Raw genomic sequence first — 56,672 nt, forward strand, 5'->3', positions numbered from 1 at the left:
GGTCTGACCGTCGGCGACGGGCAGCTGTCGTGGAACGGTTCGCTCGCCGTGGGCGAGACGGTCACGGTCACCTATTCGGTGACGGTGAACCCCGACGCCGGTGGTGAGACGCTGTCGAACACGGCATCGGGCTCTGCGACGCCGCCGGGCGGCGCGACGATCACTCCGCCGCCGGGTGAGACCGAGACGCCGGTGAATCTGCCGGGCTTCTCGCTGTCGAAGTCGGTGGATCCGGACAGTGGCACGGCGGTGGATCCGGGCAGCGTTCTGACGTACACGCTGACGGGTGAGAACACTGGTCAGACTGTTCTGGATCCGGTGGAGATCTCCGACGACCTGTCGGGCGTGCTCGACGGCGCCGCATACAACGATGACGCCGCCGCGACGGTGGACGGCGAGTCGGCCGAGGGGCTGACGGTCGAGGATGGGCAGCTGTCGTGGAACGGTTCGCTCGCGGTCGGTGAGACGGTGGAGATCACGTTCTCGGTGACGGTGGATCCGGATGCCGGTGGGGCGACGCTGTCCAACTCGTTGGCGGGAACGGCTGTGCCTCCGGGCGGCAGCACGATCACGCCTCCGTCCTCGAATGTGGACAACCCGGTGAATGAGCCGGGCTTCGAGTTCTCGAAGTCGGTGGATCCGGCGAGCGGTACGGCCGTAGATCCGGGCAGCGTTCTGACGTACACGCTCACGGGCGTGAACACAGGCGAGACGGTTCTGGATCCGGTGGAGATCGCGGACGACATGTCCGCCGTACTCAACGGTGCGTCATACAACGACGACGTGGCCGCGACGGTGAACGGCACCCCGGTCGACGCACCGACCGTTGAGGATGGGCAGCTGTCATGGTCGAGCCCGCTCGCCGTCGGCGAGACGGTCACGATCACCTACTCGGTGACCGTCAATGGTGATGCCGGTGGCGAGACGCTCGAGAACTCGGCGACGGCCTCCGCGACGCCCCCGGGTGGCAGCAGGATCACTCCGCCGCCGGGTGAGACCGAGACGCCGGTGAATCTGCCGGGCTTCTCGCTGTCGAAGTCGGTGAACCCCGAGAGCGGCACGGCTGTGGATCCGGGCAGTGTGCTGACCTACACGCTGACGGGTGAGAACACTGGTCAGACGGCGCTGGATCCGGTGGAGATCTCCGACGACTTGTCGGCCGTGCTCGACGGGGCTGCGTATAACGACGATGCGGCGGCGACCGTGAACGGCGAGCCGGTCGAGGGTCTGGCCGTCGGCGACGGGCAGCTGTCGTGGAATGGCTCGCTCGCCATTGGTGAGACGGTCGAGGTCACGTTCTCGGTGACGGTGGATCCCGAGGCCGGTGGCGCGACGCTGTCGAACTCGCTGACGGGTGCGGCTGTGCCTCCGGGCGGCAGCACGATCACGCCTCCGCCGTCGAACGTGGACAACCCGGTGAACGAGCCCGGCTTCGAGCTCTCCAAGTCGGTGGATCCCGCGAGCGGCACGGCCGTCGACCCGGGCAGCGTTGTGACCTACACCCTGACGGGCGAGAACACCGGCGAGACGGTGCTTGAACCGGTGGAGATCGCGGACGACCTATCAGCCGTGCTCGCGGGCGCCACCTACAACGATGACGCCGCCGCGACGGTGAACGGCACCCCGGTCGACGGCCTGACCGTTGGCGACGGGCAGCTGTCCTGGAATGGTCCGCTCGCAGTTGGGGAGACCATCACGGTCACCTATTCGGTGACGGTGAACCCCGATGCCGGTGGTGAGACGCTGAAGAACTTCGCAACGAGTTCGGCGACGCCTCCGGGCGGTGCGACGATCACGCCGCCCCCGACCGAGACCGAGACGCCGGTCAAGGAACCCGGCTTCGAACTGTCGAAGACCGCGGAACCCGAGGCAGGCGCATCGGTCGATCCCGGTTCGGTCGTGACGTACACGGTGACGGGAGAGAACACCGGCGAGACGGTGCTCGATCCGATCGACATCGTCGACGATCTCTCGGGTGTGCTCGCAGGCGCGTCGTTCAACGACGACGCGGTCGCGCAGATCGAGGGCGAGGAGGTCGGCGGGGTCGCACTCGACGGCAACACGCTGTCGTGGTCCGGCGCGCTCGATCCTGGACAGACCATCACGCTGACCTACTCGGTGACGGTGAATGCGGACGCCGGTGGGGCGACGCTCGAGAACTCGGCAACGGGAACGGCTGTGCCTCCGGGTGGCAGCACGATCACGCCGCCGCCGTCTGAGACGACCAACCCGGTGAAGGATCCCGGTTTCGAGTTCTCGAAGACCGTGGACCCGGAGAGCGGCTCGGCCCTCGACCCCGGATCGGTTGTGACGTACACGCTGACCGGTGCGAATACGGGCGAGACGGTACTGGATCCGGTGGATCTGACCGATGATCTGTCGGGTGTGCTCGCGGGTGCGTCGTTCAACGACGACGCGGCCGCGCAGATTGACGGCGAGCCGGTCGATGCCCCCGCGATCGACGGCGACGAGCTCACCTGGTCGGGTGCGTTGCAGCCGGGTCAGACCGTGACCGTGACGTACTCGGTGACGGTGAACGCGGACGCCGGTGGGGCGACGCTCGAGAACTCGGCAACGGGAACCGCTGTGCCTCCGGGTGGCAGCACGATCACGCCGCCGCCGTCCCTGACGACGAACCCTGTGAGCGTTCCCGGCTACTCCCTCTCCAAGTCGGTTGACCCGGAGAGCGGAACCGCAGTCGACCCCGGCGAGACGGTGACGTACCGGATCACCGGTGTGAATACGGGTGAGACGGTGCTCGACCCGGTCGACATCGTCGATGACCTCTCGGGTGTGCTGGCGGGTGCGTCGTTCAACGACGATGCGGTCGCGCAGATCGAGGGCGAGGAGGTCGGCGGGATCGCTCGCGACGGCAACACGCTGTCGTGGTCGGGCGCGCTCGAACCCGGGCAGACCGTAACGCTTGAGTACTCGGTGACGGTCGACGCAGACGCGGGCGGTGTGGAGCTGGTGAACTCGGCGACGGGTTCGGCTGTGCCTCCGGGCGGCAGCGTCATCACGCCGCCGCCGTCGGAGACGACGAGCCCGGTGAAGGACCCTGGTTTCGAGTTCTCGAAGAGCGTGGATCCGGCAAGCGGTGCCGCCGTCGACCCCGGTGACATCGTCACCTACACGCTAACGGGATCCAACACCGGCGAGACGGTGCTGGATCCGGTGGACATCGTCGATGACCTCTCCGGAGTGCTGTCCGGGGCGTCGTTCAACGACGACGCGGTCGCGCAGATCGACGGCGAGGAGGTCGACGCACCCGCGCTCGACGGCGACGAGCTGACGTGGTCGGGCTCGCTCGAGCCGGGTCAGACGGTGACGGTGACGTACTCGGTCACCGTGAAGGCGGGTGCCGGCGGGGCGAAGCTGGTGAACTCGGCGACCGGAACGGCTGTGCCTCCGGGCGGCAGCGTCATCACGCCCCCGCCGTCGGAGACGACGAGCCCGGTGAAGGACCCCGGTTTCGAGTTCTCGAAGACCGTGGACCCGGAGAGCGGATCGGTCGTCGAAACGGGCGACGTGATCACCTACACGCTCACCGGTGCCAACACGGGCGAGACGGTGCTGGACCCGGTGGACATCTCGGATGACCTGTCGGGCGTGCTGGCAGATGCGTCGTTCAACGACGACGCGGTCGCGCAGATCGACGGCGTGCCGGTCGGAGGCCTCACGATCGACGGCGACGAGCTCGCCTGGTCGGGTGCGCTGCCGCCGGGCCAGACCGTGACGGTCGTCTACTCGGTCACCGTGAAGGCCGACGCCAGCGGCGCGACGCTGACGAACGTCGCGAGCGCAATGGGAGTCGGCCCGGGCGGTGAGGTCATCGAACCTCCCGCGCAGGAGACTCGCAACCCGGTGCGCGAGGGCGGCGGGCTCAGCCCGAGTGGCATGGACCAGGCACCGCTGATTGGCGGCATCGCCGGGGCGATGCTCCTGGTCGGGGCATCCGTGGTCTGGCTCGTCAGTCGACGCCGGCGCCGCGCATAGCGGTCGAGGCTGGCTAGGGGTGATCGGGTCTGACCCGATCACCCCTGCGCGTCGCCGGGACCTGCCGCGCCGCGAGCGAAGTCCGCGGCATGCCCGAGGCGGACAAATCTCGTCGATCGCCGCAGATCAGAGCTCCTCACAGCCCCGCAGGAGCAGAATTGATCACGTGTTCGAATTCACGCCGCGACCAGCCGCCGCTCACCACGCTCAGGAAGCAGGGGTCGACACCGACGTGCTCGACAGCCCCGCATGGTCTGCGCTCACGGGCGCGCATGCACGGTTCGCGGAGGGCGACGATTTCGCGAAGCGATATCCGGAAGACGTCTCGCCGTTCGTGGGCGTCGTTTCCTGGGACGAACCGCGGATCTGGGACTCCCTGCTCGACCTGTTCGGGCCTGGCGCCGACCTGTCGCTGTCGCATTTCGCTGGCGAGCTGCCGGACGGATGGCGCGAGACCAGCCGCGGCGACGGCGTGCAGCTCGTCGCGACGGACCGGGTCACGGGGCAGCCATTCGAGGGCGCCGTCGAACTCGGCGCCGACGATGCCACCGAGATGCTCGCGCTCGTCGAGCGGAACAAGCCCGGCCCCTTCCTGCCGCGCACCTACCAGCTCGGCCGCTACGTCGGCGTGCGCCGCGAGGGTCGCCTCGTCGCGATGGCGGGGGAGCGACTCCACGCCGACGGGTTCACGGAGATCAGCGCGGTCTCGGTCGACGAGGACTACCGCCGGCAGGGGCTCGCCTCCGCCCTGACGCTCGACGTCGCCCACGGGATCCGCGAGCGGGGCGACGCGCCGTTCCTGCACGCGTCGGGCGCCAACTCCGGCGCGATCGCGGCCTATGAGAAGCTCGGGTTCCGCCTGCGCCGCAAGGTGACCTTCCTCCGCGCCCGTACCCCGGAGGCTTCGGCCCAACGAGACTCCTGCGCACGGGATCCGACAGCGCTTCGGGTCGCATCCAGTGAGCGCTGTGATTCTTCGAATTGAAACGAATCATTGACGTGAGTCTCGGGGTAGCGATATCTTACTCTCGGGGCGTTTTGAAGCGCTTCAATTTTGGCAGCACCGCCAGGATGACCTGCACACAGAGGAGTGGCATTTGTCAACGAAGAGATTCAGAGCGGGTGGGATAGCCGCGCTCACGGTGGCGGCGATGACCGCGCTCGGCGGCGTGGCACCGACCGCGGCGATGGCGGATGAGGCCGACGTGCCGTGGCTGGACACAGGCCGCACGACCGCCGAACGCACCGAACTCCTGCTCGAAGCGAGCTCGCTGCACCAGAAGTACCGCTGGCTCAACGAACAGGCGGCCAACTCGCCCCAGCAGACCGAGTTCGGCGACGTGACCTACCCGGCCCAGGTGGAGGGCACGCCGACGGTCGTCTACACCGACGGGCCCGACGGCGTGCGCTTCACCTCGGGAGTCACCGCGTTCCCCGCGCCGATCGCGCTCGCGGCAAGTTGGAACCTTGATCTCACGGAGGCGAAGTCCGCCACTCAGGGCGCGGAAGCCTTCGATAAGGGCAAGAACGGCGTCCTCGGTCCGGGGCTCGCGTCCGGCCGTACGCCCCTGTCGGGTCGTACTCCCGAGTACTTCGGCGAAGATCCGCTGTTGACCGGCCGACTTGCTGCGCACGCGGTTTCGGGATTGCAAGGCGTCGACGGCAAACCGGTCATGGCTGACATCAAGCATTACGTCGGCAACGAGCAGGAGCTCGACCGTCAGACCAGCTCATCGAACATCGACGAGCGCACCCTGCGGCAGGCCTACGACCTCCCGGTTGAGATCGCTGTTGCCGAGTCGGATCCTGCCAGCGTGATGTGCTCCTACAACCAGATCAACGGCGTCTACGGGTGCGAGAACCCGATTCTGAACACGAACCTGAAGGGCCTGATGGGCTTTGCGGGCTACGTGGTGTCCGACTTCGGCGCGGTTCATTCGACTGCTGCAGCTCTCAATTCTGGGCTCGATCAGGAGCTGAATGCCCCGAAGCACTTTACGCCCGAGCTTCTTGACAAGGCGCTCGCGGCTGGTGACATCACCGAACAGCGCGTCGACGAAGCCGCCGGTCGCGTGATCTCGGCCTACATCGAGCACGGTCTCTTCGATACACCGCTGCCCGAGACGCCCGTCGAAGACGCGTCGACGACGGAGCACACATCGATCGCGCTCGAGGCCGCTCAGCAGGGCTCGGTGCTTCTGAAGAACGACGGTCTGCTCCCGCTCGACATCGACGCGGGCGCGGAGATCGCGATCATCGGTGCGACGGCATCGTCCACGCCCACCGAAGGCGTGAGCGCCAGCACGATCTGTTCCATGGCGTGGAATGACGGCAACACGCTCGAGTGCGAAGACCTCGTCTCGCCCGAGGATGCGATCCGCGAGCGCGCCGCTGAGATCGGCGCGACCGTGACGTTCGACGCGGGAACGGATCCGGCGTCTGCCGCCGACGTCGCGGCGTCCGCAGACATCGCCATCGTGTTCGGCTATCAGAAGATGGGCGAGTTCTCCGATGTCGCGGACCTCTCGCTGCAGGGTGGCGGGGATGCGCTCATCGACGCGGTCTCGTCCGCGAACCCGCGCACCGCTGCCGTCCTGAACACGGGATCCGCCGTCGAGATGCCGTGGATCGATCAGACGTCGGCCGTGCTCGAGTCCTGGTACCCGGGCGAGCAGATGGGCCCCGCGCTCGTGTCGCTGCTCTGGGGCGATGTGAGCCCGTCCGGAAAGCTGCCGATGACGTTCCCCGTGTCGCTCGCCGACACTCCCACGGCAGGCAACGACGCGCAGTACCCGGGTGTGTTCGCGAACGGCTCGACCGAGAGGGCGAACGACGAAGAGATCCGTCAGATCGACTACGCAGAGGGTCTCGAGATCGGGTACAAGTGGTACGACGAGCGCGACATCGACCCGCTGTTCGAGTTCGGACACGGCCTGAGCTACACGACGTTCTCGTACTCGGATCTGCAGGTCGAGACGTCGTCGGACGACGATCGTTCGGCGGCGACCGTGTCGTTCACCGTCGAGAACACCGGAGACGTGCGAGGCACGGAGATCCCTCAGGTGTACCTCACCCTCCCCGAGGCGACGAACGAGCCCGGCAAACGGCTCGTGGGCTTCGACCGCATCGAACTCGAGCCGGGCGCCAGCGAACGCGTCGAACTCGTCGTCGACTCGACGGCGAGCAACCGTCCGTTCTCGACCTGGGACGTCGAGGCCGACGCGTGGAGCATGTCCGAGGGCGACTACGTCGTCGCCGTCGGAGCGTCGTCGCGCACCCTCGAACTCGAAGAGACGTTCACCTTCGACGCGGACGTCACCCCTCCCGTGGCGACCGTGGCGGCGACGCCCGAGAACCCTGACGGGAACGACGAGTGGTACGTGTCTCAGGTCGCCGTAGAGGTGACCGCGTCGGACGACGTCGACACGGACCCGATGCTCGAGGTGAACATCGACGATGCCGGCTGGGCGCCGTACGAGGAGCCCGTCGTCATCGACTCCGACGGTTCGCACTCCGTCCTGGCGCGCGCGACCGACGCGAGCGGAAACGTATCGGAAGAGGTCTCGTGGGACGGCAAGGTCGACCTCACGGCACCCAAGGCGACCGCCGCTGTCGAGGGCGAACGCCTCGTGCTGTTGGCGACGGATGAGGCATCCGGCGTCGCGCAACTCGAGTGGTCCGCAATCTCTGCCGAGGGTGAGATGCCCGAGGCATGGAACGCCTACGGTGAGCCGGTCGACATCGAGCCCGGCGACCGCGTTGCCTACCGGGCGAGCGATGTCGCGGGCAACACGAGCGAAATCTCCGAGCATCACGAGGCGGTTGTCGCGACGCCGCGCCTGACGGTCGATCCCGAGAGCGCATCCCCCGGTGACGCCGTCGAGGTCACCGGCGAGCAGATCCCGGTCGGCGACTACACCGTCGTGCTGCGGTCTGCTCCGACAGAGGTCGCCTCGGTCAGTGCGACCGAGTCAGGCACGATCGAGGCCTCCTTCCGCGTTCCTGAGGAGACGGAGCCCGGCGTCCGCGCGGTGGAGCTCGTCGACGCCGACGGCGAGGTCATCGCCTCCGCCGACCTGCGGGTGAACGCCCCCGCGGCGCTCTCACCGACGGGCGGCAGCGGAACGGCGGGCGGGATCGCTGTCGCCGCGATGATCCTCATCGCGCTCGGCGCGGGCGCGATCGTCCTGCGCCGCAAGGCGACTGCAAGCGCCTGACCAGGCCGCAGTTGACGGCGAAGGCCCGGGTCCGCATCATCGCGGTCCCGGGCCTTCGCTTGCAGATGCGGGAGCGGAGCGGCTAATCCAGCACGCTCAGCGTGATGCTGATCGCCTGGATGATGAGGACCGCGGCGATCACCGAGATCGTGACCCACGTGAACCGGCGGCGTTTGAGGCGCCGCCCAGGCTCGGCGACGCCCTCCGGGGGCCGCAGGTGCTGCGGATCCGCGAGCGCCGGCTGCACGCCCGCGACCGGCGCGGTGCTCGTCGTCCGCAGCCGCTCGTCGCGCCAGCGGCCCCATCGCGCGATCTTGTCGAGCATGGCGCCGACGACGGAGAACTGCCACCGCCACCTCTCGGGCTCGAGGGTCGACAGGGGCGAGGCGGAGTAGAAGAAGAGCCAGTCATCGACGATCTCGACGTCGAGCTGCGCGGCTCGGTTCATGAATCGCTGCATGATGTCGGGCGTGAACAGGTACAGCGCGTCGGCCTCATACCCCGTGGGGCAGTAGAGGCTGAAGTGCGTGTCGAATCCGCCCTCGAGGCTGAGACGCTGGCCCTTGTCGAGCCGCACGGGCAGGTTCGATCCGAACAGGCTGTTGTTGCCCTCGGCGTCGAGCACGATGTTCGGCAGCGGCGCGTCCAGGCGCACCGCGATGTACCCCCAGGTGTGCGTCTGCTGGCTCTTGCCGGATCCGGTCGTGTACCGATAGTTGCCGAACTCGACGAACCGCGGCGCCTCGCCCCGCACGAGCATCTCCGAGTACCGCTGCCGGCCGACGTCGAACAGCATTCCGGGCAGTTGCGGGTCGTCGTAGCCCGGGTGGAAGCTTATGCCGTTCGCCGCGGCGAACCGCTCGAGGCGATAGTGCTGCACGGGGGCGGATCCGTTCCAGACGAGCAGGAGGATCGCCGCGACGATCAACCCGGCCCCCATGCCGCCGAAGGCGAGCCCGAACGGCACGAGACCGTCGATCAGGAAGAGGGCGAGCAGGCCGAAGACGAGCATCGGCACGCCGATGACGAGCATCATGACCGAGACGACGATGCGCGCCACGTCGCTCGACCCGCGCCGCGTCGCGCGCGGGAACCTCGACCGCAGCTGCCGGGAGTGTGCGCGCACCTCGCGCCGGTCGACGGGATCGGTCAGGGCGCGTGCGTCGAACTGCATGGGTCCAGCGTATGGGGATCCGAATAGCGAGACCGGCGCTCCCGTAACCCGCCGTTCATCGACTCGTCCATTCTGGGACCCCCGTTCTCGTAATTGCTCGTCACCTTGGCCGGGTTACATCGGGGATGTTCCGTTCCTCCCTCCGAAAGGCTCGCCATGCGCCTGCGCACTCCCCTGATCGCCGTCGCCCTCGCGGCCGGCTCCGCCGCCCTCCTCGCCGGCTGCTCCTCGCCGGCGGCCGACGCCGACGCGTCGGACGACGTGATCCGCTTCGCGACGCTGCCGCTCGTGGACGACCCCAACGCCGAGACGCCGACCGACGAGATCGCCGCCCTCCTCGAGGAGGCGACCGGAATGACCGTCGAGATCACCGACGTTCCCAACTACTCCGCCGTGATCGAGGCCGTGCGTGCGGGCCACGAAGACATCGGCATCATGAGCGCCTTCCCCTCGGCGCTCGCCGTCAACACAGGCGAGGTCGACTCGCTCGTCGCATGGCCCGGCCTCGCTGAACCGGTCTCAACCTGCCTCGTGCTCGACGACTCGCCGCTCGAGTCGCTCGAGGACATCACGGCCGAGACGACGATCGCGTTCGCCGACCCGAACTCGTCGAGCGGCTATTACATGCCGACCTACATGCTCGACCAGATCGGCCTGCACAAGGACGACGGCGACTTCAAAGAGCTCATGTCGGGCGGACACGATCGCAGCTTCATCGCTCTGAAAGAGGGCCAAGCCGACGTTGCGTGCACCTCGACGATCTTCCCGAAGATGGCCGGCCAGGACAACCCGATGTTCCCCTTCGACGAGGGTGAGACGCGCTCGATCGGCGAGAGCCGCGACATGCCGATCTCGATGTCGGTGCTCGGCAACCAGCAGATGTCGGAAGAGAAGCGTCAAGCCCTCGTCGAGGCGATTCCGAAGGTGTTCAGCGACGAGAACCGCGACGCGATCGGTATGTACATGAGCGGCATGCCCGAGGGCATCGAGCCGATCCTTGAGCCGGGGGCCGACGTCTTCCAGCCCATCGTCGACATCGCGGCCGTCGCCGGCGTCGACATCTCGGACCTCGAGTGATCGCGATGACCGACCTTCTCATGCGCCCGCCGGAGACCCGAACAGACGAGCCGCTCGTCCGCGTCCGTAACCTGACGGTGCGCTACTCGGATGACCAGCCGCTCGTGCTCGACGGCGTCGACCTCGACCTCTTCCGCGGCGAGACGGTTGCGCTGCTCGGTTCCAGCGGATCGGGCAAATCGACCCTGATGAAGGCCCTGACCGGCTTCGCGGCGATCGAATCCGGATCGGTCGACGCCGGCGACTTCGATGTCGCGAACCTCCAGCGCGGGCAGCTGCGCCGGTTGCGCTCGCAGACCGGCCAGGTGTTCCAGCAGTTCAACCTCGTCGGGCGTCTGAGCGTGCTCACGAACGTGCTGACCGGATCCCTCTACGGCGCGGGCGCCGCGAACCTGCTCGGCACGTTCCGCAGTTCGGATCGCGTGCGCGCGCTCGAACTTCTCGACCGCGTCGGGATCGCGCACAAGGCCGGGGAACCGGCCCGGTCGCTGTCGGGCGGGCAACAGCAGCGGGTCGCGATCGCGCGGGCGCTGATGCAGAACCCCCGCGTGATCCTTGCCGACGAGCCCGTCGCGTCGCTTGATCCGCGCATGAGCCGCACGGTGCTCGAACTGCTGCGGCAGATCGCGCGCGAAGACAATATCCCCGTGCTCGTGAGTCTGCACGTCGTGCCGCTCGCGCTCGCCCACTCGGACCGCATCGTCGGCCTGCGCCACGGCGAGATCGTCGTCTCGGGCCGCACGAGCGAGCTCGACGCAGATCAGCTGGCGCCCGTGTACGACCTGGGCGACGAGGAGGAAGACTGATGTCGACCGTCGAGAAGCCCAGGGCGAAGGCGGAGCTGGATCCGCGCGCCCGCGAGAGCATGGAGCGCGCGTTCCGGATCCCGCGCGCCCGGTTCATCGTCGGCGTCATCGTGGGCGTGGCGCTCTTCCTGTGGTCGGCCAACGGCGCCCAGTTCGACTTCCTCAAGCTCGGCGAGGGCGCGGCCAACATGGGCGAGTTCATGCTGCGCATGTTCCCGCCCGACTTCTCGAAGATCGGCCTGATCCTCGCCCTGCTGCTCGAGACGCTGCAGATGGCGATCGTCGGCACCGTGATCGGCACCATTCTGTCGCTGGTCGTCGCGTTTGGCGCCGCGAGCAACATCGCCCCGCGGTGGCTGTATTACCTCTGCCGCTGGACGATGAACATCATCCGCGCGCTTCCCGACCTCGTCATCGCGCTGATGTTCGTCTCGGCCGTCGGGCTCGGACCGTTCGCGGGCATCCTCGCGATGACGATCGGATCCATCGGATCCATCGGCAAGGTCTTCGCTGAGGCGATGGAGGCCGTCGATCGCGGCCCGATCGTCGCAATGGAGTCGGTCGGCGCCTCGAAGCGGCAGGTGATCCAGTACGGGATCCTGCCGCAGGCGCTGCCGCTCCTGACGAGCTACACGCTGCTCCTGTTCGAGGGCAACGTGCGCGGCGCGACGATCCTCGGCCTCGTGGGCGCCGGAGGCATCGGCCTCGAGCTCACCACCGCAATGAACCGCTACGACTACGGACACCTGTTCGCTATGGTCATCTGCATCATCGTGCTCGTCACGATCATCGACCAGGCGAGCGCGATCATCAGAAAGAAGATCACATGACGCTCATCGACACGATCGACCTGCCCCTCTCGGCGCCCGTCAACCTGCGCGACCTCGGCGGGATCCCCGTGTCGGGCGGATCCGTGCGGCCCGGCGTCGCGATCCGCGCCGACGACCTCTCGATCGTCGACCTCGAGACCGCGTCGTCGCTCGTCGCGGACGGGCTGACGACGATCATCGACCTGCGCTCCGTCGACGAGGTCGAGTTCACCGGTCGCGGCCCGATCGGATCCCTGCCCGTCACCTACCACCACGTGCCGTTCATGGCGTCGATCGGCGATGCCGGTGCCGAGATCCACGACCAGACGAAGTACGGATCGATGTACGTGCGCATGCTCGACGCCGCCGCTCCCCGCATCGTGCAGGCCCTCGCCATCATCGCCTACGCCCCGGGCGCCGTCGCGTTCCACTGCGCCGCCGGGCAGGACCGCACGGGCGTCCTCGCCGCATCGCTGCTTCTCGCGCTCGGCGCCGAGCCGGAGGCGATCGTGGCCGACTACGTGCGCACCGGCGAGAACTCCGATGCGATCATGCGTCGCCTCGAGCCGACGATCGGGCGATTGATGGCGAAGTTCGGGCTCGACCTCGATGAGGCCGCGCGAGCCGCGACGCGATCCGAGTTCTCGCCCGAGCCGATCCGTGGGCTGCTCGCGCACCTCGGGGCGGGCGGCACGGATCCGCTCGTTGCGTTGCGCGAGGCGGGGCTGACCGACGGCCTCATCGCGCGGTTGCGGGAGCGCGCCGTCGCGTGAGCACGGGAGCACTTGGGACCGGGGTCGCCGCGCGCGGCCCCGGCCGTCCGCGCGCGAGCGGCCACGACGAGCGGATCCTCGACGCCGTCATCGGACTGATCGAACGCGATCAGAAGGTCACGGTGTCGGCCGTCGTGGCGGCCAGCGGCGTCTCGCGGGCCGCGCTCTATCGGCGCTGGCCGAGCCTGCCGGAGCTCGTTGCCGCGGCTCTCGACAAAGGGCGCGCGACGATCGAGATCGATACGTCGGGTGACATCAAAGAAGCGATCGTTTCGATGATGTTCGGCGATCCGGTCGCTGTGCGCGGATCGACGTACAGCGACCGTCGGTTCCGCGCGCGCATGGCGCTCGTGATGCAGAACCCCGAGCTGCAGCGCGCGTACTGGACCTCGCACATCAGGCGGCGTCGCGTCTCGTTCCTCGCCGCGCTCGCCGTGGCGCAGGAGCGGGGCGACCTCCGCGACGATCTCGACCTCGAGGCGTGCATCGACCTCATAAACGGAGTTTTCTACTACCAGATCGTCGTGCGCGGAGCGAGCATGGCCGACCCCGACACGCTCGCCCGCTGCCGCGAGGCGTTCGAGGTGGCGTGGCGGGGGATGAGCGCGGATCCTTCGGAAGGAGATGTGCGTTAACTACGGACTGGATTGCCCGATTTCGAGGTCAGGAGGAGCGAAAGTCCTTCTGAACGCGTGGGTTGGGTGTCGTCAGGCGAGCAGGATCCAGGGGACGTGCGCTGATGCCGTGAAGCTGATGAGCGCAAGGGCATTGTCTTCCGCACTGCCACTGCCGCTTCCGCCCGTTTGAGCGACGAAGTACACGAGTACGGCGACGAACAGGATCCCCGGGATCAGGCTGAGCCAGATCTTCACCGATGTGCGCACGGGATATTCCTCTCCAGCCACGAGTATCCGCGGGGGCATCTACGGACGCAATATGATCATCCTGATCGTTACATTCGGCATTGTTCTCAACAGGCGGTGACGCAAGTGACATCGCCATATTCTGCAGCGCTGCCGCTGGCGCTCCCTCGGCCACTCATAGATTGCGATCGGTTATGAACAGAGCGCTCGGCCTCCTCGGAATTATTGCTACCGTCATGATCGCTTCCGTAGGCTGCGCCGCTGGCGTCGGGCCGCTCGAGCCCAACGGATCCGGCCAACTGTGTATCTCGTCGGGCCCAGACGAGTCTGTCGCCTATGGCGAGTTGGTCGACCTCCCGGGGGATGTGGATGAGACTGTCGTGCTCGACTCGTTAGAAACGGTGGGCGCGGCGGGTGCCGATTTCTACGTGCTGCCTATGGAAGGCACGACTTCTCAAGGCACTTTCTCGCTCGACGATCCTCCGAAAGTGTGGGAACAGAGGCAACGGGCGGAGGGATACGCCATCGATCCCGGCGAGTCCGCCAACATCATGGCAGTCTTTCCGCCGCTCGGCGGCAGTGAGATCGACGTGACCGAGCTCGTTATCGGGTACCACGAGCAGAGCGGCCGCACGTACGAGGTGACATCGTCGCTGCGTGTCAAAGTGAAGAGCGCGTGCTTCTGAGATGCGCACCGTCGAGTCGCGGATCCCTCGGAAGGAGATTCGCGCTAACGATGGGGCGGAATCGGGCTCCGAGGGATCACGAAGCCACGTACTCCTTCAGAACGACGGCGTGGTTCACTTCGGGGTCCTTCGCCCCGTACACGAGGGTGACGACCTTGTGGTCGGTGATGATCCGTCGCAGGTCATCGACCGCCGGGTTGTCGTCGAGCTCTGAGCGATAGCGCTTCGCGAACTCGTCGTAGCGGTCGGGATCATGGTTCCACCAGGTGCGCAGGTCGGGCGACGGCGCGATGTCCTTGAGATGCTCGTCGACGTCGGCGCGTTCCTTGGAGACCCCGCGCGGCCAGAGCCGGTCGACGAGAACGCGGAACCCATCGCCGGGATCCGCGTTCTCATATGCGCGCTTGATCCGAATCCGTCCCATGATTCGGATCCTACGCTCGGCTCAGACGCGCGTCGATGCGATCCGTGCGCCCTCGCCGAGCGACGCGAGCTTGGCCCAGGCGACCTGCTCGTGCACGCGTCCGCCGAGGCCGCAGTCGGTGGCGGCCGTGACGCGCTCGGGACCGACGATCTTCGCGAAGCGCTCGATGCGCTGGGCGACGAGCTCGGGGTGCTCGACGATGTTCGTCGAGTGGCCCACGACGCCGGGCACGAGGACGAGGTCGTCGGGGATGATGTCCTTGTTCTCCTCCCACACCGTCCACTCGTGCTCGTGGCGGGCATTCGCGGCCTCGAACGAGATCTGGCCGACGTTCGCGCCGAGCACGGTCTTCAGGATGTGCTTCAGCTCGATGTCAGTCGAGTGCGGGCCGTGCCAGGAGCCCCAGCACAGGTGCAGGCGCACCTGCTCCTTGGGGAGGCCCCTGATCGCTTCGTTGATCGCATCGATGCGGATCTGCGTGAACGCGTTGTAGTCGGCAACGCTCGGCTCCGGCTGGATCTGGTCCCAGTTCTCAGCGAGCGACGGGTCGTCGAGCTGCACGATGAGCCCCGCATCGGTGATCGCCTTGTACTCTTCGCGGAGCGCTGCGGCCCACGCCCAGATGTGCTCTTCTTCCGTCGGGAAGTGACTCGTCGTGATGCGCGCTGCCGAGCCCGGGGCGATCGCGGTGATGAAGCCGGTTTCGCCGTCGTGCAGGGCGCTCGTCAGATGGCGCACGTCGGCGGCGACCTTGTCGTGGCCCGTGTAGGCGATGTCGCCCGTGTTGGTGGGGAACGCGGTCGCGTTCTTGCCGGTTCCGACGCCCGACTCGGGGTCGGCATAGGCATCGGCGAAGGCCTCGCGGTCGCGGCGGTCGAGGAACGAGGTGATCTTCACATTGCCCGGCGTCGACTCGACCCGCTCGAACGTGAAGAACGAGTTGTCGGTGAGCTCGAGCCCCGACACGCGCTGGAACGAATACCCCCACCATGCGCCGTAGTCGATCGGGTTCGACATCGCCTTGCCGAACTCGCCGTCGCCGGGCTGCGTGATGCCGACGTCGCGCTGGCGCGCGACGACGTCCGCAACAGCTGCCGTCACGAGCTCCTCGTACTCGGGGGTCGACTTCAGCGTGAAGCCGTCGTCCTCGAACTCGCGGGCGGCGTTCGCCTCGATCAGCTGTGCGGTGCGCGGAAGGCTGCCCGCGGTGGTGGTCTGGATCGTCGTCATGGCGGCTCCTCGGTAGTCGGACGCTCACGAAGATAGCCGCTCGCCCGCACCGCCGCACAACTCATGTCGCGACGTGTCGGCGACGTTCGCGTGATGCGGCCCTGCGAAGCAGACGGATCCGCGGGTTACCCCTGCTGAGCAGGATCAGCCCCGAGGCGACGCCCGCGAACACGGCGAGCGCGAAGAGGCAGGTGAGGCAGAACTCAGTGAGGCCGGACACCTGTCTGAGGTCGAGGAAGTAGTACGGGTACCAGCCAATGCTATTCCCGCGCCACAGCGTGAACAGGCCCCACACGATCGGGTACGCGACGACGATCGCGATGAGGCGCCAGCGTGCGCGCCGCCTGCTCGGACCGTACACCCAGCCCGCGAGTGAGACGGCGGGCAGGGCGAAGTGCAGAACGACGTCCGACCACGGCACGGCCATCGGAATCCCGCGCACCCCTGCCTGCCAGACGAGCAGTGCGAAGACGAGACCGGCCGTGATCGTCCAGCTGAGCACGGCCGTGCGCACGTCGGTCAGCCACGGCGGATCCTCGTGCATCGTGAGGGCGAGCACGCCTCCCGTCGCCGCGAGCGCGAGAAAGGCGATGTTCGACTGGATCGTCAGATATGCGAAGAAGTTCTGCCCGGCGATCGTCTGGGAACTGAGCCCCCACAGCAGTCGGTGCACGAGCGCCGCGGCGCACAGGACGGCGATGGCGAGTCGCGCCATCCCGAACCACCTGCGTCCCGTCACCCGCGCCCTCCCTCTCGGCGTACCGATGAGTCTACGGAGCCTGTCTCAGGCCCCGCGTGGCCGCTTAGTTGAAGACGATCGTGTGGTTGCCGTGGCGGATCACGCGGTCTTCCGCATGCCACGTGACCGCGCGGCTCAGCACGGCGCGCTCGACGTCGGATCCGCGGCTCTGCAGATCCGCTGCCGTGTCGGCGTGGGTGACGCGCACCACGTCCTGCTCGATGATCGGCCCCTCGTCGAGATCCTCGGTGACGTAGTGCGCGGTCGCACCGATCAGCTTGACGCCGCGCTCCTTCGCCTTGCGGTACGGGGCCGCGCCGATGAACGCGGGCAGGAACGAGTGGTGAATGTTGATCACGGGCACGCCGAGCTTCTCGAGGAAATCGCTCGAGATCACCTGCATGTAGCGGGCGAGAACGATGAAGTCGACGTTGTCCTTGAGCAGCGACAGGATCTCCGCCTCGGACGTCGACTTGTCCGGGCCCGCCTGCGACGGCACATGGAAGAACGGGATCCCGAACGTGCGCACGTCGTCGGCGACGTCGGTGTGATTCGAGATGGTCATGGGGATCGTCACGGGAAGCTCGCCGCGGCGGTGACGCCAGAGCAGGTCGAGTAGGCAATGGTCGCTCTTCGACGCGAGCACCGCCATGCGCAGCGGCTGCGACATGTCGCGCACGCGCCACGACAGGCCCATCGGAGCAAGAGTCGCCTCGAGATCCGCCTCGATGTCGGGAGTCGCGCCCGCGAGATTCTCGCGGTGCAGCACGATTCGCTGGAAGAAGTCGCCGCCCGATTCATTCGTTGAGTACTGATCGAGGGAGATGATGTTGCCGCCGTTGCGCGTCACGAGCGCCGCGACCTGGCCGACGATTCCCGGCTGGTCGGGTCCGTGCACGATCAGACTGGCGTGATCAGCGAGATGAGGGATCGCGGAAGCGGTCATCGGGCGTCCTTTCTGAACGACAGAGCCCGCTCAGCCGAAGCGAGGAGCCCGCCAAAAGTGTAGAGGGGATTGCCGAGTTATCCGAGTCGACCGATTGCGTGCCGGGCTAGGCTGGGACGATGCGAGAGATCCGTGACTTGGAGACCGTGGAACTGATCCTCGAGGCGCAGGGGGTGCTTGACGCGATCCGCGGCGCTCAGCGAGTGATCGATGCCGGTACGTTGCGCGCGCTCCAGCAGTCGGGCAACTACGCGGTCGGATTCTTCGACGATGGCCGCATGGTCGGCGCGTCGGTCGCTTTCTTCGGCGAGCCGTCGACACGGTCGATGCACTCGCACATCACAGCTCTCCTCCCCGAGTTCCGCGGACGAGGTTGGGGCCGCGAGCTGAAGGAGCACCAGCGTCAGTGGGCCCTCGGGCACGGCGTCGGCAACGTGACGTGGACCTTTGATCCGCTCGTCGCCCGCAACGCGCACTTCTTCCTCAGCGTTCTGGGAGCGCGCGTGACCGGATACGCCGTGAACCAGTACGGCATCTTCGGCGGCGGTGACGCAGGAGACGAGAGCGACCGCCTCGACGTCAAGTGGGCACTCGCATCCTTGGCGAAGCACCCGGAAGAGGCCGACGTGGTCGCGAACCTTGAGATTCCGAGCGATGTGGAGCAGATGCGTATCGACGATCCTCGCGAGGCTCACCAGTGGCGCATGAACCTGCGTCGGGAGATGGCGATTCTCACCAACCGCGGCCTCGAGATCGCAGGTTTCGACGACCAGCGCGGCTACCTCTTCGTCCAAGCCTGAGGCTTATCGCTCGGAAGGCGGAAGCGAGGCGCGCGCTTCCGGCGTCGAGCGCGGGATGAAGAACGTGAGGATCGTCGCGGCGATGGCGGCCACGATCGCGATCCAGAAGCACACCTCGAAGGCGGCCGCGGTCGGGATTGCGTGACCGTCGACGTCGACGCTCATCGCGGCGAGCACGCCGCCCATCACGGCGGAGGCGCCTGAAGTGCCGACCGACCGGAACAGTGCGTTGATCCCGTTCGAGACGCCGGTCTCGTTCGCTGGCACCGCCTGCATGATGATCATCGGCATGGCGGCGAATGAGAAGGCGATGCCGACGCCGATGATGCAGTTGACGACAACGATGTGCCACACCTCGGTCGAGAAGATCAGCACGAACACGTAGGCGACGACGATCGCCGCCGTGCCGATCGTGAGCAGCGGGCGCGGGCCGAAGAGCCGCTCGAGCCGTCCCGACAGCGGAGATAAGACCATCATGATCAGGCCCGACGGCATGATCACGAGCGCCGCCTGCATCATCGTGAGCCCGAAGCCGTGCCCGGTCGACGCCGGCAGTTCGAGCAGTTGCGGGAACGACACGTTCGATCCGAAGAGTGCAAAGCCCATGCCGATCGCGGCGAGGTTGGTCAGGAGGACGGCCGGGCGCGAGGCGACGCGAAGATCGACGAGCGGATCCGTCGTTCTCAGTTGGTGCCATGCCCACAGTCCGAGCGCGATGACGCCGCCCGCGACGGATCCGATCGCGGCCGGTGACGCCCATCCCCAGTCAGCTCCGCGCGAGACGAACAGCAGAAGTCCAGTCAGGCCCGCGGCGAGACCGATCACACCGACCACATCGAGGCGCCCGGGCGAGCGCAGCGTATCGACCGGCACGACGAACCAGACAGCGGCGAATCCGATCACGCCGAGGCCGAGCGACAGCCAGAAGAGCATGTGCCAGTCGAACTGCTCGGCGACGAATGCCGCCACGGGCATGCCGATCGCGCCGCCGACGCCCATGGTCGCGCTCATGAACGCGACCGCCGTGCCGAGCCGCGCGGGCCGCAGCACGTCGCGCATGATCGCGATGCCGAGGGGGATCACTCCGGTCGTCAGGCCCTGAAAGCCGCGCCCGATGATCACGCCGATGATCGATTGCGACAGGGCGGCGATGAGGGATCCGACCATGAGCGCGACGAGAAGGGCGAGAATGATCCGTCGCTTGCCGTACATGTCGCCGAGGCGGCCCGAGATCGGCGTCGCGATGGCGGCCACGAGCAGCGTGATCGTGACGACCCAGGTCGTGTCCTCGCGCGACGCGTCGAGCAGGATCGGCAGGTCGGCCTGCAGCGGGACGACGAGCGTGAACATGAACGCCGAACTGAGCCCGGCGAACGCGAGAGCCGCGACGATCGCCCATCCGGGCATGCGGCGGGTGAGACCGCTGCGGGACCCCGTCGAATCATTCATATCTTTCAGCAGGCTATCGGATGGCTCGCACCCACTGGGTCGTGGGATGAGGTGCGAGCGGAGCTGGCGCGCGGTTGCCGATGCACGGCATACTGATTTTTGATGACCGACGACGTTCCAACCGTGTTCTTCCGCGATGCGGCGGCGTTCCGCGCATGGCTCGAACAGCACCACGACACCGAGTCCGAGCTGTGGATGGAGCTGCGCCGGGCCGATGTCGCCGATCGCGGCCTGACCTGGGCAGACGCGGTTCCCGAGGCACTGTGCTTCGGGTGGATCGATTCGGTGTCGCACCCGGTCGACGAGAACATCCGGCGCCAGAGGTGGACGCCGCGCAAGGCTCGCAGCACGTGGTCGAAGATCAACATCGCGCACGTCGAGCGGCTTCTCGCGGAGGGGCGCATGCATCCGTCCGGCATCGCGGCCTACGAGCGGCGCACCGAGGACAACTCGGGGGTGTACTCGTTCGAACAGGGCGATGCTGAGCTCGCGCCGGACCTGCAGGCGATCATCGATTCTTCCCCGCAGGCGGTCGCGTTCCTCGAGGCGGCGACCCCCGGCTACCGCAAGACCGTGCGGCACTGGATCTCGTCGGCGAAGCAGGCCGCGACGCGCGAGCGGCGTGCGCGGCAGCTGGTCGAGTGCTGCACGGCGGGCGAGCTCATCTCCCTCGCCCGCGGCGGAAAGACGCCGGCGTGGCTGGCCCGCGCTGCGGCGGCTGCCGGGGTGTAGGTGCCGGTGCCTGGGCGCACAACGACGGCAGGTCTGGGCGTGATCCGCATGATTGCGCCGTGCGGGGCCGGGTTTCGCCAGTGGTTGCCGTAGTCGTGCATAGGGTGGCTGCATGACGACGATCGGAGACGACTGGATCGCACACCGCAGAAGCTCTGACCGAGAGCTGGTCGGATGGATTCGGCCTGCGGGGGACGACTGGCAGGCGATGTCGCTGTTCGCCGAGCCGCTGGCCGACCCCGCCGACTGGGACGTCGCAGAGGACGCGCTCGAGAACACGAGTCTGTCGTGGATGGCGGAGCCGTGGATCCTTGCGCGCGACGGCCGGAACATTCGCGTGCGCCTGGTCGAGTTCCGTCCCGATCTCGACGGTCACCCGGGCCGCATCGTCGTGAAGACCGACGACTTCGGCGCGATCGACGTGCCCTACGAGCTGTTCGAGCTGCCGTGGCCGCCGCCCGCCGAGCTGCGCCCGCTGACCGCTCAGGACCGCGCGGCGCCGTGGCCGTGACGCCCGTCGTGGCATCCAGGCGCCGTCGGTAGGATTGACGCACCGCGCGCGCCGCTCTGGCCGCGCGAATTCCCGACGACCATTGGAGCCACCGTGGCCGAGCAGTCTCGCCTCGACAAAGTCATCGCCCTCGCCCGTCATCGCGGGTTCGTGTTCCAAGCGGGTGAGATCTACGGCGGATCGCGTTCGGCATGGGACTACGGCCCCCTCGGCACCGAGCTGAAGGAGAACATCCGTCGGCAGTGGTGGCAGACGTTCGTGCGCGGTCGCGGCGATATGGTCGGCCTCGACAGCTCGATCATCCTGCCGACGAAGGTGTGGGAGGCGTCCGGTCACGTGGCGACGTTCACGGATCCGCTCGTCGAGTGCCTGCAGTGCCACAAGCGCCACCGCGAAGATCACCTGCTTGAGGCGTTCGAGGCGAAGAAGGGGCGAGTGCCTGAGAACGGCATGGTCGACATCGCGTGCCCCGATTGCGGCACCCGCGGTCAGTGGACCGAGCCGAAGTCGTTCTCCGGTCTGGTGAAGACGTACCTCGGTGTCGTCGACGACGAGTCGGGCCGGTACTACCTGCGCCCCGAGACGGCGCAGGGCATCTTCACGAACTTCGCGAACGTCGTCACGGCGGCGCGCAAGAAGCCGCCGTTCGGCATCGGCCAGGTCGGCAAAGCGTTCCGCAACGAGATCACGCCCGGCAACTTCATCTTCCGCACGCGCGAGTTCGAGCAGATGGAGATCGAGTTCTTCGTCGCGCCGGACACTGCCGCCGAGTGGTTCGACCACTGGGTGGAGGCGTGCTGGGACTGGTTCGTCGAGCTGGGCATCACGCCCGAGAACATGCGCCGTTTCGATGTACCCGAAGATGAGCGTGCCCACTACTCGGACCGAACGATCGACTTCGAGTACGACTTCGGCTTCGCAGGCAAGGGCTGGGGCGAGCTCATGGGCGTCGCCAACCGCACCGACTTCGACCTCAAGAACCACATCGAGCAGTCGGGAACGAACCTCGCGTTCTTCGATCAGGCCTCGGGTGAGAAGTACGTGCCGTATGTGATCGAGCCGTCGTTCGGCCTCACCCGCGCGATGATGGCGTTCCTCGTCGACGCATACGAAGAGGAAGAGGTGCCGAACGCCAAGGGCGGCACCGATACCCGCACCGTACTGAAGCTCGACCCGCGCCTCGCGCCCGTCAAGATCGCCGTGCTGCCGCTGAGTCGCAACGAGAAGCTGTCACCGCTTGCTCGCAAGGTGGCTGATGACCTGCGCGGATCTTGGAACGTCGACTTCGATGATGCCGGCGCCATCGGCCGCCGCTATCGCCGCCAGGACGAGGTCGGCACGCCGTTCTGCGTGACGGTCGACTTCGACAGCCTCGACGACAACGCGGTCACGGTGCGCGACCGCGACACGATGGGCCAGGAGCGCGTGCCGCTCGATGGCCTGTACGGCTACCTCGCGGAGCGACTCCGCGGGGCGTGATTTCCAGGTGGGCCGGGGATCTCCGGCCCACCTTCGTCTGACGAGGGGTTCGTTCAGGCCGCCGCCTTACGCTCGCCCTCATGCGCCGTGTCGTTCTCGGAGTCCTCGCCCTCGTCGTGATCGCGGCGGGGCTCGGCGTGCATCTGCTGGCACCGGACTCGTTCGCGACGGATGCGATCGGCGACGTGCTTTATGCGGTGCTCATCTACCTGCTCGCCGCGATCGTTGTGCCGCGCGGGGCATGGGCTTTTGCGCTCGCCTGGTGCGTCGGCGTCGAGCTGTTTCAGCTCACGGGCCTGCCGGCGCAGTGGGGGTCGCCGTGGACGCTCGTCTTCGGCAGTGGGTTCGCCTGGACCGACCTCGTCTTCTACGCGCTCGGCGTCGCGCTCGCCGCGGGAGCGGACGCTGCCCGGTTCCGCCGGAGCCGTCGCGCGGTCCCTTCCGGGTCTGTCGGAGAATGATGCCCGGAGGACCGGTTCGACCCTGATCCGGGGGTACTCTCCGACGGAACCGATTCGCCGCCGAGCGAGGTTCAGACAGAACCGGGCCGCGGGCTATGACTCGCGCGCGCGATTCCCGAATACTCCGTCGATCACGGTCCGATACGACGTCTCGACGATGCGCCGCAGCACCCCGAGATCGCATGCCGACAGATCTTTCACGTACAGGCAGCCGACGCCCGAGGTGTGCGGGCCGAGCTCGGCGAGCGCATCGGCGTGGGCGCCGATGCCGTCCGGCAGGTAGATCGACATCGCCGCCTTCCGCGGGGCGAACGCGGCAGCCGGGGCATCGCCCTCGCGGCCCGAGGCGTAGCGATAGTGGTAGGTGCCGAACCCGACGATCCCGCGATCAACTATCGGTTCCTCGCCCGTGATTTCGCGCATCATCGCGAGCAGCGTCACCGCGTCGCGGCGCCGCCTCTCCGGAGTCACCGCGGCGAAAGTCTCATCCATGAGTGTCATCATGCCGAGTCGCAGGACAAACCGCGACTGGTCCGGGTGCTCCCCGGAAGGAGAATCGGGCGATCCGAGGCCCCAGATCTTGGTCTGACTCCGTAGTTGCGCGGATTCTCCTTCCGAACGCGACCGCTACTGGCGCACGAGCATCATGCCGCTCTGGCTGCTCCAGATGCGGTCGTGGTCGGGCGAGTCCGCGACGGTGCCCGCCGTGTCGATCGCGATGCCGGCTGGATAGTAGGTGCCGAACGGGGCGCCATCGGTGCTGAACGAGAAGCCGCCATCACCGCTGTCGTCACCGCCGTACAGGTTCCACACCGATCCATCGTCGAAGGTCGCCGTTGGGAACACGATCGTCGCGCACCCGTAATCGGTCACGCTGTCCTCGGTCGGGCACCAGTCGCCGTTGACGTCGGCGGCGGTCGGCTGCTCCGACTCCTCGGGCATCGTCCACGGCACGAGAACCTCGTCGACCTGGCACTGCGCGGAGTACGTCGGGTTCGGCGACCAGAGCAGGGTCACACCGTTCTCGGATGGGTAGAACCCCTTCACGGCCGCGAGATACTCCTCCGGCGTCTCCTCGCCGCACGTGAGCGCCCAGTTCTCCGCCGCCTCGAGCGAGCGCACGGCGCGCGAGTCTCCCACCGGATCCAGGAACTCAGACAGCTCGGCCGTCTCGTCCGTGCGCAGGTTCGTCGTCACGGAATGGACCTGGTTGTTCCGGTCGCGGCTGCCCAGCGTGAACGAGGTGCGCGTCGCGACGGTGCCGTAGTCCTCGTACACGTCGGCGTGCTCGACCTCGAACGTCGCCTCGCGCAGACACGGGTCGTCCGTGCCCGCGACCTCGTCGGCGCACTCGGGGATCCCGAGCTCGGTGTACTCCTGGAGCTGCTCGTCCACGCGGTTCGTCAAATTGTCCGTGACGTCGCTCGTGAACGCGTCGGCAATGTCGGGCTCGACGCCGGTGACGGCGACATCCGGGTAGGGGGTCGTCAGTTCGATATCGGTGCCGTCGGCATCGGTCAGCTCGAGAACGGTGGTGGCTTCGCCCGTGACCTCGATGCGCGGATCGAACTCGACCGCCTCAGGGGTCGGAGTTGTGGTCGGCGACGGCGCGGGATCCTCAGTTCCGGATCCGCACCCCGCCAACCCCAGAGCGAGAACCCCGGCGAAAGTGAGGGCAAGGAGGGTGGTGCGGGTGCGGGGCATAGAGGTAGTCCGTTTCGAGATCGCGCGTCGGAAGTCGTGCGGACCATGCCGCGCACCAATTATGCCGCTCGACACGGCCTTGACCTAGCCGCACGCGTGTCGTTCGGAAGGAGAATCGGGCGATCCGAGGCCCCAGATCTTGGTCTGACTCCGTAGTTGCGCGGATTCTCCTTCCGAAGAGAACCGGCGTCTACCGAACGGGGAACACCACCCGGAATCGCTCGCACACCATCGGCATGTCGTCGGCGAAAGGTCGTCCGACGTCGACATGTTCCTCGAAGAACTCCCGATGGATCCGTCGCCACGAGTCGAGCGTGCGGTCGTCCTCGCCCTCGGCTCGGGCGTGCTCCTCGGTGACCTGATCAAACGGAACGACCTCGATCGAGACTGTCTCGATCACTGCTCGCGGCACGTCGGATCCGTCGAGCACGATGTCGAAACCGCCCGGCTCGGGCAGCGCCTCGCCGTCGGCCTCGTACTCCCACACGTAGCTCGCGGTGCCCGTCTTGACGCCCGCGAGCACGAGGCCGAGCAGCTCATCGGCATGCCCGCGCGTTGCGCCGAAGCCCCAGACGCGGTCTTCGTGCGGGACGTCGGTAGGAAGCCGCGGAACAGCCGCGCGGGCCTCGGCCCAGAATTCGGTGACATTCATCATGGCAACCAGCCTATTTCGGGCCGCTCATCCGTCGTCGAGGCCCGCAAGGTCCTCCGGCGAATCGACGTCGCGCACGGATCCGGCTGGCGCATCGAACGCCTGAAACGCGACCCCCTCGTACAGCCGACGCACCGGCACGTTTGCCGGGTCGCCGATCTCCGCGAGCCGGCGCCGCAGCGTCTCCTCCGGCCACGCGGCACACAGGTATTGGTCGCGGCCCGCGTCGTCGCGGGCGATCGCGGGCGTCTCCGCGGTGAGCTGAGCGAGGAAGTCAGCGTCGAGGAACGGCATGTCCCCGCCGAGCAGCAGCACGGTCCGGGCGCCCGGTGCAACGCACGATAGTGCCGCCGCGACGCCCGCGACCGGCCCCGCGAACGGCGGGTCCTCGCGCACGACGTCGACACCCGGCAGCGTCAGACCCTCGCCGGATCCCGCAATCACCACGCGTCCCGGGGCGGCCGCGACCGCGCGGTCGACGATGGATGATCCGCCGACGAGGAGCGCCGGTTTGTGCCGCCCGCCCATCCGCGTCGAGCGGCCCCCGGTGAGCACGATCGTCAGGGTCTCCACGCGGCCGAGCCTATCCGCCGCGCACAACTACGGCAGAAAAGCCTGCGGGCGCGCGTAGCACCCGGATCGAGCGGGAAGTCACCCGAGGTGCCGTAGTTCTGCGCGGGCACGCCGTGGGCAGACCGCGGACGGACCACGGCCCGACCACACCCCACCCGCAAACGGTCAGCCGTCGGCCGGCCAACCCACCGCCCGTCAGCTCGCGCGGAACACCGGGCACTCGGCCGGTGCCTGAGCCTCGATGGCCGGGCGTGCGTCGATGCCGAACAGCGTCTCGACGGCGGCGAACACGTCCTCCGCGTTGCCGTTCGCGGCGGCGTCCTTCGCGAGCACCGTGGGGGTGTGCAGCAGCATGCCGGTGAAGTGGCGCAGTGCTTCGGCAACCTCGTCGGATCCGCCGCGCGCGAGCTCGCGCTCGAGCACCTCGAACACGTGCTTGCGCAGCGCCACGACGGCCGGCTGCGCCGAGATCTCGCGGCCCTCGCCCGCGAACTTCGCGGCGGCGTCGCGGACGATCTCGCGCGCGGTGTCCGTCGCCTGCAGCTCCTCGAGCGGTGCGTGCACGCGGATCGTCTCGAGGTCGAGCAGTGTGGTCCCTGCGACGTCCGCGACGTCCGGGTCGACGTTGCGCGGCAGGCCGAGGTCGATGATCATGACGGATCCGTCGAAGCCGCCCGCCGCGAGCGTCGCGGCCGAGAGCACGGGCTGTTCGCGCGATGTGCAGGTGATGACGAGATCTGCGGCGGCAACAGCGGCCGGGAACTCGTCGGTCGGAACGAACGGCAGGCCGTGCTTCGTCGAGAACTGCCGGCGGCCGGTCGGCGAGTGCACCGAGACCGCCTCCGCGCCGCGCTCGCGCAGGGCGGCGAGCGTCGCACCGGCGTACGCGCCAGTTCCGACGAGCAGTACGTTCAGAGCCGACCAGTCGGTGATGCGGCTGTCGGCCAGCTCGAGCGCGAGGCGCACGAGCGAGCGTCCCGCGCGACCGATCGCGGTCGAGTTCTTGACCGCCTTCTGCGTCTCGGTCGCGCGCTGGAAGAGGCGCTCGAGCTCGCTCGTGGTCGTCTTCTGCTCGCGTGCCTCGTCGAGGGCGCGGCGCACCTGGCCGCCGATCTCGCCCTCGCCGACGACGACCGATTCGAGGCCGGAGGCGACGGCGAACAGGTGTTCGGCGACCTTCGCACCCTGTCGCACCTCGTGCACCGAGTCGAGCACGTCGGCCGGAACGCCGGTCGCGTTGGTGATCGCCGTGCGCGCCGCGGCGATTCCGGCGGCCGGTGAGCTCGCGTCGACGTAGGCCTCGAAGCGGTTGCACGTCGAGACGACGACGGCGCCGGAGACGTCGGTGTGAGCCGTGATGTCGGGGCCGATCGGCGTCGCGTTGCCGCTCAGTCGCTCGAGCACCTCGAACGGAGCGGATTGATGACTTGCGGACACGCACAGCAGCACAGTTGGTCATTCTACAGCCCGTCGAAGCCAGATCTGAATGATTCCAGAGAAAATAGGGCACCCTTACCGGTGCTTCCCGCGCTATAGATTGGAAGGATGACCACCGAGCGCGCCACGATCCCTCCCGCAATCCGGATCCTGCTCGTGCTCGCCGCGAGCGTGATCACGCTCGGCGGCCTGTGGCATGCGAAAGGCCTCGTCGGCCCGCTCGCCATCGCCGCGGTGATCGTCATCATCTGCTATCCCCTCGGCCCCGCGATCGCGCGTGCGGGTGCCCCGAAGTGGGTCGGATCCACGGGCGTGATCCTGCTCGGATACGTCGTGCTTGCGATCCTCGCGCTGCTGCTCACGTTCGCGATCACAGAGTTCGTGCGCCTCATCACCGATCTCCTGCCCGAGCTGACCCGCATGATGCAGGACGTGTACACCTGGCTGGGCGACCTCGGCGTCGACGCGTCGATCGGCAGTCAGATCTCGGCGATGTTCAGCACATCGCGGATCGTCTCGCTCATTACCTCGCTGTCGGGCAGCGTCATGGGGGTGGCCATGGCGATGTTCTTCATCCTCGCCTACGTCATCTTCATGAGCATCGATGCGGCGCGGTACTCGCGCGCCGAGCAGGTCTTCGGGCCGCAGGTCCGCCCGGTTCTCGAGCGGATGCGCTCGTACTGCGTCAGCGTGCGCCGGTACTTCGTCGTCAATGCGTCGTTCGGACTCCTCGTCGCGGTCGTCGACACCATCGCCCTGTACATCCTCGACGTGCCCGCGCCGCTGGTGTGGGGAATCCTCGCGTTCGTGACGAACTTCGTGCCGAACATCGGCTTCGTCCTCGGTCTCGTGCCGCCCGCCGTCATCGCGCTCGTCACGAACGACTGGGTCACGGCGCTCATCGTGGTCGTGGTCTACATCGTCGTGAACGTGACGCTGCAGGTGCTCATCCAGCCGAAGTTCATCAGCGACGCGGTCGGCCTCACGCTCACCCTGAGCTTCTTCTCGGTCGTGTTCTGGACGTTCGTGATCGGCCCGCTCGGCGCGATCCTCGCGGTTCCGCTGACGCTGCTCGTGCGCACGCTGCTGCTCGAGGGAGACCCGGCGAGCACGTGGCTCAGATGGCTGTCCGGCGATGATGACGCGGTCAGGAACAAGCCCGCTCACTGATGGGATGATGGGGCCATGGCCCACGATGCTCCGCTCCTGTCCGCGCTCGCAGGCGATCGCCCCGCGTCGCCGCCCGTCTGGTTCATGCGCCAGGCCGGTCGGTCGCTGCCCGAGTACCGCGAGCTGCGCGTCGGCACGCGCATGCTCGACGCGTGCCTCACCCCCGATCTCGCCGCGGAGATCACCCTGCAGCCCGTGCGCCGCCACAACGTCGACGCGGCGGTGTTCTTCAGCGACATCGTCGTTCCGCTGAAGATCGCCGGGATCGAGGTCGAGATCGAGCCGGGGCGCGGCCCCGTCTTCGCGGACCCCGTGCGCACGGCCGACGATGTGCGCCGCATCACGAGCGTGCCGGCGGAGGAGATCGCGCACAATGCGGATCCGATCCGCGAGGCTGTTCGGATCACGACCGAGGAGCTGTACGGCCGCGGCACCCCGCTCATCGGGTTCGCCGGAGCACCCTTCACCCTCGCGGCATACATGGTCGAGGGCGGCCCGTCGAAGGACCACATGCGCGCCCGCGCCATGATGCACGCCGACCCGCAGTCGTGGCACCGACTGGCGGGATGGCTGTCCGAGGTGGCCGCAGTGTTCCTCCAGGTGCAGGTCGATGCCGGCGCCTCGGCGGTGCAGCTGTTCGACTCGTGGGCGGGATCCCTGTCGACGAGCGACTACCGCACCTTCGTCGCGCCGCACTCGAAGCGCGCGCTCGACGCGGTTCCCGGCGTGCCGAAGATCCACTTCGGCGTAGGCACCGGTCCGTTCCTCGCCGACATGCGGCTCGGCGGATCCGCCGACGCCGTGGGTGTCGACTGGCGGATGCCGCTCGACGAGGCCGCCGCGATCGTCGGCCCCGACGTGACGCTGCAGGGCAACATCGACCCCGCGATGCTGCAGGCCCCGTGGGAGGCGCTCGAGGAGCACGTGCGCGAGGTCGTGCTCGCCGGCCGCGCCGCCCGTGCGCACATCGTCAACCTCGGGCACGGCGTGCCGCCCGACACCGACCCCGACCAGCTCACGCGCATCGTCGAACTGGTGCACAGCCTGTGAGCCTGGCCGACCTCGCCGACCTGCACGAGAAGGCGGGCGAACTTCACGTCGTCGTCGTCGGTGCCGGGGCGGCAGGGCTCGTCGCCGCGCGCGAGATCACGAAGGTCGGCATGCAGGTCACGGTCGTGGAGGCGTCCGATCAGGTCGGCGGCGCGATCCGCACGGGCGAGGTCGCGGGGCTCGAGCTCGACCTCGGAGCCGAGAGCTTCGCGACGCGCGGCGGCCACGTCGCCTCCCTCATCGACGAGCTGGGCTTCTCGGACGACGTGGTGTCGCCGAACAGCGCCGGCGCGTGGGTCGCGGGAGTTCCCGGCGTCGGTGCGGCGCCTCTGCCGAAGGGCGGCGTGCTGGGCATCCCCGCGAATCCGTTCGGCGAGGATGTGCGTCGCGTGATCGGCTGGCGCGGGGCCTGGCGCGCATACATCGACCGGGTTCGCCCGCCGCTAACGATCGGCCACGCACACTCGCTCGGGGTGCTCGTCAGGTCGCGCATGGGCCAGCGCGTGCTCGACCGCCTCGTCGCACCCGTCACGTCCGGCGTCTATTCGGCATCGCCCGACGACATCGATCCTGACATCGCGGCACCGGGCCTGAATACCGCGCTCACCCGCACCGGATCGCTGTCGGGAGCCGTCGCGGAGCTTTCCGAGAAGCGGTCGTCCGCGCCGGGAGGAGCCGTCAAAGGCCTGCGCGGCGGCATGGGATCCCTCGCGCGAGCGCTCGCCGCGGACATCGAGGATCGCGGCGGCGACGTGCGCCTCGGCGCGAGCGTCGTCGAGATCGAACGGGAGGCCCCAGAGGCGGATCGCGCCTGGTGCGTCGTGCTCGACGAGGTCGGCGACGACGACGAACAGGTCGAGCTGCTCGCGGACGCCGTGATCGTCGCGACCGAGGAGCGCCCGGCGCGCGCCCTGCTGTCGCCCGTGGTCGGATCCGCGCTCGCCGCCGAGCCGCCCGTCGCGGGCCCGGTCGTCTCGATCGCGACGCTCGTCGTCGAATCCCCCGAGCTCGACGCCGCGCCGCGCGGAACGGGCGTGCTGACGGTTCCCGGATCCCACCGCGCGAAGGCGCTCACGCACGCGAGTGCGAAGTGGCAGTGGGTCGCGGATGCGGCCGGATCCGGCACGCACGTCGTGCGCGTCTCGTTCGGTTCGGCGGGCGCCGCGCCGGTGATCGACGGCCTCGCGCCCGAGGCGCAGGCCGAGCTGGCGCGCGAAGAGGCCTCGGCGCTGCTCGGCGTGTCGATCGGTGCCGACCGCGTGCGCGAGGTGCGGGTCGAACGCTTCCAGCAGTCGCAGCCCGCGGCGACCACCGGACACCGGCAGCAGACCGCGGCGGCGCGCACCGCGATCCGCGGCGTGGCAGAGATCGGAGCGGTCGGCGCATGGCTGTCGGGCACCGGACTCGCGCAGGTGATCCCGGACGCCATCAACGAGGCGGACCGCGTTCGGCGCGCGCTTCTCTTCGACGCACATTGACATCCGCCGTGCTCCCGGCGGGCGGGAACTGTAACGTAGGAGACGATTTCTGATGACGAAGGGGGTTTCCATGCGTGGAAAGATCGGGTTGGTTATCGGACTGGGCGCCGGATACGTGCTCGGCACGCGTGCCGGGCGCGCTCGGTACGAGCAGATCAAGAAGCAGGCCGAGAAGGTCTGGGAGCTTCCGGCCGTGCAGAAGCAGGTCGCGAAGGCGAGGGAGGCGGCGAAGAAGCTGCCGAAGTTCGCCGTCGACGGCGTCGTGAAGGTCGTGCGTGCGGCGGATCCGTCGACGGACTCGCGCGCGAAGCCCTCTGACAGCGGATCCGCGGCCGCCGCGGGCAGCGGAGCGACGAAGGCGGCGGGCTGATGGCGCGCGCGACCAAGGCGTCCCCCCTGCGCGATCGCGCCGACGACAGCCTCTTCACGCTCATCGGGGACGTCCCCGATCTGGTGAAAAACCTCGTCCGGGCCGAGCTCGACGCGCTGAAGGCATACGCGGGGAAGGTCGTCAAGCACAGCAGCTTCGCTGCGATCCTCGTGTTCGCGGCGCTGTTCTTCCTGTTCTGGGCGACGCCGGCGTTCCTCGCCTTCCTCATCATCCTGCTCGCGCTGTGGCTGCCGCTGTGGGCCTCGGCCCTCATCGTGTTCGGCTTCGGCGTGCTCATGATCGTGATCCTCGGCGCGTGGGCGTACTTCGTGCACGTGCGCGCGATCCGAAAGCTGGAGACCCCCGGAGCGGCCGCGAAGGCCGATGCGGCGATCGTGAAGGAGTTCGCGGATGAGTTCTGAGCAGTCGCCGACGGTCGTGCCGAGCGGCATCCAGAATCCCGTCAACCTCGCGCGCGCCGAGCTGAAGGCCGCGCTCGCCGCGATCGAGATCAAGGCGAACTACCCCAAGCGCATCAGGCAGAGCGTCGACCGGGCGACCGTCAAGGCCCGCAAGGTCGCCGAGAAGAAGCCCATCGTCGCCCTGACCGGCCTCATCGTGGGTGCATCCGCCGTTGGCACCGCCGTCTGGGGCCTCGCCCGCATCGCCTCGCGCTGATCCCGGCCGATTGGCCCTTGCGCGCTCGCGGGGGGATGATGGGAGCATGCCAGAAATCGATGCTTCCCCCGGTAACGACTACAGCCTCTGGACCGTGTGGCGCCGCGATCCGCAGCATCCCGTGACCACCGACGATGCCAGCGAGCTCGCGGCCGTCGTCGAGGAGCTGGCCGGTGCTGGCGTCACGATCCGGGGCTTCTACGACGTCAGCGCCATGCGCGCCGACGCCGACCTCATGATCTGGCTGCACGGACCCGTCGCCGAGGCTCTGCAGGCCGCCACCCGCCGCCTGCGCCGCACCGCGCTACTCGCGCCGCTCGTGATGAGCTGGAGCGGCATGGCCGTGCACCGCGACAGCGAGTTCAACAAGTCGCACATCCCCGGCTACCTGCGCGGCGAATCCGCGCGCGACTGGCTGGTCGTCTACCCCTTCGTGCGCAGCTACGACTGGTACCTGCTGCCCGACGACGAGCGCCGCAAGATGCTCGCCGACCACGGCCGCATGGGCGCCGCGTACAAGAGCGTCGTCGCCAACACGATGCCGGCCTTCGCGCTCGGCGACTACGAGTGGATGCTCCCGATGGAGTCCGACTCGCTCACTGACCTCGTCGACATGATGCGCGACCTCCGCTACACCGACGCGCGCCTGCACGTGCGCGACGAGCTGCCCTTCCACACGGGCCGCCGCATCGCGGTGGATGAGATCGCAGAGGTCATCAGGTAACCGCATGACCACCTCGCAGCCGATTCGTCTCGGAACCCGTCGCAGCCGTCTAGCCGTCGCTCAATCGGGCATGGTCGCTCGAGAACTCGAGCGCGTATCGGGCCGCACCGTCGAGCTCGTGCAGCTCACGTCGGAGGGCGACACGAATCGTGCGTCGCTCGCGTCGTTCGGCGGATCCGGCGTGTTCGCGACGCGTCTGCGCGACGGCCTTCTCGCGGGGGAGTGCGACCTGCTCGTGCACTCGCTCAAGGACCTGCCGGTCGAGCAGCCGCCCGGGCTGATCATCGCCGCGACGCCGCCGCGCGCGGACGCCCGCGACGTCGTCATCACGCGCGACGGAACCCCCTTCGACGACCTGCCCGAGGGTGCGCGGATCGGCACGGGATCCCCACGCCGCGCGGCGCAGGCGCGTCGCGCGAATCCGGGCGTCGACGTGCGCGACCTGCGCGGCAACATCGACTCCCGCATGCAGCGCGTGCGCGATGACGAGCTCGACGCCGTCGTGATCGCGGCGGCGGGTCTGACCCGCGTCGACGCCGACGGCGGAGAGATCCCGACTGTCGCGGGGCTGTCCATTGAACCGCGCGCCCTTCCGGGCTGGCCGACGGCCGCGGGGCAGGCGGCGCTGGCCGTCGAGACGGCGGAGGACGCGGACCCGCAGCTGCTCGCGTGGCTCGGCGAGCTCGACGCGCCGCTCACGCGGTTCGCGGTGACGCTCGAGCGCGCGGTGCTCGGCGGAATCGAAGCGGGGTGCCACGCGCCCGTGGGCGCGCACGCCTTCACGAGCGACGGATCCGCGCACGTGCGCGTCGCTGTGTACGGCGACGAACCTCACGATGATGTCACGCTTGACCACTCGGAGCGCATCGACGGCTTCGAATCCCTGATTGAGGGGTATATTCAGGCACGAGGCAGCGGTGCAGCTGCCGACAGCTCGGGTCTCATGATCCGGGCACGCGAGATCGGTTCAGATCTCGCGCGTCGGCTGCTGGAGAACGGGGCAGCCGACATCGTGACGAGAGAGGCACCCCCTACCTCATGATGAAGGAAGCCAGCAAGGACAAGCCCCTGGTCGGTTGGCGCGTGCTCGTGCCGCGCGGCGGCCCCTGGGGAGACGACGTCGCGGGACGACTGCGCGATAAGGGCGCGGTTCCGGTGATCTCGCCGCTGATCAACTTCGCTCCGGCCGAGGACACGGCCGAGCTCGAGACGGCGCTCGCCGAGCTCGCGAGCGGTGCGTACTCGTGGCTGACCGTTACGAGCGCGACGACCGTCGACGTGCTGCACTCGTACGGCGCCAAGATCCCGTCCACGACGAAGATCGCGGCGGTCGGCGAGACCACGGCCGCGGCGCTGAAGGCCGTCGGATACCCCGTCGACCTCGTGCCCGAGAAGGACAACTCGGCCGCCGGCATGGCCGCCGAGATGGTCGCACTCGAGCCGGAGCCGAAGCGGATCCTGTGCCTGCGCAGCGAGATCGCGAAGCCCGTGCTGTCGGTCGTTCTCGCGAAGGCCGGGCACGACGTGACCGCGGTCGTCGCTTACCGCACCGTCGGCGTGCCGGCCACCGACCGCGTCATGCGCGACGTGGGCAACGGTCGGATCAACGCGATCCTCGTGACCAGCGGATCCGTCGCGACGCAGGTGCGCGAGCAGTTCGTCGAGATCCCCGAGCAGACGGTGATCCTGGCGATCGGGCCCCGCACGGCGCGCGATTCCGAGAAGGTCGGCCTGCCGATCCACGTCGTGGCGCCCGCGCGCACGGTCGACTCTCTGGTCGGTCTGCTCGCCGGCATTCCTGTTCCGCCGCCCACGGCCGAGGCGCTCGCGATCGCCGAGACCGGCCAGGTCGACATGAAGTCGCTGCGGGACGACAAGTGACTTCGTTCCCCGCCCGGCGCCCGCGGCGGCTGCGCTCGACGCCGGCCGTGCGCCGGCTGATGGCCGAGACGCACGTCGTTCCGTCGCAGCTCGTGCTGCCGATGTTCGTGCGCGAGGGCCTGACCGAGCCGCAGGCGATCTCGGCGATGCCGGGGCAGAGCCAGCACACGCTCGACTCGCTGCGCCGCGCGGCCGCCGACGCGGCCGAAGCCGGTGTCGGCGGCGTCATGCTGTTCGGCGTACCCGCCGTGCGCGATGCGGTGGGCTCTGGAGCCGACGACCCCGACGGGATCCTCAACGTCGCCACGACGGCGCTCGTCGAGGAGGTCGGCGATGCGCTCGTCGTGCAGACCGACCTGTGCCTCGACGAGTTCACCGACCACGGACACTGCGGCGTGCTCACCCCGGCCGGCGGGGTCGACAACGACGCAACCCTCGAGCGCTACGCCTCGATGGCGCTCGCCCAGGCGCGCGCGGGCAGCAGCCTGCTGGGTCTCAGCGGCATGATGGACGGGCAGGTCCAGGCGGTGCGCGAGGCGCTCGACGCCGAGGGCTTCGTCGACACGATCCTCATGGCGTACTCGGCGAAGTACGCGGGCGCCTTCTACGGCCCGTTCCGCGAGGCCGTGGATTCGCAGCTGACCGGCGACCGCCGCACGTACCAAATGGATCCGCCCAACGCCCGCGAGGGTGTGCGCGAGGCGATGATCGACGTCGACGAGGGCGCCGACATCGTCATGGTCAAGCCCGGCCTGCCGTACCTCGACGTGCTCGCCGAGGTGCGCGCTTCGGTCGACGTGCCGGTGTGGGCCTACCAGGTCTCCGGCGAGTACTCGATGGTCGAGGCCGCCGCGGCGAACGGATGGATCGACCGCCGCGCGACGATCCTCGACTCGCTCACGGCGTTCGGCCGCGCGGGCGCCGACGCGATCCTGACGTACTGGGCCGCCGAGGCGGCGGGCTGGATCCGCGAGGGGCTGTAGGGCGTGCGGATGCACAGGCATCCGCGAGAGTATGGACGCATGGATCGTAATGACGCCCTCTTCGCCCGCGCCCAGAAGGTCATCCCCGGCGGCGTGAACTCGCCCGTCCGGGCCTACGGATCCGTCGGCGGCACGCCGCGGTTCGTCTCCTCCGCTGCGGGCGCGTACATCACGGATGCCGAGGGACGCGAGTACGTCGACCTCGTTGCGACGTGGGGGCCGGCGCTGCTCGGCCACGCGCATCCGGAGGTCGTCGAGGCCGTTCGCAAGGCCGCCTCGCGGGGGCTGTCCTTCGGCGCCCCGACCGAGGGCGAGGTCGAGCTGGCCTCGCTCATCGCCTCCCGGGTGCAGGCCGGCGGCCTCGCCCCGGTCGAGGAGGTGCGCCTCGTCTCGACGGGCACCGAGGCGACGATGACGGCGATCCGCCTCGCCCGCGGCGTCACCGGCCGCGACCTGCTGGTGAAGTTCGACGGCAACTACCACGGCCACTCCGACGGGCTGCTGGCGGCGGCCGGATCCGGTGTCGCCACCCTCGCGCTACCCGGCACGGCCGGCGTGCCCGCATCGGTCGCGGAGACGACCCTCGTGGTGCCGTATGGCGACCTCGACGCGGTGCGTGAGGTCTTCGCGGCCCGCGGCGACGACATCGCCGCGATCATCGTGGAGGCCGCGCCCGCGAACATGGGCGTCATTGAGCCGCCGGCGGGCTTCAACAGCGCGCTCGCCGACATCGCGCATGACGCCGGTGCGCTGCTGATCGTCGACGAGGTGCTGACCGGATTCCGCGTGCACCCCGCGGGCGAGTGGGGCCGCCAGGTCGACGCCGGATTCGGGTACACGCCCGACATCCTGACCTACGGCAAGGTCGTGGGCGGCGGCATGCCCCTCGCGGCGCTGGGCGGCAGCCGAGAGGTGATGGAGCAGCTGGCTCCCACGGGTCCGGTGTACCAGGCCGGCACGCTCTCGGGGAACCCGCTCTCGGTGGCCGCCGGCCTCAAGACCCTCGAGCTCGCGACGCCCGCGGTGTACGAGCACCTCGACGCCGCGGCCGATCGCGTGATCGCCGACCTCACGTCCGCCCTGTCGGCCGAGGGCGTCGCGCACTCGATCTCGCGCGTGGGGTCGCTGTTCGGCCTCGCCTTCCTGGCCGACAAGCCGGGTGATTACCAGCAGGCGAAGACGCAGGACGCGCACCGCTTCACACCCTTCTTCCACGCCATGCTCGAGCAGGGCGTGAACCTGCCGCCGAGCGTCTATGAGGCGTGGTTCGTCACGGCCGCGCACGACGATGAGGCGCTCTCCCGGATCACCGACGCACTCCCGGCCGCGGCCCGCGCCGCTGCGGCCTGAGGAGCGCTGAGCCGCATCTGCGGAGATGAACCGCAACTGCGGAGCCTCTTCTCGGGTGGGCCCGAGGGAAGGGCTCGTCTCCGCGCGAATGGTTCGGATGCTTCGGTATGACGCACGCTGAGCCGCATCTGCGGAAATGAGCCGCAACTGCGGACCCTTCTGCGGCCCGGCCCCGCGGGAGGGGCTCATCTCCGCGCGAACGGCATGGGCGCTTCTGCCTGAGGGCAGCAGCAATTGCGGAGTTGAGCCGCAATCGCGGAGATGAGCCGCAACTGCGGATCCTTCTGCAGCCCGGCTCCGCGGGAGCGGCTCATCTCCGTACGAAGGGATCAGCGCACGCGCGCGCCCTCGAGGTCGAGGAGGAACCTCTTGACCTCCTCGTTGCCCGAGAACCCGCCGAGCGCGCCGCTCGCGAGGATCACGCGGTGCACGGGCACGACGATCGTCAGCGGGGTGTAGCGGCAGGCGGTGCCGACGGCGCGGTGCGCGCGCGGGCGCCCCGCCAACTCGGCGATCTCGCCGTAGCTCGCGGTCTCGCCGTACGGGATCTCGGTCACGCACTGCAGCGCGTCCCGCGCGAATCCCTCGCTCAGCGACCAGTCGATGTCAACGTCGAAGCGTCGTCGCTCGCCGGCGAAGTACTCGCCCAGCTGGGACCCGAGCCCCGCGACGTCATCGCCCGTCGCCTCGAGGGACCCGCGCAGCTCGTGCGCGACGGACTCGACGACCCAGAGCGGATCCTCGGCCGTTCCGAGCGCCACCAGCGCATCGGCGGGAGTGAACACCGCCACCGCAGCCCCGATCGGTGTGCGCGTGACGGAGTACCGATACCCCCGGCTGACTGTGTCCCACGCCAAGTGGGACATGGTCAGGCGGCAGTGCGTGCGCGGGCCGCAGCGAGCAGCGCGGTCGTGCGCGGGCCGAGCCCGAGCTGATAGGCCGCGCGCATCTGCTCCGCCGTATCGACATCTCGGCGCAGCGTCGGCACCTCGTCGCGCAGGAGCGTATGCCCCGCCTCGACGTGCTGCTCCGCCGACGCGGCTCCGAACCGCGGCTCGAACGTCGCCGGCGTCCGCCAGGTGATGAGAACGGATCCGGATCCCTCCGTGTCCGACACGAGCGCGCGCTCCTCGCCCTCGGCAGCACGCAGCGCCGCGTCGAGATCGGATCCGCGCAGCGCGGGCAGGTCGCCGAGCATCGCCGCGCGCGCGTCGAGGCTCGCGCGCTCGAGGCCCGCGCGAGCGGCACCGTTCAGGCCCATTCCAGGATCCGGGATCGACGTCGCGCCGACGATCTGCTCGACGCCCGCCTGCACGTCGGCGTCGCTCGTCACGACGAGCACCTCGCCGACTGTCTCTGCCGACGCTGCCGCCGCGATCGTGTCGAGCGCGATCGCGAGCGCGAGCTGCGGACGCTCAGCGCCCGGCAGCTCGAGGCGCGATTTGCCCGATTGGGTCGTCTTCACGGGGATGACAACGCTCCAGAGCATGGGGTCCCTTCGGGGGATGGACACGAAGCGATCAGGCTACCGCGGAACGCAGCTTCGGCAATACCTCGCGCCCGTAGAGCTCGAGGAAGTCGGCCTGGTCGTGACCCGGATCGTGGAACACGAGGTGGTTGAAACCCAGGTCGATGTAACGCTGAATCTGACTGATGTGCTCATCGGGATCGTCCGAAACGATGAACCGGCTTGCGGCTCGCTCGGTCGGCAGCTCCTCGGCGAGGCGCTGCATCTCCATCGGATCGTGAACGCCCATCTTTTCCTCGGGCTTGAGAGCCAGCGGTGCCCAGAACCGCGTGTTCTCCATCGCTGCCGCGCGGATGGGGCGCAACGATACCTTTACCTCGAGCATGCGGTCGACGTCGTCACGATTGCGTCCGGCCTTCTCGACGCCCTCATCGAATGCGGGGATGAGCTTGTCGGTGTAGAGCTCGTCGGCCTTGCCGCTCGTCGTGATCCAGCCGTCGGCCATGCGGCCCGCGAGGCGGGTCGCGGCGGGGCCGGACGCGCCGATGTAGATCGGCACTTCCTGCTCGGGGCGGTCGTAGATCGTCGCGTTGCTGACGTTGTAGTAGTTGCCCTCGTACGTCACGCGCTCCTCGCGCCAGAGCTCGCGGATCAGCAGGATCGCTTCCTTCATGCGCTGGAAGCGCTCGGGCGGATCCGGCCAGGTCATGCCGAGGGTCACCTCGTTGAGCGCCTCGCCCGTTCCCACGCCGAGGATCATGCGCCCCGGGTACAGCGAACCGAGCGTGCCGAACGCCTGTGCGATTACGCCGGGGTGGTACCGGAACGTCGGCGTGAGCACCGACGTTCCGAGCAGGACGCGCTTGGTGGCCTCGCCGACGGACCCGAGCCACGGCAGCGCGGCCGGCGCGTGACCGCCGTCGTGCATCCAGGGCTGCAGGTGGTCGCTGAGGAAGACGGAGTCGAAGCCGTTCTCCTCGGCGCCGACGGCGTAGTCGAGCAGCTCTCGCGGGGCGAACTGCTCGGACGAGGCCTTGTATCCGAAGCGGAAGGGAACGGTCATAGGGGGACTCCTTCGGGGCGAGGGGATCGCACGCGATCGAGTCGTGCGCGAAAGTCGGCGACGGTGCCGGGCCACAGCAATGTGAGCTTGCCGCTCCGATCGTCAACGTACCAGTTTCCGCATCCGCCCGTCAGCCAGGGTGTGCGGGCGGCGCGCTCGGCGACCTCGGCGGTCGAGGCGCGCTCGGCAGCCTCCGAGACGCGCACGGGGCCGGGGAAAGCGAAGGGTGCGGCGACCCGCTCGGCGATGAGCCCGGCGGCGAAATCGGCCTGCGCCTCGGAGATCAGGATCGACGAGTTGTGGCCGAGCGAGGCGTTGGGGCCGTTCACGACGAACAGGTTCGGGAACCCCGCCACGAGCGTCGAGGCGACCGCCGTCATGCCGCCCGACCAGTGCTCGTCGAGTGTGGAGCCGTGTTCGCCGGCGACGAGTGCCGCGTACGGCTGACGCGTGGTCTCGAACCCCGTCGCGAGCACGATCATGTCGACGTCGTGAGTGCGCCCGGAGGCCGCGGTGAGAGTGGATCCGCGCACCTGGGCGAGCGCGCTCGCCTCGAGCGTGACGGATCCGTTCGCGATCGCCGGGTAGAAGTCGTCCGAGAGCAGCACGCGCTTGCACCCGAACGCGTAGTCGGGCGTGAGCGCGCGCCGCATCGCGGGATCCGGCACCTGGCGCTCGAGGTGCTCGACGGCGATGCGTCGCACGGCGGCGGCCGCGGCCGGATCGCCCGACCGAGAGGCGAACCGCGCCTCACCCTCGTCGTAGAGGTCTTGGCGGTGGGCGGCGAGGGCAGACGGATCCTTCGCGTACCGGTGCCGGTCGGCGGCGTCGACGGGATGGTCGCCGCGCGGCACGATCCAGGCGGGGGTGCGCTGGAACAGGGTCACCTCGGCGCCTCGGCGCGCGAGCTCGGGAACGAGCTGGATCGCCGTGGCGCCGGTTCCGACGACCGCGACGCGGCGGCCGTCGAGGGAAGCCCGGTGATCCCAGCGCGACGAGTGGAACATCGGCCCGCTGAACGTGCCGAGGCCGGGAATATCGGGGATACTCGGCTCGGTCAGGCGCCCCGCGGCCAGCACGAGGTGGTCGGCCACGATGTCGTCACAGCACAACGCCGTCGATTCGCGGCCGATCCGGTCCGGGAACCGAGTTCCGATCCCGTTCAGCACAGGATTGACGGCGTTGTGCTGGGCGGAGATGTGCCAGGCGCCGGAATCCCAGCGCGCGCCGGTGAGCGTCGTGCCGAGCAGGAGGTGGGCGGCCAGGCCATCCTCGGCCACGACGCGCTCGAGATACGCCTGGATCTCCCCGCCCGGCGCGAACACCCGCGACCAGTGCGGCCAGGGGTGCGACGCGAGCCCGTACAGGTGAGACGGCACGTCGCACGCGATCCCGGGATAGGTGTTGTCGCGCCAGGTGCCGCCGATGCGATCGGCCCGCTCGAGGATCACGAACGACTCGACCCCGGCGTCGCGCAGCGCGATCGCCTGCGCGATGCCGGCGAAGCCCGCGCCGACGATCACGGCATCCACGTGGAGGGTCATGCGAGCGACACCTCGCGGTACGTCGTGGTGCGCAGGCGGAGCGGCCGGAACAGCGGTCGCACCAGCCGCGCGGCGGCCTCGAGCGTGAGCTCTTGGCCGGCCTCGACCCCGCTCGCGGCGCCGATGCGGCCATCGCGCAGGGTGCCGCCGAGATCGTCGCCGCCCGAGTTCAGCAGCTCCGCGGTGGCGGGCAGCCCGAGCCTCGTCCACGGCAGCTGGATGTGCGCAATCACGCCCGTGAGCATCAGCCGCGAGACGGCGACCATGGCACGGTGCTCGTCAAGGTCGCTGCGCCCGTCGACGAGCGGCGTGCCCCACCCCGGCATCGGGATCGGCACGAACTCGTTGAATCCGCCGGTCAGTCGCTGGACCCGGATCAGCTCGCGCAGGTGAGCGATCCGCTCCTCTGCGGTCTCGACGTGGCCGTAGAACATCACGGACGTCGACGAGAATCCGGCCTCGTGCGCGGCGATGACGGTCTCGGTCCAGCGGTCGATCGCCAGGTCGCCCGGCGCGACGAGGGAGCGCACCCGCTCGCTCAGGATCTTCACGCCGGTGCCGGGAACCGTGTCGACCCCGGCGTTCTTCATCGCCCGAAGCGCGCCGTCGAGGCGGAGGCCCGAGCGATCGGCGAGGTCGCTCACGTCCTGCGGGCGGAATGCGTGCAGGTGGATGCGGGGCGCGGCATCCTTGATCGTGCGCGCGATGTCGAGATACCCGCGTGGGTCGCCCGGCATGAGGCCCTGCACGCAGATCTCGCTGAGCCCGAGGTCGGCGGCGTCGCGCGCCATGTCGGCGAGCAGGCCGAGGTCGTACCCACCCGGATCCGCGGAGTGCAGCAGGCTCGAGGCGATGTTGCGGTTGTCGACGATGCTGACGGCCTCGCCGATCGTGTACCGGCGCACGTCGTCGGCGGCCTGCGTGAGCGCGTCGAGCTCGTCGCCGGTCGCGGTGAGCAGGCGGGCCCATTCGTCGTCGGCGAGGGACCCGGGATCCTCCGCCGCGCGCTCGATCACCGCCGCGATCAGGCCGCCGGGCGCGAACATCGCGCTGCCGGAATCCACGGCCTCGGGGTCGTGCGCGACGGATCCCGCGGGCCGGTGGCCCTCGAGCGCGAGGCCCGACGCGGGATCCGCGAGGGCCGCGACCGACTCGCGGAGGGGCTCGGCGATCCACTCATCGGTGAGGAACTCGGGGTGCGCCGTGAGGCGCTCGCGCAAGGTGAACCCCAGCTCGGCGGTGCGGGCGGCGAGGTCGTCGAGGTGCGGCCACGGGCGCTCGGGGTTCACGTGATCCGCCGTCAGCGGCGAGACCCCGCCCCAGTCGTCGGCGCCGGCGCGCGCGAGCATCTCGAGCTCGACGATGTCCTGCAGGTTCGGCGGCACCTGGATCCGCATGCGCGGCCCGAACACGAGCCGCGTGACGGCGACCGCCGTGACGAACTCGGTGAGCTGCGCGTCGGCCGCGTTCTGCATCGCCGTGCGCGGCTTCGCGCGGAAGTTCTGCACGATCACTTCCTGGATGTGCCCGTGGCGCTCGTGGGCGTCGCGCAGGGCGATCATCGACTCCGCGCGGTCGCGCAGCGTCTCGCGAATGCCCACGAGGATCCCCGTCGTGAACGGGATCTTCGCGCGCCCCGCGTCGTCGAGCAGCTTCAGGCGCACCGCCGGATCCTTGTCGGGGGACCCGTAGTGCACCTCGCCCTTGTTCTCGTACAGAGCGCGCGAGGTCGTCTCGAGCATCACGCCCATCGACGGGGCGACGTCGCGCAGGCGGGCGAGCTCGTCGGGGTGCATGACGCCGGGGTTGAGGTGCGGGAGCAGGCCCGTCTCCTCGCGGATCAGGCGTGCGATGTGACCGACGTAGTCGAGCGTCGACGCGAAGCCGTGCTCGTCGAGCCAGGCGCGCGCCTCGGGCCAGCGATCCTCGGGCCGGTCGCCGAGCGTGAGCAGGGCCTCCTTGCAGCCGAGCGCCTGGCCCTGCCGCGCGACCGACAGCACCTGCTGTTCGCTCATGTACGCCGGCTTGCGCTTCGCCAGCAGCTGACCGGGGGTGTCGACGAACACGCAGTAGTGGCAGCGATCGCGGCACAGGGTCGTCAGGGGCAGGAACACCTTGCGCGAGTAGGTGATGATTCCCTCGCGCCCGGCAAGGCGCAGGCCCTCGTCGCGAACGGCGGAGGCCGCGTCGAGCAGCCGCTCCAGGTCGGGCCCCGTCGCACCGAGCAGCGCCTCGGCGTCATCGGCCGACAGGCGCTCGCCCCGTTCGGCGCGTTCGAGGGGGGAATCCGGCGTGGTCATCAGAGCCAGTCTTCCACTTCAGAGCAGCAACGCGGCGTTTTGGTCAATGAATCGCATGAATTAGTCGTGTCGTGGCGCCGGAACGTCGAACTCCTGCCCTCCTGCGGTGCACGGGAGGGGCCGAAAGTGCCAGGATAGGAGTCATGGTCAGGTTGCTCGTGGATTCCGATTCGCTCGAAGTGCAGCTCTCGACGCTCGAGCGCACGCTCGCCCGCCGTCGCGAGAGCGTGTGGATCGAGCGATCGCGGATCCTGCGCGTGCAGCTGACCGACGAACCGTTCACCTGGCTGCGCGGCGTGCGCGCGCCCGGCACGCACGTGCCCGGTCGACTCGCCTACGGCACGTGGAAGTCGGTGTTCGGCGACGACTTCGCGGCCGTCCGCGAGGGCCGCCCCGGCGTCGTCATCGAGCTCGAGGGCGACGACGAGTTCGAGCGCGTCATCGTGACGACCAAGCACGGCATCGGCCTCGTCAAGGCCCTGCAGCAGGGCGGCGTCGACACGGGAGACGTCTCCGCGCTGAGCTAGGCCTCGAACCTCAGTCGGGAACCTCGAAGGACGCGGCCGGGTACGACGTCATGTCGTCGTCGTTCGACGCGTCACCGTCGTTCTCGTCTTCGTCGAGCATCGAGCTGAGCAGCTGCGACTCCCAGTCGTCCGCGTCCGTCGACTGATCACCCGCGTGCTCGTATGCCCGGGCGAGGCCGGCGGGCACGAGGCCGTCTGGGACGTCGTCGCCGGAGCCGTCTTCGTCGTTCGAGCGCAGTCCCTGCGCGAGCCCTCCGAGTCCGGCGATGCCCGGCAGGGCAGCCGCGCCCGCGGCGATCCCGAGGCCCGCTCCCGGGTTCGACGCGTCGTCCTCGGGCTGGTCTTCGTCGGCCTCGTTCTCATCGGCGAACAGCGCCGCGAGCTCGTCGGCGTCGTCGGTGTTTTCGGCGTCGTCTGAGGCGTCGGTGTCGGAATCGTCCGCGTCGTCACCGGACGTATCGGCGTCTTCCGCGTCGTCGCTCGCGTCGGGATCCGTCTCGTCACCCTCGTCGAGGGAATCGGGCCCGGCTGAGGCGCCGTCGACGCCCTCGCCCGACGAACCCTCGTCCGCGGCCTCAACGTCCGCGTCGTCCGCGGATCCGTTCGTCTCTTCGTCGAGGACGGCCGCCGCGGCCGTCGCACCCGACGCGTATGCGGCCGGATCCAGCGCGGCGGTGCGCGCCGGAGCCGCCCACGTGCCGTCGATGATCTGCAGGTAGACGTCTTCGAGCGTCGGACCGCGGTGCGTGAGGGTCGTCAGAGCGATGCCGGCCTTGGCCGCGAGGGATCCGACTTCGCCGGTCGTGGCGTCGTCGATCGCGATGCCCGAACGCAGCACGCGGTACTCGAACCCGCTCTCGTCGAGCGCGCGGCGGAGCCCTGCGCGATCGTCGGCGTCGACCGTGACGATGCCGCCCTCGGCCTCGCTCAGCAGCTCGATCGGGCCTTCGAACAGCAGCACGCCCTGATTCAGCACGAGCAGTGAGTCGGCGACCTGCTCGACCTCGCTGAGCACGTGCGACGACATGAGCACCGTGCGGCCCTCATCGGCGAACTTGCGCATGAGGAGGCGGATCCAGCGGATGCCCTCCGGGTCGAGCCCGTTCGCCGGCTCGTCGAACACGAGCACGCTCGGGTTGCCGAGCAGCGCCTCGGCGACGGCCAGGCGGTGCTTCATACCGAGCGACAGGTTGCCGATGCGCATCTCGGACATCTCGGCGAGCCCGACGATCGTGAGCACCTCGCTCACCCGCGCGGATCCGACGCCCACGCGCTTGGCCGACCTCGTCAGATGCTTCGACACGGTCTTGCGGCGGGCGCGATCCAGAGCCTCGAGCGACATCACGGCGCCGATCGACGCGGCGGGCCGCGCGATGCGCGCGTACTCGGATCCGCCGATCGTCGCGCGACCGCGCGTGGGGCGCAGCTCGCCGAGCAGCATGCGCAGCGTCGTGGTCTTGCCGGCGCCGTTCGGGCCGAGGAATGCGGTCACGCGCCCCGGATCGACCCGAGCCGTCAGCCCGTCGACCGCGGGTGCGTCGCCGAACACCATCGATACATCGGCGAACTCGATCACCTTTCCGTCGCTCATCTGGGCCTCCTCAAGCTCATGCGCATTCCTCCATCCTTGCGGAAAGTCGGGTATCTGGCGAGATCCGCGCCGCGGTAGCGTGTGGATTGTGACGACACGAGCAACGGATGACCGCGTAAGAGTCCGCAAATACAGCGCCCTGGGGCGGATCACGATCAACCGACCCGAGGCGATCGGCGCCGTCGATACACCCATGCTGCGCGCGATCGCTGGCGCCCTCGACGGCTTCCGCACGGATTCCGACATCGACACGGTGCTCGTCGACGGAACGGGAGAGCGCGGATTCTGCGCCGGCGGCGACGTGCGCCAGTTGCGCGCGGCGATCCGCTCGGGCGACGTGGCGGGTGCGGAGGAGTTCTTCCGCGTCGAGTACCGCACGAACGCTGCGATCGCGGAGTTCCCCGTGCCCGTGGTGGCCTTCGCCGACGGCGTGACGATGGGCGGCGGCATCGGGCTCGCCGGCCACGCCCGGGTGCGCGTCGTCACCGAGACGTCGCGACTGGCGATGCCCGAGACGCGCATCGGCTTCACCCCCGACGTCGGCGGATCCTGGCTGCTCGCCCGCGCGCCCGGACGGATCGGCGAGTATCTCGCGCTGACGAGCGAGACGATGGATCCGGCCGACGCGATCTACGCGGGCTTCGCCGATCACTTCGTGCGGCGCGAGGACCTCGGCGCCGTGCGCGACGCGCTCGAGAACCGCGCGGATCCGGCGAACCCCACCGAGCTCGTCATGCTCTTCGACGAGACGCCCGAGGAGAGCGGGCTGGTCGGCGCGCGCGAGTGGATCGATGACGCGTTCGCGGGCGAGACCGTGCTCGAGATCCGCGAGCGGCTCGGCGAGCTGGCCCGGGATCCGCGATGGCAGCGCGAGGAGCGCTCGCCCGCGTCGGCGCTCGCGGCTCTCGAGGAGCGCTCGCCGACGGCGCTCGCCGTGACGCTCGCGGCGATCCGCTCGTCTCGCACCCTGCCGAACCTGCGGGCCGCGCTCGAGCAGGAGTACCGCCTCGTGATGTGGTTCGCCGAAACCCAGCCGGACATGGTCGAGGGGATCCGCGCGCAGATGGTTGACAAGGATCGCGACCCGCGCTGGTCGCCCGCGCGGGACGAGGATCTCGCGGATGACGTGGTCGAGCGGGCGTTCGCGCACCCCGTGGCCGCGCTGTTCGACTGAGTCGGGGAGTTACGCGCGCGACACCACCTGGCAATGTCGGATGCGTAGGGTGGGGTGCACCGCGACACCAGAGCAGGGGAGAACAGCCCATGGTGAGCAAGAATCGATTCGGCACGTACGGCGTTTGGCTGTCGGGCGGACAATGGAAGCCCGGCACGGCCGCCGTGGCCGAGCGCCTCGGATATCGCACGCTGTGGATCGGCGGCTCGCCCGCCGCTGACCTCACGGGCGTCGAGGCCGTGCTCAACGAGACCGAGAACGTCACGGTCGCGACCGGGATCGTCAATATTTGGAATGCGGATCCGGTCGAGGCCGCTGCGTCGTACCTGCGCATCGAGGACGAGCACCCGGGACGCTTCGTGCTCGGCATCGGTTCGGGGCACCGCGAGCACACGGCCGAGCGCGCGAAGCCGTACTCGGCGCTCGTGGAGTACCTCGATGTGCTCGACGCCGAGGGCGTTCCGGCCGATGCGCGGCTGCTCGCGGCGCTCGGCGACCGCACGCTGAAGCTGGCGGCAGACAGGTCGCTCGGCGCGCACCCGTACCTGACGAACCCGGCGCACACGGCGCACGCACGAGGGATCCTGGGCGATGCTCTGCTCGCCCCCGAGCTCAAGGTCGCCCTGTCGGACGACCAGGAGCAGGCTCGCGCGGCCGCCCGGAAGTATCTGGAGCGGTACTTCGGTCTCGAGAACTACGTCGGTGCGCTGAAGCGGTTCGGCGTGGACGCGGCCGAGTTCGACGACGGCGGATCCGACGATCTCGTCGACCTCGTCGCGGCGAACCCGACCCCGGAGATCGCGGGGGCGGGGCTCAACGCCCACCTCGAGGCCGGCGCCGACCACATCAGCGTGCAGCCGATCGGCCACGACGCCCTCGGCGACCTCGAACGCGTCGCCGATGCCCTGGGCCTCACCGAAGACTGACGATTCTCATACCGTGTCCCCGCTGGCGCGGATCTGACAGCGGTATTCCCGCGCCAAGCGGGACATGGTCTTAGCGGCGGTGGCCCGGGCGGGTTGCCCGGGCCACCGGTCCGCTCAGGATTCGTCGGGCTCGGGCGGGCCGCCGACGATCGGCAGCTCGGTCGTGCCGAGCGGGGCCTCCATCGCCTCGACCTCGTCGACGTCGACCGCGGCGTGCTCGAACTGGCTCTGGTAGAGCCGCCAGTACGCGCCCTTCTGCGCGATCAGCTCGTCGTGGGCGCCCTGCTCGACGATCGAGCCGTGCTCCATCACGAGGATGAGGTCGGCATCGCGGATCGTCGAGAGGCGGTGCGCGATCACGAAGGACGTGCGCCCCTCCCGCAGTGCGGCCATCGCCTTCTGCAGCAGCAGCTCGGTGCGGGTGTCGACCGAACTCGTCGCTTCGTCGAGGATCAGCACCTGCGGGCGCCTGACGAACGCGCGAGCGATCGTGATCAGCTGACGCTCGCCCGCCGACACGTTCGCCGCGTCCTCCTCCAGCACCGTGTCGTAGCCATCGGGCAGTGAGTGCACGAACCGATCGACGTACGTCGCCTCGGCCGCGGCGTGCACCTCGTCGTCGGTTGCCGCGGCGTTGCCGTAGCGAATGTTCTCGCGGATCGTTCCCGCGAACAGCCACGGATCCTGCAGCACCATGCCCGTGCGCGAGCGCAGGTCGCCGCGCGTCATCAGCGAGACGTCCTGACCGTCGAGCAGAATCGCGCCGCCCCGGGCCTCGTAGAATCGCATCAGCAGGTTGACGAGCGTCGTCTTGCCCGCGCCGGTCGGGCCGACGATCGCGACCGTCTGCCCGGGCTCGACCCGGAACGACACGTCCTCGATCAGCGGCTGGTCGTCGGAGTACGAGAAGCTGACGCGGTCGAACTCGATCACGCCCTCGCCGTCCTCCGGCACGGTCGGAGCATCCGCCGCGTCCGGCTCCTGGTCCTCCTCGTCGAGCAGCGCGAACACGCGCTCGGCCGACGCGGTGCCCGACTGCACGACCGGCAGCATGCCGCCGAGCTCGGTGAGCGGCTGCGTGAACTGCTGCGAGTACTGCACGAAGGCCTGCACATCGCCGATGCGGATCTGGCCGCTTGCGACCATCACGCCGCCCAGCACGGCGATGCCGGCGTAGCTGAGGTAGCCGACGAACTGCATCGACGGCATCATCACGCCCGAGAGGAACTGCGCCTTGAACGAGGCCTCGTACAGCTCCTCATTCTCCTCCTGGAACGCATCGCGCATGGCCTTCTCGCGTCCGTAGACCTTCACGAGCGCGTGGCCCGAGAACGACTCCTCGACGCGCGAGTTGAGGCGGCCGACCTTCTTCCACTGCGATTGGAATGCCTTCTGTGACTTCGGGCCGATGACGCCCATGATGACGCCGATGAGCGGCAGGGCGATGAGCGCGACGAGAGCGAGCTTCCACGAGATGGAGAACATCATGATGAGCACGCCCACGACCGTGAGCAACGAGGTGATCGCGCCCGACAGCGATTGCTGCAGGGTCTGCGTCATGTTGTCGACGTCGTTCGTCACGCGGCTGATCAGCTCGCCGCGCTGCACCCTGTCGAAGTGACTCAGCGGCAGGTTGTTGATCTTGTGCTCGATGTCTTCGCGCACCCGCCACATGGTGCGCACCATGATGACGTTGACGATGTAGCCCTGCAGCCACTGCAGGATCGAGGAGACGACATAGATCGCGACGGCCCACAGCACGACCACGCGCAGCCGTTCGAAGTCGACGCCCTCGCCGGGGGCGAAGTTCTGCATCGCCCCGACCATGTTCGCGAACTCCTGCTGGCCGGCCGCTTCGAGGGCCTGGACGACCTGGTCCTGGCTCATGCCCTGGAACGACGCGCCCATGGTGGTCGAGAGCACGCCCTCGAACACGACGTTCGTCGCCTCGCCGAGCACCTTGGGGCCGGCGACCGCGAGCACGACGCCGATCGCGCCGAGCACCGAGGCGAGGATGAACGCCCACTTGTGCGGCGCGAGCAGGCCGAGGAACCGGCGGAAGCTCGGCCAGAAGTCCTTGGGCTTGCCGCCCATCGCGCCGGGCTCGTTGGCACCGGCGGCGATCATAGCGTCCTGTGCGACCTGATCGTCGTCGAGCGTGGTGGCTTCCGTGCTCATGCGCCGACCTCGCTCTCGTCTGCGCCCATCTGGGACATCGCGATCTCCTGATAGGTCGTACTGGATTCGAGCAGCTGCTCGTGGGTGCCGTATCCGGCGACCTGGCCGTCGTCGAGCACCAGGATCCGATCGGCATCTGTGATCGTCGATACGCGCTGCGCGACGACGATCTTCGTGACGTGCGGCAGCTCGCGCCAGAGCGCTTGCCGCAGGCGCGCATCGGTCGTGAGGTCGAGCGCCGAGAACGAATCGTCGAAGACGAGCACGTCGGGGTCGTGCACGATCGCGCGCGCGATCGCGAGCCGCTGGCGCTGTCCGCCTGAGACGTTGGTGCCGCCCTGCGCGATGTGCGTGTCGAGTCCATCCGGCTTCTCGCGCACAAAATCGGCGGCCTGCGCGATCTCGAGCGCCGCCCACAGCTCATCGTCCGTGGCGTCCTCGCGTCCGAACCGCAGGTTCGAGGCGATCGTTCCGGTGAACAGGAAGGGGCGCTGCGGTACGAGGCCGATGCCGCCCCAGAGCGTGTCGAGGTCGGCCTGGGCGACGTCGACGCCGTGCACCTTCACCGCCCCGCTCGTCGTGTCGAACAGGCGGGGGATGAGCGAGATGAGGGTGGTCTTGCCGGAGCCGGTGGACCCGATGATCGCGACCGTCTCGCCGGGATCGGCGTGGAACGACACGTTCGAGAGGATCGGCTGTTCCGCGCCCGGATAGGTGAAGGAGACGCCGTTGAACTCGACGCGGCCGGGGGCCGGCTTGTCGGTCACGGGGTGCTCGGGGGCCACGAGGGTCGACTCGCTGTCGAGCACCTCGCCGATACGTTCGGCCGATACGGCCGCGCGCGGGATCATGATCGCCATGAAGCTCGCCATCATGACGCCGCCGAGGATCTGGCCGACGTACTGCATGAATGCGAACAGCGTGCCGATCTCGGTGTTGCCGGCGTCGACCTCGATGCCGCCGAACCAGACGACGCCGACGACCGTGACGTTGAGCACCAGCATGACGAGCGGGAACATCAGCACGAACAGCGAACCGACCTTGCGGCCGACCACCATGATGTCGGTGTTCGCGAGACGGAAGCGCTCTTCCTCGATCGACTCGCGCACGAACGCGCGCACGACGCGCACGCCGGTGAGCTGCTCGCGCATCACCCGGTTGACCGCGTCGAGCCGAGTCTGGAAGCTGCGGAACAGCGGCACCATGCGGCTGATCACGAGGCCCGCGACGATGAGGAGCGCCGGAATCGAGATGCCGAGGATCCAGCTGAGCCCGACGTCCTGCCGCAGCGCCATGATGATGCCGCCGATCGCCATCATCGGCGCCATGATGAGCATCGTCGCGCTCATCATCGCGAGCATCTGCACCTGCTGCACGTCGTTGGTGTTGCGCGTGATGAGCGAGCCGGCGCCGAACGACGAGATCTCGCGCTCGCTGAAGCCGCTGACCCGCGAATACACGTCGTGGCGCACATCGCGTCCGAGGCCCATCGCCGCGCGCGCGGCGCAGAAGGTCGCGACGATCGCGGCGAGGATCTGGCCGAGCGCGACGAGCAGCATCCAGAGCCCCGTGCGCACGATGTACGGCACGTCGCCGGCGGTGACGCCCGTGTCGATGAGGTCGGCGTTGAGGGTGGGCAGGAACAGGGCTGCGAGGGCGGAGGCGAACTGGAAGATCAGCACGCCCGCGAGAAGCAGCTTGTATCTGGAGAGGTATCGGGTCAGGAGTCGCAGGAGCACATCAGAAAGCAAACCACGGGCCCCTGACATCCGAAAGCGTCACAATTGATCTCATGCCTGATTTTCCGCTCGAGGCGCGAGTCCTCGTCGCCCGCGCGCACGACACGACACCGGATCGCGTCGCGCTCGCGTCCAGCGTCACCGTTCTGGTGCGCGCGCTCGCCGGATCCGCCGTCGACGAGGAGCGCCCCGCCGGCCTCGACACCGCGCTCGATCCGCAGGCGGCGCGCGAGCGGATCCTGTTCGTCGCCTCTCCGAGCGTGCCGGAAGGGCGCGCGCTCACCCGCGATGAGCTCGGCCGGCTGATCGAGGCGACGCCGGAAGGCGGCCTCGTCATCATCGACGAATCGCTCAGCGCGTTCGCGACCAGCCCCCGCGCGGCGTTCGCGGCACCGCTGCTCGCGCCCGCGACAACGGATCCGCGCGTCGCGATCGTGCGTACCGCACCGACGGGCGCCGCCTACGCCATCGCCGCCCCCGGGGTCATCGCGGGGCTCGCGACCGAGGCGCCGACGGCCGAGCAGCTCGCCGCGATCGCGCGGAGCTTCTCGCCGGACGGGCTGGACGAGGTGCTCGACCGCGCCGAGTGGGTTGCCGCCGAGCGCCAGCGACTCGAACGCACCCTGCGCGACCGGATGGAGAGGGCCGAGCTCGACGACAAGCCGTTCATCGACATCGTTCATTCCGACGGCGACGCCGTGTGGATCCCCGTCGGAGACAGGTCGGCAGCGCTCGCGGCGCGCGCGGGCGGATCCGAATTTCCAGGCGCGGGCGTGCGCTACGAGATCGGATCCGACAACGACGCGTTCGTCGACGCCGTCTCGGAGTGGGCGACGAGCTGAGGCCTACGCGCCGAACCCGAGCAGCTCGAGCGGGTGGGTGAGACGCCACTCGAGGCTGGGGCGCGGCAGGTCGTCGGTGAGCACGAGGTCGATCTCGGTGCTGTCGAGGCCGCCCGTGATCGTGACCGTGCCGACCGTGTCGCCCTCGGACGCGCCGGTCTTGACGTTGTAGTCGACCGCGACGTCGGCCTCCTCGCCGTTCCACAGGATCAGCGAGGCGGTGTCGTCGGCGACAATATCGGTGCGGCCGCCCCAGGGGGTCGTCACGGTGCCGAGGATCGTCTGCTCGGCCATCGCATCGACCGGCTGCAGGCGCTCGGTGACGGCATCGAGGATCTCCTCGGACTCCACGCCGAAGGGGCGCTCCTCGGTGGGCGTGGGCTGGCCCATCACGACCGAGTACACGCGGATCGGATCCCTGTCGTCGCCCAGTTCGATGTCCGCGGCCGTCATGAGGTTGTAGCTGACGACGTTCCACTCGTCGAGGTGGCCGGTCTTGATGCCGATGACGCCGTTCTCGCCGAGCAGCGGGTTCGAGTTCTCGACGACGCCGGCTCCCGGAATGTCGACCTCGTCCTGCGCGACGATCTCGGCGACCGTCGGATCCTGCATCGCCAGCTCGGCGATCTTCACGAGATCCTCGGGGGTCGACTGGTTGTCCGGGCTGATGCCCGTCGCATCGGCGACGAGCGTGTCGTAGAAGCCGTTCTCCTGGAGCCAGCCGAGCGCGTCGTCCACGAACGCGCTGCGGTCGCCCTCCCACAGCTCGTCGACGAGCTTGTTCACGTAGTTGCCCGCGGATCCCATGAGGATGCCCTCGAGCAGCTGACGGTACGTGAGCGTCTCGCCGATCGGCACGTCGAGTGCCGATTCGTTGTTCAGCCAGCGCAGCGTCTGAGCCTGCTGCTGGTCGAGGTAGCCGAACTCGTAGGACGGCCCGTCTTCGCCGACCGCGAGCGGCTGACGATCGAGGAGGGTCATCACCGTGATGACCTTGGTCAGGCTGGCCATCGGGCCGCGCACGATCGGAACGTCTTCTGTCCCGGAGGTCGCCATGCCGTCAACGCCCTCGACGATGATGGCGCCCTGACCGGTCTCGGGCCAGGGCAGGTCGGCCGCGGGCGCGACGGGCGTGCTGTACTCGGCGTCGGCGACGGTCGGGGAGACGTTGTCGAGCGGCCACACGGCGAACGCGACGACGTAGATGACGGCGACCGCGATCGCGGTGAGGATCGGGGCGAACACGGCGGCGACCCAGCGGTGGCGCCGGCGCGGCACCAGGGCGGGGGCGCCGGCGATGACCGGAGTCTGCCCGGTCGGCACGTTCTCGGCGGTCAGCCACGCGAGCGCTTGCTCAGTCTGGTTGCCGCCGTCCCGCGGCACGTACGCCGTCTTCACGGTCTGTTGCGTGTCTTCGGGCGTTGCCACGTGGCTCTCCTCGGCGGTCGGCGCGGGCAGCCATGCGAGCGCTTCGTCGTTGTCGGCCACGTCGATGTTCTCGGCATCGGCCTCGTCGTCGGTGCCGTCGTCTGCGGCGATGATCGAAATCGCGCCCGCGGTCGTCGGCGGCTCGGATCCCTGACGCGGCGGGTTCTGCCGCGCGGATTCCTGCGGCTGCTCGAGCGTGGCGATCGACTGCGTCGAGGTGCTGAGGATCTGCCGCAGGTCCTGCTCGGAGTTCGCCCCACGGCGTCGGAAGCCCTGGAACATCTCGGCGAGGATGCGCACGGAGTCGGTGTCGGGCTGCGGCGGGTCGGTGAACAGCGGCTCGGGCTCGGCGTCCTCGTCGACCTCGGGGGCGTCGAAGAGGCCGGTGATCGTGGGCACGCCGTCCTGGTCCGCGGGGACAGGCGGCGCCTCGGATGCACTCGGAGTCGTCTCGGGTGCGTCGTCCTGCGGCACGTCGTCGCGCTCGCTGTCGTCGGAACCCATCACGCGCTCAATTTACTCGATGAGGCCGGGGGTTCCCGGACAAACCGCTCACGATCCGGTGACGTTGTGTGCGGGCGGGGCTCGCTTCCTCGAGCGGAAGGTGCTTATACTCCATCACTGAGGAGCATTCCTCACACCACCACGGGAGTCCGAGAAGCCGGGCTGAGAGGGCGCGTGCCGCGCGCCGACCGTTGAACCTGATCCGGATCATGCCGGCGCAGGAAGGGAGCAAGAAATGTCCGCATCCGTGCGCACCGAAACGCCCGTCACTCACGCGACCGGTCGTCGATTCCAATGGCGCGTCGTCGACATCGTCATCGCGAGCGTCGTCGCCGTCGCATGCGCGGTGATCTTCATCGTGTGGAACACCGCGTACTCGATCCCGGGGAGCGCCCTCGGCGCGCTGCTGCCGGGGCTGAAGGGCCTGCTCGCGGGGCCCTGGCTGATCGCGGGCGTGATCGGCGGGCTGATCGTGCGCAAGCCCGGTGCCGCGCTCTACACGGAGGTCGTCGCCTCGACGATCTCGGCGCTCATCGGCAACGAATGGGGCCCGCTGACGATCCTGTCCGGCGTCGCGCAGGGCATCGGCGCGGAGGTCATCCTCGCGGTGTTCCTCTACAAGCGGTTCGGCCTGGGGGCCGCGATCCTCGCGGGGGCGGGCGCGGGCCTCGGCGGCGGCATCAACGACCGCTTGGCGTGGTACCCCGGGGCCGACCTGCCGTTCACCGTCATCTACATCAGCTCTGTCACGCTCTCGGGCGCCGTTATCGCTGGCCTCGGCGGGTGGGCGATCGTGCGCGGCCTCGCGGCCACCGGTGCGCTGAACAGGTTCGCGGCCGGGCGCACCGGCGCGAAGCGCGTGTGACCGGCGCCCGCGTCGCGGCTCGCGGGTGGGGCTGGCGATACGCCACGCGGCATGCCTGGGCCGCGCGCGGGCTCGACCTCGACATCGCGCCGGGGGAGCGGATCCTGCTCAGCGGCCTGTCCGGATCCGGCAAGTCGACCCTGCTGCACGCGCTCGCCGGCGTGCTCGGCGGCGACGACGAGGGCGAGCAGGAGGGCAGTCTCGCGGTCGACGGCATCGACCCGCGGAACGTTCGTGGGCGCGCCGGGCTCGTGCTGCAGGATCCGGATACGCAGGCGATCATGCACCGCGTCGGCGACGACGTGGCCTTCGGGTGCGAGAACCTCGGCATCCCGCGCGAGGAGACGTGGCGCCGGGTGTCGTCGGCGCTCGCCCTCGTCGGGCTCGAGGTGAGCCTCGACCGGTCGACGAGCGCGCTGTCCGGCGGGCAGAAGCAGCGCCTCGCGCTCGCCGGCGCACTCGCGATGCAGCCGGGCCTGCTGCTGCTCGACGAGCCCACGGCGAACCTCGATCCGGCGGGCGTCATCGAGGTGCGCGATGCCGTGGCGCGCGTGGTGGAGGCCACGGGGGCGACCCTGATCGTCGTGGAGCACCGCGCCGACGTGTGGCGCGACATGATCGATCGGGAGGTGCGGCTGGGGGCGGCGGGCACAACGACGGCAGATTTCGGCGGGACCCGGTCCGCCGGGCCCGAAACGAGCGGATCCGCTGCAGAAATGCCATACGCCTCCGCGCCGCTGCTCGAAGCCCGCGGTCTCACGGTCGCCCGGGTCAGGGGCCGCGTCGTCGCCGGGCCCATCGATCTGGCCGTGATGCCGGGCGAGGTGCTCGGCATCACGGGCGCGAACGGATCCGGAAAATCGACCCTCGGGCGCACGCTCGCGGGGCTGCTGCCACCCGCCGGGGGCGCCGTCGTCGCGTCGGACGAGCTGCGCGGGGGCGCGAAGGCCGATCCGATCCGGTGGACGTCGGCGCAGCTGCTCACCCGCATCGGCACCGTGCTGCAGTCGCCCGATCATCAGCTGCTCGCGAAGACCGTGCGCGACGAGATCGAGGTCGGGCCCCGCGCGCTGCAGCTGTCGGAGGGCGAGATCGGGCGCCGCACGGATGATCTGCTCGAACGGCTGCGGCTCGACCACCTCGCCGCCGCGCACCCGCACACGCTCTCGGGAGGGGAGAAGAGGCGACTCACGGTCGGGGCGATGCTCGCCACCCGGCCGCGCGTGTGCGTGCTCGACGAGCCGACGTTCGGACAGGATCCGCAGACCTGGCGCGAGATGGTGGCGATCATGTCGGCGCTC

General features: G+C 69.0%; 52 protein-coding genes and 1 riboswitch (1 of these 53 cut by a window edge). Of the genes, 31 read left to right on the forward strand and 21 right to left on the reverse strand.

From position 1 onward, the window contains the following. The 3 genes from G510_RS17080 to G510_RS17700 all read left to right on the forward strand — a co-directional run. The coding region (locus tag G510_RS17080) for an isopeptide-forming domain-containing fimbrial protein (protein ID WP_211219207.1) at nucleotides 1–3,996 on the forward strand (3,996 nt) is incomplete at its 5' end. A gap of 166 nt (nucleotides 3,997–4,162) precedes the next feature. Then, complete coding sequence (locus tag G510_RS17085) at nucleotides 4,163–4,981, forward strand: GNAT family N-acetyltransferase (RefSeq protein ID WP_084644402.1); 819 nt, start codon at nucleotides 4,163–4,165, stop codon at nucleotides 4,979–4,981. A 112-nt stretch (nucleotides 4,982–5,093) separates the two neighbouring features. After that, nucleotides 5,094–8,213 carry a glycoside hydrolase family 3 C-terminal domain-containing protein gene (locus tag G510_RS17700; RefSeq protein ID WP_157560700.1) on the forward strand — a complete coding sequence of 1,040 codons (3,120 nt, stop codon included), beginning with the start codon at nucleotides 5,094–5,096 and terminating at the stop codon, nucleotides 8,211–8,213. A gap of 82 nt (nucleotides 8,214–8,295) precedes the next feature. Here G510_RS17700 and G510_RS0113610 read toward each other — a convergent pair whose 3' ends face one another. Beyond that, entirely contained in the window at nucleotides 8,296–9,387 is a 1,092-nt protein-coding gene (locus G510_RS0113610; RefSeq protein WP_029154053.1) for a hypothetical protein, read from the reverse strand. A 156-nt stretch (nucleotides 9,388–9,543) separates the two neighbouring features. On the opposite strand from G510_RS0113610, the gene phnD reads away from it, so the two are divergent. The 5 genes from phnD to G510_RS17095 are packed head-to-tail and all read left to right on the forward strand — an operon-like array spanning nucleotide 9,544 to nucleotide 13,487. Next, complete coding sequence (phnD, locus tag G510_RS0113615) at nucleotides 9,544–10,464, forward strand: phosphate/phosphite/phosphonate ABC transporter substrate-binding protein (protein WP_029154054.1); 921 nt, start codon at nucleotides 9,544–9,546, stop codon at nucleotides 10,462–10,464. Nucleotides 10,465–10,469: 5 nt separating this feature from the next. Then, on the forward strand, nucleotides 10,470–11,270 hold the full coding sequence (gene phnC / locus G510_RS0113620) for a phosphonate ABC transporter ATP-binding protein (RefSeq protein ID WP_051216823.1): 801 nt from the start codon (nucleotides 10,470–10,472) through the stop codon (nucleotides 11,268–11,270). Continuing rightward, the gene (phnE, locus tag G510_RS0113625) at nucleotides 11,270–12,100 is read left to right on the forward strand and encodes a phosphonate ABC transporter, permease protein PhnE (protein WP_029154056.1); all 831 of its coding nucleotides are present in this window, start codon (nucleotides 11,270–11,272) and stop codon (nucleotides 12,098–12,100) included. The genes phnC and phnE overlap by 1 nt, the downstream gene beginning before the upstream one ends. Next, nucleotides 12,097–12,852, forward strand: a complete 756-nt coding sequence (locus G510_RS0113630; protein ID WP_029154057.1) for a tyrosine-protein phosphatase — start codon at nucleotides 12,097–12,099, stop codon at nucleotides 12,850–12,852. The genes phnE and G510_RS0113630 overlap by 4 nt, the downstream gene beginning before the upstream one ends. Next, the gene (locus G510_RS17095; protein ID WP_036323536.1) at nucleotides 12,849–13,487 is read left to right on the forward strand and encodes a TetR/AcrR family transcriptional regulator; all 639 of its coding nucleotides are present in this window, start codon (nucleotides 12,849–12,851) and stop codon (nucleotides 13,485–13,487) included. The genes G510_RS0113630 and G510_RS17095 overlap by 4 nt, the downstream gene beginning before the upstream one ends. Before the next feature lie 72 nt (nucleotides 13,488–13,559). Here G510_RS17095 and G510_RS18445 read toward each other — a convergent pair whose 3' ends face one another. Then, entirely contained in the window at nucleotides 13,560–13,736 is a 177-nt protein-coding gene (locus G510_RS18445) for a hypothetical protein (protein WP_157560702.1), read from the reverse strand. Nucleotides 13,737–13,909: 173 nt separating this feature from the next. Between G510_RS18445 and G510_RS0113645 the strand changes: the two genes are divergently transcribed. Then, nucleotides 13,910–14,401 carry a hypothetical protein gene (locus G510_RS0113645; protein ID WP_029154058.1) on the forward strand — a complete coding sequence of 164 codons (492 nt, stop codon included), beginning with the start codon at nucleotides 13,910–13,912 and terminating at the stop codon, nucleotides 14,399–14,401. A 76-nt stretch (nucleotides 14,402–14,477) separates the two neighbouring features. On the opposite strand, the gene G510_RS18765 is transcribed toward G510_RS0113645, so the two are convergent. The 4 genes from G510_RS18765 to purU all read right to left on the reverse strand — a co-directional run bounded on the left by G510_RS18765 (nucleotide 14,478) and on the right by purU (nucleotide 17,740). After that, nucleotides 14,478–14,825 (reverse strand): DUF488 domain-containing protein, encoded by a 348-nt coding sequence (locus G510_RS18765; protein WP_029154059.1) that lies wholly within the window; start codon nucleotides 14,823–14,825, stop codon nucleotides 14,478–14,480. Between the two features lie 21 nt (nucleotides 14,826–14,846). Continuing rightward, a complete protein-coding gene (locus G510_RS0113655; protein ID WP_029154060.1) occupies nucleotides 14,847–16,055 on the reverse strand; it encodes a cobalamin-independent methionine synthase II family protein in 1,209 nt (402 codons plus the stop codon). 61 nt (nucleotides 16,056–16,116) lie between these two features. After that, nucleotides 16,117–16,770: a Pr6Pr family membrane protein gene (locus tag G510_RS17100; protein WP_051216777.1), complete on the reverse strand. Its 654-nt coding sequence runs from the start codon at nucleotides 16,768–16,770 to the stop codon at nucleotides 16,117–16,119. Nucleotides 16,771–16,858: 88 nt separating this feature from the next. Beyond that, on the reverse strand, nucleotides 16,859–17,740 hold the full coding sequence (gene purU / locus G510_RS0113665; protein ID WP_029154061.1) for a formyltetrahydrofolate deformylase: 882 nt from the start codon (nucleotides 17,738–17,740) through the stop codon (nucleotides 16,859–16,861). 119 nt (nucleotides 17,741–17,859) lie between these two features. Here purU and G510_RS0113670 point away from each other — a divergent pair, with 119 nt between their 5' ends. Further along, a complete protein-coding gene (locus G510_RS0113670; protein ID WP_029154062.1) occupies nucleotides 17,860–18,540 on the forward strand; it encodes a GNAT family N-acetyltransferase in 681 nt (226 codons plus the stop codon). 3 nt (nucleotides 18,541–18,543) lie between these two features. Here G510_RS0113670 and G510_RS0113675 read toward each other — a convergent pair whose 3' ends face one another. Further along, nucleotides 18,544–19,989 carry an MFS transporter gene (locus G510_RS0113675; protein WP_211219208.1) on the reverse strand — a complete coding sequence of 482 codons (1,446 nt, stop codon included), beginning with the start codon at nucleotides 19,987–19,989 and terminating at the stop codon, nucleotides 18,544–18,546. 102 nt (nucleotides 19,990–20,091) lie between these two features. Here G510_RS0113675 and G510_RS0113680 point away from each other — a divergent pair, with 102 nt between their 5' ends. From G510_RS0113680 to G510_RS17110, 4 genes are all read left to right on the forward strand, one after another. Then, the gene (locus G510_RS0113680; protein WP_029154064.1) at nucleotides 20,092–20,721 is read left to right on the forward strand and encodes a YdeI/OmpD-associated family protein; all 630 of its coding nucleotides are present in this window, start codon (nucleotides 20,092–20,094) and stop codon (nucleotides 20,719–20,721) included. Between the two features lie 112 nt (nucleotides 20,722–20,833). Then, entirely contained in the window at nucleotides 20,834–21,232 is a 399-nt protein-coding gene (locus G510_RS17105) for a hypothetical protein (RefSeq protein ID WP_036323540.1), read from the forward strand. Nucleotides 21,233–21,325: 93 nt separating this feature from the next. After that, a complete protein-coding gene (locus G510_RS0113690; RefSeq protein WP_029154065.1) occupies nucleotides 21,326–22,711 on the forward strand; it encodes a glycine--tRNA ligase in 1,386 nt (461 codons plus the stop codon). Nucleotides 22,712–22,791: 80 nt separating this feature from the next. Beyond that, nucleotides 22,792–23,172, forward strand: a complete 381-nt coding sequence (locus G510_RS17110) for a ribosomal maturation YjgA family protein (RefSeq protein ID WP_051216778.1) — start codon at nucleotides 22,792–22,794, stop codon at nucleotides 23,170–23,172. A gap of 93 nt (nucleotides 23,173–23,265) precedes the next feature. On the opposite strand, the gene G510_RS0113700 is transcribed toward G510_RS17110, so the two are convergent. From G510_RS0113700 to G510_RS0113720, 5 genes are all read right to left on the reverse strand, one after another. Beyond that, on the reverse strand, nucleotides 23,266–23,664 hold the full coding sequence (locus G510_RS0113700) for a DUF1801 domain-containing protein (RefSeq protein WP_245563366.1): 399 nt from the start codon (nucleotides 23,662–23,664) through the stop codon (nucleotides 23,266–23,268). A gap of 135 nt (nucleotides 23,665–23,799) precedes the next feature. After that, the gene (locus tag G510_RS0113705; protein ID WP_029154067.1) at nucleotides 23,800–24,876 is read right to left on the reverse strand and encodes a hypothetical protein; all 1,077 of its coding nucleotides are present in this window, start codon (nucleotides 24,874–24,876) and stop codon (nucleotides 23,800–23,802) included. 190 nt (nucleotides 24,877–25,066) lie between these two features. Then, a complete protein-coding gene (locus tag G510_RS0113710; RefSeq protein ID WP_029154068.1) occupies nucleotides 25,067–25,531 on the reverse strand; it encodes an ASCH domain-containing protein in 465 nt (154 codons plus the stop codon). A gap of 24 nt (nucleotides 25,532–25,555) precedes the next feature. After that, nucleotides 25,556–26,101: a molybdenum cofactor guanylyltransferase gene (mobA, locus tag G510_RS0113715; protein WP_051216779.1), complete on the reverse strand. Its 546-nt coding sequence runs from the start codon at nucleotides 26,099–26,101 to the stop codon at nucleotides 25,556–25,558. Between the two features lie 195 nt (nucleotides 26,102–26,296). Next, nucleotides 26,297–27,538, reverse strand: a complete 1,242-nt coding sequence (locus G510_RS0113720) for a glutamyl-tRNA reductase (protein WP_245563368.1) — start codon at nucleotides 27,536–27,538, stop codon at nucleotides 26,297–26,299. 108 nt (nucleotides 27,539–27,646) lie between these two features. Between G510_RS0113720 and G510_RS0113725 the strand changes: the two genes are divergently transcribed. From G510_RS0113725 to hemL, 11 genes are all read left to right on the forward strand, one after another. Next, a complete protein-coding gene (locus tag G510_RS0113725; protein ID WP_036323548.1) occupies nucleotides 27,647–28,708 on the forward strand; it encodes an AI-2E family transporter in 1,062 nt (353 codons plus the stop codon). Nucleotides 28,709–28,723: 15 nt separating this feature from the next. After that, nucleotides 28,724–29,758 carry a uroporphyrinogen decarboxylase gene (gene hemE, locus G510_RS0113730; protein ID WP_029154072.1) on the forward strand — a complete coding sequence of 345 codons (1,035 nt, stop codon included), beginning with the start codon at nucleotides 28,724–28,726 and terminating at the stop codon, nucleotides 29,756–29,758. After that, nucleotides 29,755–31,236 (forward strand): protoporphyrinogen oxidase, encoded by a 1,482-nt coding sequence (hemG, locus tag G510_RS0113735; RefSeq protein WP_245563369.1) that lies wholly within the window; start codon nucleotides 29,755–29,757, stop codon nucleotides 31,234–31,236. Before hemE ends, hemG begins: the two co-directional genes overlap by 4 nt. Before the next feature lie 70 nt (nucleotides 31,237–31,306). Beyond that, complete coding sequence (locus G510_RS17115) at nucleotides 31,307–31,606, forward strand: YtxH domain-containing protein (protein WP_157560706.1); 300 nt, start codon at nucleotides 31,307–31,309, stop codon at nucleotides 31,604–31,606. After that, nucleotides 31,606–32,028, forward strand: a complete 423-nt coding sequence (locus G510_RS0113745) for a phage holin family protein (protein WP_036323551.1) — start codon at nucleotides 31,606–31,608, stop codon at nucleotides 32,026–32,028. Before G510_RS17115 ends, G510_RS0113745 begins: the two co-directional genes overlap by 1 nt. After that, nucleotides 32,018–32,284, forward strand: a complete 267-nt coding sequence (locus tag G510_RS0113750; protein WP_029154075.1) for a hypothetical protein — start codon at nucleotides 32,018–32,020, stop codon at nucleotides 32,282–32,284. The genes G510_RS0113745 and G510_RS0113750 overlap by 11 nt, the downstream gene beginning before the upstream one ends. A gap of 46 nt (nucleotides 32,285–32,330) precedes the next feature. Continuing rightward, nucleotides 32,331–33,008: a hydrogen peroxide-dependent heme synthase gene (gene hemQ, locus G510_RS0113755; RefSeq protein WP_029154076.1), complete on the forward strand. Its 678-nt coding sequence runs from the start codon at nucleotides 32,331–32,333 to the stop codon at nucleotides 33,006–33,008. A gap of 4 nt (nucleotides 33,009–33,012) precedes the next feature. Further along, a complete protein-coding gene (gene hemC / locus G510_RS0113760) occupies nucleotides 33,013–34,050 on the forward strand; it encodes a hydroxymethylbilane synthase (RefSeq protein ID WP_029154077.1) in 1,038 nt (345 codons plus the stop codon). Continuing rightward, nucleotides 34,047–34,889 (forward strand): uroporphyrinogen-III synthase, encoded by an 843-nt coding sequence (locus G510_RS17120; RefSeq protein WP_051216781.1) that lies wholly within the window; start codon nucleotides 34,047–34,049, stop codon nucleotides 34,887–34,889. Before hemC ends, G510_RS17120 begins: the two co-directional genes overlap by 4 nt. Further along, a complete protein-coding gene (gene hemB, locus G510_RS0113770; RefSeq protein WP_029154078.1) occupies nucleotides 34,886–35,872 on the forward strand; it encodes a porphobilinogen synthase in 987 nt (328 codons plus the stop codon). The genes G510_RS17120 and hemB overlap by 4 nt, the downstream gene beginning before the upstream one ends. Before the next feature lie 39 nt (nucleotides 35,873–35,911). Continuing rightward, complete coding sequence (gene hemL, locus G510_RS0113775; protein ID WP_029154079.1) at nucleotides 35,912–37,222, forward strand: glutamate-1-semialdehyde 2,1-aminomutase; 1,311 nt, start codon at nucleotides 35,912–35,914, stop codon at nucleotides 37,220–37,222. Between the two features lie 329 nt (nucleotides 37,223–37,551). Here hemL and G510_RS0113780 read toward each other — a convergent pair whose 3' ends face one another. The 5 genes from G510_RS0113780 to cofG are packed head-to-tail and all read right to left on the reverse strand — an operon-like array spanning nucleotide 37,552 to nucleotide 43,597. Further along, nucleotides 37,552–38,079, reverse strand: a complete 528-nt coding sequence (locus G510_RS0113780; RefSeq protein ID WP_029154080.1) for a methylated-DNA--[protein]-cysteine S-methyltransferase — start codon at nucleotides 38,077–38,079, stop codon at nucleotides 37,552–37,554. An 11-nt stretch (nucleotides 38,080–38,090) separates the two neighbouring features. Next, a complete protein-coding gene (gene cofC, locus G510_RS0113785; protein ID WP_036323555.1) occupies nucleotides 38,091–38,711 on the reverse strand; it encodes a 2-phospho-L-lactate guanylyltransferase in 621 nt (206 codons plus the stop codon). 31 nt (nucleotides 38,712–38,742) lie between these two features. Then, nucleotides 38,743–39,753 (reverse strand): glucose-6-phosphate dehydrogenase (coenzyme-F420), encoded by a 1,011-nt coding sequence (fgd, locus tag G510_RS0113790; protein ID WP_029154082.1) that lies wholly within the window; start codon nucleotides 39,751–39,753, stop codon nucleotides 38,743–38,745. Further along, on the reverse strand, nucleotides 39,750–41,297 hold the full coding sequence (locus tag G510_RS17125; protein ID WP_051216783.1) for a flavin-containing monooxygenase: 1,548 nt from the start codon (nucleotides 41,295–41,297) through the stop codon (nucleotides 39,750–39,752). Before G510_RS17125 ends, fgd begins: the two co-directional genes overlap by 4 nt. Then, nucleotides 41,294–43,597: a 7,8-didemethyl-8-hydroxy-5-deazariboflavin synthase CofG gene (gene cofG / locus G510_RS0113800; RefSeq protein ID WP_036323558.1), complete on the reverse strand. Its 2,304-nt coding sequence runs from the start codon at nucleotides 43,595–43,597 to the stop codon at nucleotides 41,294–41,296. The genes G510_RS17125 and cofG overlap by 4 nt, the downstream gene beginning before the upstream one ends. Nucleotides 43,598–43,740: 143 nt before the next feature. On the opposite strand from cofG, the gene G510_RS0113805 reads away from it, so the two are divergent. Then, the gene (locus G510_RS0113805) at nucleotides 43,741–44,124 is read left to right on the forward strand and encodes a hypothetical protein (RefSeq protein WP_029154084.1); all 384 of its coding nucleotides are present in this window, start codon (nucleotides 43,741–43,743) and stop codon (nucleotides 44,122–44,124) included. A gap of 10 nt (nucleotides 44,125–44,134) precedes the next feature. Here G510_RS0113805 and G510_RS18450 read toward each other — a convergent pair whose 3' ends face one another. Next, nucleotides 44,135–45,715 carry an ABC transporter ATP-binding protein gene (locus tag G510_RS18450; RefSeq protein ID WP_051216784.1) on the reverse strand — a complete coding sequence of 527 codons (1,581 nt, stop codon included), beginning with the start codon at nucleotides 45,713–45,715 and terminating at the stop codon, nucleotides 44,135–44,137. Between the two features lie 88 nt (nucleotides 45,716–45,803). Here G510_RS18450 and G510_RS0113815 point away from each other — a divergent pair, with 88 nt between their 5' ends. Both G510_RS0113815 and G510_RS0113820 read left to right on the forward strand, forming a co-directional pair. After that, nucleotides 45,804–46,889: an enoyl-CoA hydratase/isomerase family protein gene (locus G510_RS0113815; RefSeq protein ID WP_036323561.1), complete on the forward strand. Its 1,086-nt coding sequence runs from the start codon at nucleotides 45,804–45,806 to the stop codon at nucleotides 46,887–46,889. 89 nt (nucleotides 46,890–46,978) lie between these two features. Further along, complete coding sequence (locus G510_RS0113820; protein WP_029154086.1) at nucleotides 46,979–47,815, forward strand: TIGR03620 family F420-dependent LLM class oxidoreductase; 837 nt, start codon at nucleotides 46,979–46,981, stop codon at nucleotides 47,813–47,815. Between the two features lie 114 nt (nucleotides 47,816–47,929). On the opposite strand, the gene G510_RS17135 is transcribed toward G510_RS0113820, so the two are convergent. Next, nucleotides 47,930–49,993, reverse strand: coding sequence for an ABC transporter ATP-binding protein (locus G510_RS17135; RefSeq protein ID WP_051216785.1), 2,064 nt, complete (start codon nucleotides 49,991–49,993; stop codon nucleotides 47,930–47,932). Further along, complete coding sequence (locus G510_RS0113830; protein ID WP_029154087.1) at nucleotides 49,990–51,732, reverse strand: ABC transporter ATP-binding protein; 1,743 nt, start codon at nucleotides 51,730–51,732, stop codon at nucleotides 49,990–49,992. Before G510_RS0113830 ends, G510_RS17135 begins: the two co-directional genes overlap by 4 nt. 53 nt (nucleotides 51,733–51,785) lie before the next feature. On the opposite strand from G510_RS0113830, the gene G510_RS0113835 reads away from it, so the two are divergent. Next, nucleotides 51,786–52,574, forward strand: a complete 789-nt coding sequence (locus G510_RS0113835) for an aminotransferase class I/II-fold pyridoxal phosphate-dependent enzyme (protein ID WP_029154088.1) — start codon at nucleotides 51,786–51,788, stop codon at nucleotides 52,572–52,574. A 3-nt stretch (nucleotides 52,575–52,577) separates the two neighbouring features. Here the strand turns inward: G510_RS0113835 and G510_RS17140 are convergent, their stop codons facing one another. Then, nucleotides 52,578–54,506, reverse strand: a complete 1,929-nt coding sequence (locus G510_RS17140) for a D-alanyl-D-alanine carboxypeptidase family protein (RefSeq protein WP_051216786.1) — start codon at nucleotides 54,504–54,506, stop codon at nucleotides 52,578–52,580. A gap of 131 nt (nucleotides 54,507–54,637) precedes the next feature. Continuing rightward, a riboswitch (TPP riboswitch) is annotated at nucleotides 54,638–54,747 on the forward strand. On the opposite strand from G510_RS17140, the gene G510_RS0113845 reads away from it, so the two are divergent. Together G510_RS0113845 and G510_RS0113850 are read left to right on the forward strand one after the other, a co-directional pair. Further along, the gene (locus G510_RS0113845) at nucleotides 54,742–55,371 is read left to right on the forward strand and encodes an ECF transporter S component (RefSeq protein WP_029154089.1); all 630 of its coding nucleotides are present in this window, start codon (nucleotides 54,742–54,744) and stop codon (nucleotides 55,369–55,371) included. (Overlaps the previous riboswitch by 6 nt.) Beyond that, on the forward strand, nucleotides 55,368–56,672 hold the 5' portion of the coding sequence (locus G510_RS0113850; RefSeq protein WP_029154090.1) for an ABC transporter ATP-binding protein. 96 nt of this gene lie beyond the right edge of the window; the window shows 1,305 of its 1,401 coding nt (coding positions 1–1,305); it begins with the start codon at nucleotides 55,368–55,370; its stop codon lies off the right edge, out of view. Before G510_RS0113845 ends, G510_RS0113850 begins: the two co-directional genes overlap by 4 nt.

Source organism: Microbacterium gubbeenense DSM 15944, assembly GCF_000422745.1.
Classification (GTDB): Bacteria; Actinomycetota; Actinomycetes; order Actinomycetales; family Microbacteriaceae; genus Microbacterium; species Microbacterium gubbeenense.

What these genes read in the sequence shown, in the direction of transcription:
- G510_RS17135 (WP_051216785.1), bottom strand. Translation starts at nt 49,993, where the DNA reads ATGAGCACGGAAGCCACCACGCTCGACGACGATCAGGTCGCACAGGAC.
- hemL (WP_029154079.1), top strand. Translation starts at nt 35,912, where the DNA reads ATGGATCGTAATGACGCCCTCTTCGCCCGCGCCCAGAAGGTCATCCCC.
- G510_RS0113845 (WP_029154089.1), top strand. Translation starts at nt 54,742, where the DNA reads ATGTCCGCATCCGTGCGCACCGAAACGCCCGTCACTCACGCGACCGGT.
- G510_RS0113670 (WP_029154062.1), top strand. Translation starts at nt 17,860, where the DNA reads ATGCGAGAGATCCGTGACTTGGAGACCGTGGAACTGATCCTCGAGGCG.
- fgd (WP_029154082.1), bottom strand. Translation starts at nt 39,753, where the DNA reads ATGACCGTTCCCTTCCGCTTCGGATACAAGGCCTCGTCCGAGCAGTTC.
- G510_RS0113700 (WP_245563366.1), bottom strand. Translation starts at nt 23,664, where the DNA reads ATGGATGAGACTTTCGCCGCGGTGACTCCGGAGAGGCGGCGCCGCGAC.
- phnE (WP_029154056.1), top strand. Translation starts at nt 11,270, where the DNA reads ATGTCGACCGTCGAGAAGCCCAGGGCGAAGGCGGAGCTGGATCCGCGC.
- G510_RS0113655 (WP_029154060.1), bottom strand. Translation starts at nt 16,055, where the DNA reads ATGACGACGATCCAGACCACCACCGCGGGCAGCCTTCCGCGCACCGCA.
- G510_RS0113750 (WP_029154075.1), top strand. Translation starts at nt 32,018, where the DNA reads ATGAGTTCTGAGCAGTCGCCGACGGTCGTGCCGAGCGGCATCCAGAAT.
- G510_RS0113645 (WP_029154058.1), top strand. Translation starts at nt 13,910, where the DNA reads ATGAACAGAGCGCTCGGCCTCCTCGGAATTATTGCTACCGTCATGATC.
- G510_RS0113745 (WP_036323551.1), top strand. Translation starts at nt 31,606, where the DNA reads ATGGCGCGCGCGACCAAGGCGTCCCCCCTGCGCGATCGCGCCGACGAC.
- cofC (WP_036323555.1), bottom strand. Translation starts at nt 38,711, where the DNA reads ATGCTCTGGAGCGTTGTCATCCCCGTGAAGACGACCCAATCGGGCAAA.
- G510_RS0113805 (WP_029154084.1), top strand. Translation starts at nt 43,741, where the DNA reads ATGGTCAGGTTGCTCGTGGATTCCGATTCGCTCGAAGTGCAGCTCTCG.
- phnD (WP_029154054.1), top strand. Translation starts at nt 9,544, where the DNA reads ATGCGCCTGCGCACTCCCCTGATCGCCGTCGCCCTCGCGGCCGGCTCC.
- G510_RS0113820 (WP_029154086.1), top strand. Translation starts at nt 46,979, where the DNA reads ATGGTGAGCAAGAATCGATTCGGCACGTACGGCGTTTGGCTGTCGGGC.
- phnC (WP_051216823.1), top strand. Translation starts at nt 10,470, where the DNA reads ATGACCGACCTTCTCATGCGCCCGCCGGAGACCCGAACAGACGAGCCG.
- G510_RS18765 (WP_029154059.1), bottom strand. Translation starts at nt 14,825, where the DNA reads ATGGGACGGATTCGGATCAAGCGCGCATATGAGAACGCGGATCCCGGC.
- G510_RS0113725 (WP_036323548.1), top strand. Translation starts at nt 27,647, where the DNA reads ATGACCACCGAGCGCGCCACGATCCCTCCCGCAATCCGGATCCTGCTC.
- cofG (WP_036323558.1), bottom strand. Translation starts at nt 43,597, where the DNA reads ATGACCACGCCGGATTCCCCCCTCGAACGCGCCGAACGGGGCGAGCGC.
- hemC (WP_029154077.1), top strand. Translation starts at nt 33,013, where the DNA reads ATGACCACCTCGCAGCCGATTCGTCTCGGAACCCGTCGCAGCCGTCTA.
- G510_RS0113675 (WP_211219208.1), bottom strand. Translation starts at nt 19,989, where the DNA reads ATGAATGATTCGACGGGGTCCCGCAGCGGTCTCACCCGCCGCATGCCC.
- G510_RS0113680 (WP_029154064.1), top strand. Translation starts at nt 20,092, where the DNA reads ATGACCGACGACGTTCCAACCGTGTTCTTCCGCGATGCGGCGGCGTTC.
- G510_RS0113710 (WP_029154068.1), bottom strand. Translation starts at nt 25,531, where the DNA reads ATGATGAATGTCACCGAATTCTGGGCCGAGGCCCGCGCGGCTGTTCCG.
- G510_RS17140 (WP_051216786.1), bottom strand. Translation starts at nt 54,506, where the DNA reads ATGGGTTCCGACGACAGCGAGCGCGACGACGTGCCGCAGGACGACGCA.
- G510_RS17105 (WP_036323540.1), top strand. Translation starts at nt 20,834, where the DNA reads ATGACGACGATCGGAGACGACTGGATCGCACACCGCAGAAGCTCTGAC.
- G510_RS17110 (WP_051216778.1), top strand. Translation starts at nt 22,792, where the DNA reads ATGCGCCGTGTCGTTCTCGGAGTCCTCGCCCTCGTCGTGATCGCGGCG.
- G510_RS18450 (WP_051216784.1), bottom strand. Translation starts at nt 45,715, where the DNA reads ATGAGCGACGGAAAGGTGATCGAGTTCGCCGATGTATCGATGGTGTTC.
- G510_RS17100 (WP_051216777.1), bottom strand. Translation starts at nt 16,770, where the DNA reads ATGGCGCGACTCGCCATCGCCGTCCTGTGCGCCGCGGCGCTCGTGCAC.
- G510_RS17120 (WP_051216781.1), top strand. Translation starts at nt 34,047, where the DNA reads ATGATGAAGGAAGCCAGCAAGGACAAGCCCCTGGTCGGTTGGCGCGTG.
- hemE (WP_029154072.1), top strand. Translation starts at nt 28,724, where the DNA reads ATGGCCCACGATGCTCCGCTCCTGTCCGCGCTCGCAGGCGATCGCCCC.
- G510_RS0113835 (WP_029154088.1), top strand. Translation starts at nt 51,786, where the DNA reads ATGCCTGATTTTCCGCTCGAGGCGCGAGTCCTCGTCGCCCGCGCGCAC.
- G510_RS17125 (WP_051216783.1), bottom strand. Translation starts at nt 41,297, where the DNA reads ATGACCCTCCACGTGGATGCCGTGATCGTCGGCGCGGGCTTCGCCGGC.
- G510_RS0113610 (WP_029154053.1), bottom strand. Translation starts at nt 9,387, where the DNA reads ATGCAGTTCGACGCACGCGCCCTGACCGATCCCGTCGACCGGCGCGAG.
- hemQ (WP_029154076.1), top strand. Translation starts at nt 32,331, where the DNA reads ATGCCAGAAATCGATGCTTCCCCCGGTAACGACTACAGCCTCTGGACC.
- purU (WP_029154061.1), bottom strand. Translation starts at nt 17,740, where the DNA reads ATGACCGCTTCCGCGATCCCTCATCTCGCTGATCACGCCAGTCTGATC.
- G510_RS0113705 (WP_029154067.1), bottom strand. Translation starts at nt 24,876, where the DNA reads ATGCCCCGCACCCGCACCACCCTCCTTGCCCTCACTTTCGCCGGGGTT.
- G510_RS17115 (WP_157560706.1), top strand. Translation starts at nt 31,307, where the DNA reads ATGCGTGGAAAGATCGGGTTGGTTATCGGACTGGGCGCCGGATACGTG.
- G510_RS0113630 (WP_029154057.1), top strand. Translation starts at nt 12,097, where the DNA reads ATGACGCTCATCGACACGATCGACCTGCCCCTCTCGGCGCCCGTCAAC.